Origin of the sequence: Pseudoalteromonas sp. UBA6610 (assembly GCF_002433295.1) — a bacterium.
GTDB classification, from domain to species: domain Bacteria; phylum Pseudomonadota; class Gammaproteobacteria; order Enterobacterales; family Alteromonadaceae; genus Pseudoalteromonas; species Pseudoalteromonas atlantica.
In genome coordinates this window covers 1-50,183 of sequence record NZ_DJHW01000097.1, presented here as the reverse complement: position 1 = coordinate 50,183, position 50,183 = coordinate 1, and the positions used below count along the sequence as shown (strand labels likewise).

The 50,183-nt window shown below is 42.0% G+C and carries 48 protein-coding genes and 1 pseudogene; 25 read left to right on the top strand and 24 right to left on the bottom strand.

Annotation, left to right across the window (positions count from 1 at the left end; genetic code table 11):
* Positions 1 to 46: 46 nt before the first annotated feature.
* The 6 genes from rpmA (at position 47) to B4F91_RS13245 (ending at position 5,400) form a co-directional block, all read left to right on the top strand.
* Entirely contained in the window at positions 47 to 304 is a 258-nt protein-coding gene (rpmA, locus tag B4F91_RS13270; protein ID WP_004587922.1) for a 50S ribosomal protein L27, read from the top strand.
* A gap of 136 nt (positions 305 to 440) precedes the next feature.
* Positions 441 to 1,592, top strand: coding sequence for an Obg family GTPase CgtA (gene cgtA, locus B4F91_RS13265; protein ID WP_004587923.1), 1,152 nt, complete (start codon positions 441 to 443; stop codon positions 1,590 to 1,592).
* A gap of 72 nt (positions 1,593 to 1,664) precedes the next feature.
* Positions 1,665 to 2,156, top strand: coding sequence for a type 3 dihydrofolate reductase (gene folA, locus B4F91_RS13260; RefSeq protein WP_055252694.1), 492 nt, complete (start codon positions 1,665 to 1,667; stop codon positions 2,154 to 2,156).
* Between the two features lie 78 nt (positions 2,157 to 2,234).
* Positions 2,235 to 2,612: a DUF3718 domain-containing protein gene (locus B4F91_RS13255; protein WP_004587925.1), complete on the top strand. Its 378-nt coding sequence runs from the start codon at positions 2,235 to 2,237 to the stop codon at positions 2,610 to 2,612.
* A gap of 318 nt (positions 2,613 to 2,930) precedes the next feature.
* Complete coding sequence (locus B4F91_RS13250; protein ID WP_286936409.1) at positions 2,931 to 4,856, top strand: methyl-accepting chemotaxis protein; 1,926 nt, start codon at positions 2,931 to 2,933, stop codon at positions 4,854 to 4,856.
* Positions 4,857 to 4,926: 70 nt separating this feature from the next.
* Entirely contained in the window at positions 4,927 to 5,400 is a 474-nt protein-coding gene (locus B4F91_RS13245; RefSeq protein WP_029773342.1) for a peroxiredoxin, read from the top strand.
* A gap of 45 nt (positions 5,401 to 5,445) precedes the next feature.
* On the opposite strand, the gene B4F91_RS13240 is transcribed toward B4F91_RS13245, so the two are convergent.
* Positions 5,446 to 7,572 carry a S8 family peptidase gene (locus B4F91_RS13240; protein ID WP_096042327.1) on the bottom strand — a complete coding sequence of 709 codons (2,127 nt, stop codon included), beginning with the start codon at positions 7,570 to 7,572 and terminating at the stop codon, positions 5,446 to 5,448.
* Between the two features lie 329 nt (positions 7,573 to 7,901).
* On the opposite strand from B4F91_RS13240, the gene B4F91_RS13235 reads away from it, so the two are divergent.
* Positions 7,902 to 9,086: an NAD(P)/FAD-dependent oxidoreductase gene (locus B4F91_RS13235; protein ID WP_286936411.1), complete on the top strand. Its 1,185-nt coding sequence runs from the start codon at positions 7,902 to 7,904 to the stop codon at positions 9,084 to 9,086.
* A 77-nt stretch (positions 9,087 to 9,163) separates the two neighbouring features.
* The gene (locus B4F91_RS13230) at positions 9,164 to 10,075 is read left to right on the top strand and encodes a tetratricopeptide repeat protein (RefSeq protein ID WP_257125132.1); all 912 of its coding nucleotides are present in this window, start codon (positions 9,164 to 9,166) and stop codon (positions 10,073 to 10,075) included.
* Here the strand turns inward: B4F91_RS13230 and B4F91_RS13225 are convergent.
* From B4F91_RS13225 to B4F91_RS13210, 4 genes are all read right to left on the bottom strand, one after another.
* The gene (locus B4F91_RS13225; protein WP_286936413.1) at positions 10,072 to 10,341 is read right to left on the bottom strand and encodes a DUF917 family protein; all 270 of its coding nucleotides are present in this window, start codon (positions 10,339 to 10,341) and stop codon (positions 10,072 to 10,074) included. The two genes, B4F91_RS13230 and B4F91_RS13225, sit on opposite strands and share 4 nt — an antisense overlap.
* Positions 10,342 to 10,494: 153 nt before the next feature.
* On the bottom strand, positions 10,495 to 11,694 hold the full coding sequence (locus B4F91_RS13220; RefSeq protein WP_286936414.1) for an AGE family epimerase/isomerase: 1,200 nt from the start codon (positions 11,692 to 11,694) through the stop codon (positions 10,495 to 10,497).
* The gene (locus tag B4F91_RS13215; protein WP_054982288.1) at positions 11,691 to 12,668 is read right to left on the bottom strand and encodes a carbohydrate kinase family protein; all 978 of its coding nucleotides are present in this window, start codon (positions 12,666 to 12,668) and stop codon (positions 11,691 to 11,693) included. Before B4F91_RS13215 ends, B4F91_RS13220 begins: the two co-directional genes overlap by 4 nt.
* A 16-nt stretch (positions 12,669 to 12,684) precedes the next feature.
* Positions 12,685 to 13,986 carry an MGH1-like glycoside hydrolase domain-containing protein gene (locus B4F91_RS13210; RefSeq protein WP_004587937.1) on the bottom strand — a complete coding sequence of 434 codons (1,302 nt, stop codon included), beginning with the start codon at positions 13,984 to 13,986 and terminating at the stop codon, positions 12,685 to 12,687.
* Positions 13,987 to 14,182: 196 nt separating this feature from the next.
* Between B4F91_RS13210 and B4F91_RS13205 the strand changes: the two genes are divergently transcribed.
* From B4F91_RS13205 to B4F91_RS13190, 4 genes are all read left to right on the top strand, one after another.
* Positions 14,183 to 16,624, top strand: coding sequence for a TonB-dependent receptor (locus B4F91_RS13205; RefSeq protein WP_286936417.1), 2,442 nt, complete (start codon positions 14,183 to 14,185; stop codon positions 16,622 to 16,624).
* 185 nt (positions 16,625 to 16,809) lie between these two features.
* Positions 16,810 to 18,390, top strand: a complete 1,581-nt coding sequence (locus B4F91_RS13200) for a sodium:solute symporter (protein ID WP_054982291.1) — start codon at positions 16,810 to 16,812, stop codon at positions 18,388 to 18,390.
* A 10-nt stretch (positions 18,391 to 18,400) separates the two neighbouring features.
* Positions 18,401 to 19,642 carry a glycerate kinase type-2 family protein gene (locus B4F91_RS13195; protein WP_248462228.1) on the top strand — a complete coding sequence of 414 codons (1,242 nt, stop codon included), beginning with the start codon at positions 18,401 to 18,403 and terminating at the stop codon, positions 19,640 to 19,642.
* Between the two features lie 73 nt (positions 19,643 to 19,715).
* Positions 19,716 to 20,873 (top strand): ROK family transcriptional regulator, encoded by a 1,158-nt coding sequence (locus B4F91_RS13190; protein ID WP_248462229.1) that lies wholly within the window; start codon positions 19,716 to 19,718, stop codon positions 20,871 to 20,873.
* Between the two features lie 106 nt (positions 20,874 to 20,979).
* On the opposite strand, the gene B4F91_RS13185 is transcribed toward B4F91_RS13190, so the two are convergent.
* The 3 genes from B4F91_RS13185 to coaBC form a co-directional block, all read right to left on the bottom strand.
* Positions 20,980 to 23,739: a S9 family peptidase gene (locus B4F91_RS13185; protein WP_286936421.1), complete on the bottom strand. Its 2,760-nt coding sequence runs from the start codon at positions 23,737 to 23,739 to the stop codon at positions 20,980 to 20,982.
* A 158-nt stretch (positions 23,740 to 23,897) separates the two neighbouring features.
* Complete coding sequence (slmA, locus tag B4F91_RS13180; protein WP_004587943.1) at positions 23,898 to 24,485, bottom strand: nucleoid occlusion factor SlmA; 588 nt, start codon at positions 24,483 to 24,485, stop codon at positions 23,898 to 23,900.
* Between the two features lie 97 nt (positions 24,486 to 24,582).
* Positions 24,583 to 25,776 carry a bifunctional phosphopantothenoylcysteine decarboxylase/phosphopantothenate--cysteine ligase CoaBC gene (gene coaBC, locus B4F91_RS13175; RefSeq protein ID WP_064384813.1) on the bottom strand — a complete coding sequence of 398 codons (1,194 nt, stop codon included), beginning with the start codon at positions 25,774 to 25,776 and terminating at the stop codon, positions 24,583 to 24,585.
* A 144-nt stretch (positions 25,777 to 25,920) separates the two neighbouring features.
* Here coaBC and radC point away from each other — a divergent pair, with 144 nt between their 5' ends.
* The 3 genes from radC to rpmG all read left to right on the top strand — a co-directional run bounded on the left by radC (position 25,921) and on the right by rpmG (position 27,269).
* Positions 25,921 to 26,595 (top strand): RadC family protein, encoded by a 675-nt coding sequence (gene radC, locus B4F91_RS13170; protein WP_024033348.1) that lies wholly within the window; start codon positions 25,921 to 25,923, stop codon positions 26,593 to 26,595.
* 270 nt (positions 26,596 to 26,865) lie between these two features.
* Positions 26,866 to 27,102 carry a 50S ribosomal protein L28 gene (rpmB, locus tag B4F91_RS13165; RefSeq protein WP_004587946.1) on the top strand — a complete coding sequence of 79 codons (237 nt, stop codon included), beginning with the start codon at positions 26,866 to 26,868 and terminating at the stop codon, positions 27,100 to 27,102.
* A gap of 11 nt (positions 27,103 to 27,113) precedes the next feature.
* On the top strand, positions 27,114 to 27,269 hold the full coding sequence (gene rpmG, locus B4F91_RS13160) for a 50S ribosomal protein L33 (RefSeq protein ID WP_004587947.1): 156 nt from the start codon (positions 27,114 to 27,116) through the stop codon (positions 27,267 to 27,269).
* Between the two features lie 192 nt (positions 27,270 to 27,461).
* Here rpmG and B4F91_RS13155 read toward each other — a convergent pair whose 3' ends face one another.
* A complete protein-coding gene (locus B4F91_RS13155; RefSeq protein ID WP_286939038.1) occupies positions 27,462 to 28,430 on the bottom strand; it encodes a class 1 fructose-bisphosphatase in 969 nt (322 codons plus the stop codon).
* Positions 28,431 to 28,585: 155 nt separating this feature from the next.
* Between B4F91_RS13155 and B4F91_RS13150 the strand changes: the two genes are divergently transcribed.
* Positions 28,586 to 31,015, top strand: a complete 2,430-nt coding sequence (locus B4F91_RS13150) for a zinc-dependent metalloprotease (RefSeq protein WP_286939036.1) — start codon at positions 28,586 to 28,588, stop codon at positions 31,013 to 31,015.
* Positions 31,016 to 31,061: 46 nt separating this feature from the next.
* Here B4F91_RS13150 and mgtE read toward each other — a convergent pair whose 3' ends face one another.
* The 12 genes from mgtE to B4F91_RS13090 all read right to left on the bottom strand — a co-directional run bounded on the left by mgtE (position 31,062) and on the right by B4F91_RS13090 (position 40,504).
* A complete protein-coding gene (gene mgtE, locus B4F91_RS13145; RefSeq protein WP_004589080.1) occupies positions 31,062 to 32,420 on the bottom strand; it encodes a magnesium transporter in 1,359 nt (452 codons plus the stop codon).
* A 259-nt stretch (positions 32,421 to 32,679) separates the two neighbouring features.
* Entirely contained in the window at positions 32,680 to 32,952 is a 273-nt protein-coding gene (locus tag B4F91_RS13140) for an HPr family phosphocarrier protein (RefSeq protein WP_004589081.1), read from the bottom strand.
* A 40-nt stretch (positions 32,953 to 32,992) separates the two neighbouring features.
* On the bottom strand, positions 32,993 to 33,838 hold the full coding sequence (gene rapZ, locus B4F91_RS13135) for an RNase adapter RapZ (protein WP_004589082.1): 846 nt from the start codon (positions 33,836 to 33,838) through the stop codon (positions 32,993 to 32,995).
* A gap of 19 nt (positions 33,839 to 33,857) precedes the next feature.
* On the bottom strand, positions 33,858 to 34,310 hold the full coding sequence (locus tag B4F91_RS13130) for a PTS sugar transporter subunit IIA (RefSeq protein WP_004589083.1): 453 nt from the start codon (positions 34,308 to 34,310) through the stop codon (positions 33,858 to 33,860).
* A gap of 4 nt (positions 34,311 to 34,314) precedes the next feature.
* A complete protein-coding gene (gene hpf, locus B4F91_RS13125) occupies positions 34,315 to 34,602 on the bottom strand; it encodes a ribosome hibernation promoting factor (protein WP_004589084.1) in 288 nt (95 codons plus the stop codon).
* A gap of 27 nt (positions 34,603 to 34,629) precedes the next feature.
* Positions 34,630 to 36,129, bottom strand: a complete 1,500-nt coding sequence (locus B4F91_RS13120) for an RNA polymerase factor sigma-54 (protein ID WP_004589085.1) — start codon at positions 36,127 to 36,129, stop codon at positions 34,630 to 34,632.
* Between the two features lie 69 nt (positions 36,130 to 36,198).
* On the bottom strand, positions 36,199 to 36,924 hold the full coding sequence (gene lptB / locus B4F91_RS13115) for an LPS export ABC transporter ATP-binding protein (protein WP_004589086.1): 726 nt from the start codon (positions 36,922 to 36,924) through the stop codon (positions 36,199 to 36,201).
* Positions 36,921 to 37,469 (bottom strand): lipopolysaccharide transport periplasmic protein LptA, encoded by a 549-nt coding sequence (gene lptA / locus B4F91_RS13110; RefSeq protein ID WP_004589087.1) that lies wholly within the window; start codon positions 37,467 to 37,469, stop codon positions 36,921 to 36,923. Before lptA ends, lptB begins: the two co-directional genes overlap by 4 nt.
* A complete protein-coding gene (lptC, locus tag B4F91_RS13105) occupies positions 37,459 to 38,013 on the bottom strand; it encodes an LPS export ABC transporter periplasmic protein LptC (RefSeq protein ID WP_004589088.1) in 555 nt (184 codons plus the stop codon). Before lptC ends, lptA begins: the two co-directional genes overlap by 11 nt.
* A complete protein-coding gene (kdsC, locus tag B4F91_RS13100; protein ID WP_054982306.1) occupies positions 38,010 to 38,561 on the bottom strand; it encodes a 3-deoxy-manno-octulosonate-8-phosphatase KdsC in 552 nt (183 codons plus the stop codon). Before kdsC ends, lptC begins: the two co-directional genes overlap by 4 nt.
* Positions 38,562 to 39,533 (bottom strand): KpsF/GutQ family sugar-phosphate isomerase, encoded by a 972-nt coding sequence (locus B4F91_RS13095; protein ID WP_286939034.1) that lies wholly within the window; start codon positions 39,531 to 39,533, stop codon positions 38,562 to 38,564.
* Positions 39,534 to 39,535: 2 nt separating this feature from the next.
* Positions 39,536 to 40,504, bottom strand: a complete 969-nt coding sequence (locus B4F91_RS13090) for a calcium/sodium antiporter (RefSeq protein WP_004589091.1) — start codon at positions 40,502 to 40,504, stop codon at positions 39,536 to 39,538.
* Positions 40,505 to 40,758: 254 nt separating this feature from the next.
* Here B4F91_RS13090 and B4F91_RS13085 point away from each other — a divergent pair, with 254 nt between their 5' ends.
* From B4F91_RS13085 to murA, 7 genes are read left to right on the top strand one after another with little or no spacing between them, the layout of a single operon-like run.
* On the top strand, positions 40,759 to 41,562 hold the full coding sequence (locus B4F91_RS13085) for an ATP-binding cassette domain-containing protein (protein WP_004589092.1): 804 nt from the start codon (positions 40,759 to 40,761) through the stop codon (positions 41,560 to 41,562).
* The gene (gene mlaE / locus B4F91_RS13080) at positions 41,562 to 42,341 is read left to right on the top strand and encodes a lipid asymmetry maintenance ABC transporter permease subunit MlaE (RefSeq protein ID WP_024033330.1); all 780 of its coding nucleotides are present in this window, start codon (positions 41,562 to 41,564) and stop codon (positions 42,339 to 42,341) included. The genes B4F91_RS13085 and mlaE overlap by 1 nt, the downstream gene beginning before the upstream one ends.
* 13 nt (positions 42,342 to 42,354) lie before the next feature.
* Positions 42,355 to 42,903, top strand: a complete 549-nt coding sequence (gene mlaD, locus B4F91_RS13075) for an outer membrane lipid asymmetry maintenance protein MlaD (protein WP_004589094.1) — start codon at positions 42,355 to 42,357, stop codon at positions 42,901 to 42,903.
* Positions 42,904 to 42,908: 5 nt separating this feature from the next.
* On the top strand, positions 42,909 to 43,589 hold the full coding sequence (locus B4F91_RS13070; RefSeq protein ID WP_286939032.1) for an MlaC/ttg2D family ABC transporter substrate-binding protein: 681 nt from the start codon (positions 42,909 to 42,911) through the stop codon (positions 43,587 to 43,589).
* Complete coding sequence (locus tag B4F91_RS13065; RefSeq protein WP_024033329.1) at positions 43,582 to 43,875, top strand: STAS domain-containing protein; 294 nt, start codon at positions 43,582 to 43,584, stop codon at positions 43,873 to 43,875. The genes B4F91_RS13070 and B4F91_RS13065 overlap by 8 nt, the downstream gene beginning before the upstream one ends.
* Positions 43,876 to 43,880: 5 nt before the next feature.
* The gene (locus B4F91_RS13060) at positions 43,881 to 44,138 is read left to right on the top strand and encodes a BolA family protein (protein WP_004589097.1); all 258 of its coding nucleotides are present in this window, start codon (positions 43,881 to 43,883) and stop codon (positions 44,136 to 44,138) included.
* 13 nt (positions 44,139 to 44,151) lie between these two features.
* Positions 44,152 to 45,411 (top strand): UDP-N-acetylglucosamine 1-carboxyvinyltransferase, encoded by a 1,260-nt coding sequence (murA, locus tag B4F91_RS13055; RefSeq protein WP_004589098.1) that lies wholly within the window; start codon positions 44,152 to 44,154, stop codon positions 45,409 to 45,411.
* Between the two features lie 147 nt (positions 45,412 to 45,558).
* Here the strand turns inward: murA and B4F91_RS13050 are convergent, their stop codons facing one another.
* From B4F91_RS13050 to B4F91_RS13040, 3 genes are all read right to left on the bottom strand, one after another.
* On the bottom strand, positions 45,559 to 46,641 hold the full coding sequence (locus B4F91_RS13050) for a trypsin-like peptidase domain-containing protein (RefSeq protein WP_264390548.1): 1,083 nt from the start codon (positions 46,639 to 46,641) through the stop codon (positions 45,559 to 45,561).
* Positions 46,642 to 46,741: 100 nt separating this feature from the next.
* Positions 46,742 to 48,094 (bottom strand): Do family serine endopeptidase, encoded by a 1,353-nt coding sequence (locus B4F91_RS13045; RefSeq protein WP_286939030.1) that lies wholly within the window; start codon positions 48,092 to 48,094, stop codon positions 46,742 to 46,744.
* A gap of 149 nt (positions 48,095 to 48,243) precedes the next feature.
* Positions 48,244 to 48,654, bottom strand: coding sequence for a YhcB family protein (locus tag B4F91_RS13040; RefSeq protein WP_414704611.1), 411 nt, complete (start codon positions 48,652 to 48,654; stop codon positions 48,244 to 48,246).
* Between B4F91_RS13040 and B4F91_RS19445 the strand changes: the two are divergent.
* Both B4F91_RS19445 and zapE read left to right on the top strand, forming a co-directional pair.
* A pseudogene (locus tag B4F91_RS19445) lies at positions 48,599 to 48,727 on the top strand (hypothetical protein); the annotation flags it as partial. The gene B4F91_RS13040 and the pseudogene B4F91_RS19445 overlap by 56 nt on opposite strands.
* A 95-nt stretch (positions 48,728 to 48,822) precedes the next feature.
* Positions 48,823 to 49,911 carry a cell division protein ZapE gene (zapE, locus tag B4F91_RS13035; protein WP_286939028.1) on the top strand — a complete coding sequence of 363 codons (1,089 nt, stop codon included), beginning with the start codon at positions 48,823 to 48,825 and terminating at the stop codon, positions 49,909 to 49,911.
* The last annotated feature ends 272 nt before the right edge of the window (positions 49,912 to 50,183 follow it).

The window sequence follows — 50,183 nt, the reverse complement described above, 5'->3', positions numbered from 1 at the left end:
GAAGTTAAAATCACTGGCATTAGCGCTTAATTAGAGGTACTTAGAAATGGCACATAAAAAAGCAGCTGGTAGTACTCGTAACGGTCGCGATTCAGAAAGCAAACGCCTAGGTGTTAAGCGTTTTGGTGGCGAATCAGTTCTAGCGGGTAGCATCATTGTTCGTCAACGTGGTACTCGTTTCCACGCTGGCGCAAACGTAGGTATCGGTAAAGACCACACTATCTTCGCAAAAGCAGATGGTAAAGTTCAATTTGAACAAAAAGGTCCTTTAAACCGTAAATACGTAACTATCGTAGCTGAGTAATCAGTAAGGTAGTAAAAAACCCCGCCTTTGCGGGGTTTTTTGTTTTCAGAAACGTCAAATATATACCCAAGCCTGCATTTACGTTGGCTTGGGTATATAATAGTTAAATTAAAGCCAATCCCTAAAGTGAGTAATCATGAAGTTTGTAGATGAAGTAGAAATTCGCGCAGAAGCTGGTGACGGCGGCAGCGGTGTCGTGTCTTTCCGTCGAGAAAAATATGTACCAGACGGTGGCCCGGACGGCGGTGACGGTGGAGACGGTGGTAGTGTTTATCTACAAGCTGATGAAAACTTAAATACCCTAATTGATTACCAGTTTGAGCGTTTTCACCGTGCAGAGCGTGGTACTAATGGTCAAAGCCGTAACTGTACAGGTAAAAAGGGCGAAGATTTGGTAGTAAAAGTACCTGTGGGTACACGTATTACCGACGTTGACACTCAAGAGGCGTTAGGCGATTTAACGCAGCATGGTCAAAAAATTGTGGTTGCAAAAGGTGGTTTCCATGGCTTGGGGAATGCACGTTTTAAATCAAGTACTAACCGTGCTCCACGTCAAAAAACGTTAGGTACTCCAGGTGAAGTTCGTAACCTTAAATTAGAGCTTATGCTACTTGCCGATGTAGGCTTATTAGGGTTGCCAAATGCAGGTAAATCAACGTTTATTCGCAGTGTATCGGCAGCAAAACCAAAAGTCGCTGATTACCCGTTTACCACGCTAATTCCTAATTTAGGGGTTGTACGCCCAGAGGCTAACAAATCGTTTGTAATAGCCGATATTCCGGGTTTAATTGAAGGTGCCTCAGACGGTGCAGGCCTAGGTATTCGCTTTTTGAAGCATTTAGAGCGTTGTCGTGTATTGTTACACGTGATTGATGTTATGCCTGTTGATGGTTCAAACCCTGTTGATAATGCGTTTGCCATTATTAACGAGTTACACCAATACAGCCCTAAGCTTGCTGAAAAGCCACGCTGGTTAGTGTTTAATAAAATAGACCTATTACCAGAAGATGAAGCGCAAGCTTTGTGTGAGCAAATTGCGCAAGAGCTAGGTGAAGAAGAAAACGTTTACCGTATTTCAGCAGTCAATAAGCTTAATACTCAGCCATTAATTCACGATATTATGGCATTACTTGATAGCATGCCTAAAGAGAAGTTCGTTGAGATTGAAGACGAAGAAGTTGAGTTCAAGTGGGATACCTACCATCAAAAAGCAACCAAAGGCGATGATGATGATTGGGACGACTGGGATGAAGACGACTACGATGTAGAAGTCGTCTACGAGCGTTAATAAAAAACATATTTTAAAAAGGAGCATAAGCTCCTTTTTTATTTTTTAAGAATAAAGTACTAGGTATTTGATGTGATAATTTCAATGATCGCCGCAATGGCAAACAACCGTGTAATTGGTCTTGATAATAAAATGCCGTGGCATTTACCCGCCGATCTACAGCATTTTAAAAAGGTAACAACAGGCAAACCTGTCGTTATGGGGCGTAAAACATTTGAATCGATAGGTCGTCCTTTACCTGGGCGTCGCAACATAATTATTACCCGTAATAGCCAGTATAGCGCTCAAGGTATTGAGACGGTCACCACCCCAGAGGCTGCGCTAGAGCTGGTTAAAGCCGAAGAAGAGGTGATGATAATTGGCGGTGGTAATATTTATCAGCAGTTTTTACCAAGTGCCGATCGTTTATATTTAACCTTTATAGATTTAGAGGTTGAAGGGGATACGCAGTTTCCAGATTACCAAGCGGTAGCAACGTGGAAAAACGTCGACGAACAGGCAAATAAACCCGACGAAAAGAATCAATATAGTTATAAATTCGTAACTTTATATAAAAAAGATTAACATTATTGCGAAACTTACAGCAGGTTGGTACAATATTAGACAATCAACATAGGTAAAAAGTACCATAAAGGGTGTTTCATGTTTAAATTGTCAAAGCTAATTGTTATTACAGCCGTTGCTGCTGGTTCGTTAATGTATACCGTGCCTGCTAAAGCCAATGATCAATTAGCAGTATCTATTTGTGAATATATCGCAGCTGATGATAAAAACCGTTTACGTAGTAAACTAAAAAGCTCACGTGTAAAAATTCGCAATATTTACGATGCTATTCAATGTAATGGTAATAATTTACTTCGCCATGCTGTAGTTAGTAACGCTGTTGACTCGGGCGAGTACATAGTTAAAAACTTATCAAAAAGTGCACTGTCTGATGGCGCTGATATAGCATGGGCTGAAGGCAATGGCCACGGTGGCTCACCGTTAATTGCTGTAATTAAAGACCGTGCTGGCCTTTAATTAACACAATAAAATAAAAACCGCGCTGGTCGCGGTTTTTTTGTGCCTGGCGTTAGCTAATACGCAGCGCTTTAATAAATAGCTGTATTAAGCCTCTTTTTATTTTCACCCAAGTGATGAAACTCTCACCATGTAATTAACCTGCGTTTCTTATCTTTAATAGCATATAAATTTAGGTCGGTTGGTTTAATAAAGGCGCTGTATTCGCTAAGCCTTTACTCGTATATTTGCCGCAAATATAAGTGTTTTCCCTGAGTTACATAAAATTGTCATAAATAGTTAATAGTCTACGCGCTTAAACAATAGGGGTTGTTATTTATGCGCGTATCATCTTTTACTCGGCTGTTAGCCATACTGTTAACATTGGCAAGTATTTTATTAGCCATCACACTATTTTGGGCAAGCCAAACTTTACTTAAGCTTGAGCAACAAGACAGCGCATACAGTAAATTAAAAAACACGATTTTAGTGGATTTAGCCGGTGACCTAGGCAGTTATCTAGAACAAGGTGATAGCCAATACTTAAATCAATCATCAGCCCTAATTGAACAAGTAAAAACACAGCAACTCGCAGTACTCCCTTCGGTACTTGCCGAGCAATTAAATGATCAGCTCAGCACGTTAGATACCGATATTAAAGGTAAGTACAGAGCGCTGGGTAAATTGTCGGGCAACGAAACGGCGTTACTTGATAATGCAATTCGCCAAATGGCCGGCTCAGCCTCGTCACTGATTGGTTATGCAAAAAAATCCCCTAACCAAAATAGCGATGCGCAAGCTTATTACACACTTGGCGCAGATTACTATAACGAGGTGACCAACCTCGCCTTATTTACTTATCAACTAATCGTAAGTTACGACAGCAATACTGAACAAAGCTTGCAGCAAAGTATTGCTAATTTAAATGCGTTAGCAGCCAAAATAGAGCAACTCCCTAATTTAGGTGTTATGAGCGAGGTTGACGAAGATGCTTTATTTTTTGACGAAGAAGCTGAAGATTTGGCCGATGAAATAAAATCTGAAATTACCAGCTGGCCTAACCGCTACCCCCGCGATTTAGCCAGTACTTTAGCGCAAGCTCAGCAACGTGAAGCCGGCACCAATGAATTGCGTGAGCAAATTAGCTTGCTCTCTAAAACCGTTATCAATGCAGAGCAGCAACTAAAACACGCACAAGGGGCGCTTAAAGAAAACGTATTTTGGGTATTTTGCTTTGCTATTGGCGCTTTGGTGATGCTAGCCGCGGGTGTTTATATTGTGCAGCGTAACCAAGTGCTCAACCCATTAAGGCAACTCAGAGACGGGTTTGCCTTTTTAATTGAAAGTAACGAGCTTAAAAACATTGAGAGTAAGAACCCAAAAACAGAGGTTGGCGAAATAGCCAGTTACTTTAATTTATTAATTGAACGACAGCGCAAAGAGGCGCAAGAGCGTGCCCAAATGCTAAAAGTGGTAAATGATTTTATGCAGCAAATGAGTGAGCATTTGCAAACTATTAGTCAAAAAGCGTCTACAAGTCATGGGCAAGTGGAGCAAAACCAACATTTGCTTGCTGATATTCAACAAATTGGCGAGCAGGTAAATAATATTAATGCCCAAGTGGCTGATAACGCCCAACACACTTTTAGTGCAATGGAGCAAAGTTTAGGCTTTGCACAAAGCATGCTAAGTGCCAGTTCAGACACGCAAACACGGGTTGAGCAAAGTATGCAAAACCTACAAGAGCTGCTTGCGGGGGTTGAAGGCGTTGGGCAAGTTATTGAAGTGATCCGCAATATTGCCGATCAAACAAACCTACTAGCGTTAAATGCAGCAATTGAGTCAGCACGTGCTGGCGAGCATGGCCGAGGCTTTGCTGTTGTAGCTGATGAAGTACGCCAGCTTGCCCGTCAAACTCAAGGCTCATTGAGCGATATTAATGAGCAGCTCACACTACTGAGCGAAAAGTCGGGCACAGTATCTACACAAATTGCGGCCTTAGCAGATGGCGCGCAGTCGCAAACACAAAACGCGCAAGAGCTAAAAGTAAACTCAGAGGGCGTGGCCGATAACGCTCAGCAAGCCAACAAAGTGGCATTTGAGGCCATGGAGCTGGCTAAGCAGCAAAGTAATTTGCTAGATAACTTTAGCCAGTCAATGCAAAGTATGAAAGGCCAAGTAAGCGAATCAAGCTTACTAGTTGACGATATTCATAGCCAGTTACAACAGCAAATGCAAACCATAAAAGTAAACCTTGGCTTGTAAATACCTGCTAACACAAAGGTAATTAGCGTTATACTGTAGGCTCATTAATCAAATGCTTTAAGGATTTATCATGATTGAACAAGGTCAAACGTTACCCGCAGTTACATTAACGCAGCTAACAGACGAAGGCATGCAAACTCATACTAACGCTGAGCTTTTTAATGGTAAAAAGGTTGTGCTTTTTGCTGTACCGGGTGCATTTACGCCTACCTGTTCAAATGCGCATTTACCTGAATTTATAACCCTTAGTGATAAAATTAAAGCAAAAGGTATTGCGGCAATTTACTGTGTATCGGTTAACGATGCTTTTGTAATGAAAGCGTGGGGAGAATCTCAAAATGCCCAACAAATCGATATGTTAGCAGATGGCGATGGCAGTTTTACTAAAGCGCTAGGGCTTGATAAAGACACCGGCAGTTTTGGTGGAACACGCTCTACGCGCTATGCAATGGTAGTCGACGATAATGTAGTAACAGGCCTGTTTGTTGAAAAAGACAAAGAGTTTTCAGTAAGTCGTGCTGAGTCTGTGTTAGAAAAACTATAATCACTTTATTAAAGCCCTAAGTGCATGCACTTAGGGCCTTTTTAATTATGGCTGGTATTGGCCACTTAATGTTAAACCCGAAAACGTTCTGTAAGCGTTAACGCTTAAATGCCACGTACCCGCTTGCGGATTGCTAAACGTACATGTTTCTGCGTTGCCGTTTTTATAAGGACGACAATCGTAGCTAGATGCGGTAGGTTGGCTGCCAAACTTAACAAATAAGTCGGCATCACCTGTACCACCTGAGGTGGTGACTGTAAATGTGCTCATTCCTGCTGGCACATCTAAGGTATAGTGCTTCCAGTTACCTGTTGTAGCCGTTACATCGCTCACCGTGCCGCCACCGGCTTCTGGTGTAGTTGAACCGCCACCTGTAGAACCACCTGTAATATTACCCACTAAACTAACGCCTGAATAAGCCGAGTAGCCACGAAGCATTACATGGTATGTACCAGCGGTTGGGTTATCAATAGAACACTCTTCGCTATTACCGCCTTTGTACGGACGACAATCGTAGCTTGAGGTAGTTGGTTGGCTGCCTGCGCGTACGTATAAATCTGCATCGCCGCTACCGCCACTCATTGTGAATGTAACATTCGTTGCGCCACTTGGCACAGTCATCGTGTAATACGCTTGTGAACTTGCAGCGCCGCTTAAGCCTGTTTTAGCTTCGCCATCTGTCAGTTCGCTATCGCCACCGGTAGGAGGTGTTGTACCGCCACTTGCTGCGGCTACAGCGGCTGCTGCATCAACAATACCTGTACCACAACTTGTACACGTTGCTGGGAATGAGCGGGTGGTCGATTTTAAAATGCTTTCTATTTCATCTGGGGTAGCATTTGGTTTAGCTTGCTTTATCAGGGCTGCAACACCGGCAACATGAGGCGCCGCCATTGATGTACCTTGAGAGAACGCATAGTTATCGCTTGAAGGTGTAGACGAGCCTGAATTATAGGTTGATAAAACGCCTTCAGAGTCGTTTGCAAAGCTTTGTGCGCCGCCCGGCGCTGCAACATCAATATTGCTACCATAGTTTGAATAATATGCTCGTCCGCCGTTACGTCCAACAGAGGCAACATTAACAACGCCACTACAGTTACCTGGGTTATAGTTTGCTGAGTTATCGTTATCATTACCGGCAGCAATAACCACGACTGCACCGTTGCTGCGTGCCGTGTTAATTGCGTTTTGTGTGGTAGAGCTACACGAGCCGCTGCCACCTAAGCTCATGTTAATTACATCAGCAGGGTTTGAGTTGGCAGGAATGCCCGATACACTTCCGCCAGATGCCCAAATAATGCCATCAGCAATGTCTGACGTTAAACCACCACACTTACCAAGTACACGTACAGGCACAACTTTAGCGCCATAAGCCACACCAGCAACACCTTCACCGTTATTAGTAACAGCCGCAACCGTACCTGCTACGTGCGTACCGTGCCAGCTTGAGCCTTGTGCGCCGTTATTTCCACATTCGCCAGCAGCTACAGCATCGCCCGGATCGCGTGCGTCACTGTCGCGACCACCGCCATCATTAGCTACCGATAGGTTAGAGATCATATCGTAACCCGGTAAAATGTTAGCATTTAAATCAACATGAGGGCGGTAGCCAGTATCAAGTACCGCAACCACTACGCCACTGCCTGTTGCAGTATCCCATGCGGTTGGTAAGTTTAGGCCGCCCGCTTGCTCATAGTAGTGCCATTGATCGCCGTAACGAGGGTCGTTAGGCGTTGCAAATGGTTTTAACATTTGATCCACTTCAATGTATTCAACATTGCCAGAATCAACCATTTCTTGCATAAATTCTTGTGCTTCTGCAGCGCTTAGTTTTTTATCTGCGCGCATAACATGGTGGTTATTAAGCGCCATTGCACGGATGTACTTCGCTTTTACTTTACCTTTTTTAGAAGCGAAATTTTTTACAAAGCGTTGAGCACGCTTTTTCATATTTGCAGGGCTTGCGTCAGCAGACGAGATGCTTAGCATATCGTTCGCGCTATTTTTGTACTTAATAATAAACTGAGTTTCAAAACCCGATTGGCTTTGTAGTTTGGCTGTTGTTTCTGCCATAGAGGTAGACACATCTTGAGCAACACTTGCAGATGCTGCAAATACCGTACTAATAGTGAGCGCGATAGCGCAACGCTTAAATGATTTACTTGTTGTCATAATTATCCCTAGTTGTTATTAGTTAGTTCGTAATATTAAATTACGAAACAGAAACAAAGGTAAATGATCTGTTAATTTCTTTAAAATAATAATTGCTTATGTACCTATTTCTTTTAGTTATAACCTAGGTGTACGGTGCTTTTGTCGTTGTTTAGTATTTATCATATAAAACAAAAATAAGTATAAAGGATTGTTATTTTTACACTGTTTAGAAAAGCCCATAGCCAGCCTCGGTTACATTTGTTGCTATAAATTTAATAATAAATTCTATTCAGAGTGTTTAAACAAACTTTGCTATAATCGGGCAAATTTTTGAGTAGGGCGAAGTAATGAATCAAGTAGATGTAATTGTGATTGGCGCAGGTGCAGCCGGATTAATGAGTGCAGCACAAGCAGGTTATCGCGGGCGTAGCGTTACAGTGCTTGATATGGGCAAAAAGCCTGGTCGAAAAATTTTAATAAGTGGTGGTGGGCGTTGTAATTTTACCAATGAAAATGCCAGTCCTGAAAACTACTTATGCAGTAACCCTCACTTTGTTAAGTCGTGCTTAAGCCGCTATACCCAACACGATTTTATTGAGCTGGTAGACCGCCACGGCTTGGCATACCATCATAAAACCTTAGGCCAATTGTTTTGCGATAACAGCGCGCAAGATATAGTCGATATACTACTTACCGAATGCGAGTGGGCTGGTGTTAATATTAAATTGCGCAGCGAAGTGTTAAATGTGGCTAAAACCGATATTGGCTACCGTGTTACCACGGAGCAAGAAACACTTACTTGTGAATCGCTAGTTATCGCATCGGGCGGTTTAACAATGCCCAAGCTTGGCGCCACTCCTATAGGCTATAAAATTGCAGAGCAGTTTGGCTTAAACGTACTACCTACCATGGCGGCGCTTGTGCCATTTACTTTGCATCAACACGATAAAGAACGCTTTGAAGGGCTTTCAGGAATTAGTATACCGTGCGAAGTGTCTAGCGAAGACGGCACTGTATTTAAAGAGAATATTTTGTTTACTCACCGAGGTTTATCGGGGCCTGCCATATTGCAAATAAGCTCATTTTGGCGAGCAGGGCAGGTAGTAAGCATAAACTTGCTCCCTGATCTCGATTTAAAACAGCAACTGGCTGATTGGCGAGAAACACAAGCCCAAAAATCATTAAAAAACAGCCTTGCGACTATTTTACCCAAACGCTTTATAGACATACTGCACGACAGCAAAGCGATTCCAGATTGTAATATTAATCAGCTTACCCATGCTCAAATAGATGAGTTAGCAAGCTATATTCACGCATGGCAAATAAAACCTAATGGCACAGAGGGCTATCGCACCGCCGAGGTAACTTTGGGCGGCGTTGATACCGATGAGCTGAGCTCTAAAACCTTTGAAGCTAAAAAAGCCAAAGGCTTATATTTTATAGGCGAAGTAACCGATGTAACGGGTTGGCTTGGGGGTTACAACTTCCAGTATGCGTGGAGCTGTGGGTTTGCATGTGGGCAATATGCATAAGTATTTCAGCGTATTGTGATAGATGAGATAAAAATATTACACTCTTAATTAAGGTGATTTTAAAGAGTGTAATATTGGTGCGTATATTTTTGCTGTTAAGTATTGTCGCTACAAGTTTTAATGCATTAGCATCAGAAAACTACAGCGATCATGAAGCGTTTTGCTTGCAACAGCCCAAAACGCACTGTTTAACTTATATTGAAACGCGCCTTAATGAAGTCAAAGATAACCCTGCACAGTGGTACAAAATAAAAACCTACCAATTTGATTACTACTACGACTACCAACAGTTCGAAAACTTACTCAACGCTATTACTCCTTTTTTAGAGCAAGATAAGCTGCCCGATGTATTTAAGCTACAAATGTATTTTTATTACGCGAAAGCACTTAACTATATTGGCAAAAAAGCAGAAGCTAAAACGTATGCCGCTAAAGCGTTTACCCAGTTAGACGGGATATATAATGCTTTTGGTGACCCTTTAAGATTAGTGGAGTTGGCTAACCTACACTATGTGTTTGGTAGTAAAAAAGCAGCGATGCGATTACTAAGAGATGCCGAGCAGCGCTTTGCAAAAAATAACGATCCTATTTTTCATTTAGAGCTGCACATTAACAAAGCGCATATTTACTTAAAGTGGCAGCAATACGAGCACGCAGTAAAAAGTAATTTAATGGCCTATAACGCCATAAAAAACACCAACCACGCTGCTAAAATAGTGCTTGCTAGCGGTAACTTAGCGTACAGTTATCAGCAAAATAAAGAGTATTTACAGGCTATAAATTATTATAAAACCGCATTCAAATTTACTGAGCCCTCAAGCATTTACCATGCTATTTATAGCTTACGTTTAGCGCAGGTATATTTACAAATAGGTAAAAAGGCACAGGCTAAAGAATGGCTTAGTCGCATTGATAGAAACGCCACCGAGTTTGGTAAAGGCCATGCTGCATTGTATAGCAAGCTGCAGCACGCCCTTAGCAATAATTAATTTGCAATCGCTGCTTTATATGGGGTGTTAACGCCTGCGTAACGCGGGCCAAATATTTCTAAACCTTTAGGGCCTGTAAATTCCTTTGGCGCTGGTAAAATTACAACGGCTACCTTCATGCCTACCGCGTAATTAGGATTAGTAATGGGTGTGCCTGTTTGGCTGTTAATACAGCATATTAAATCAGGAATAGTTACGTGCACTTCATCATTTAAAAACGCGGCCATGTTTTCGTTTTTAACCGTTATTTTGTAGCTGTTATTCAAAATATGAGGTTTAAAAAGTAGGGGGCGCACAAAATTATATTTTGTGGTGATTATTTTTAGGGTGTTAAAGGCGTAACTATTTAGGCAAAAAAAACCGCCAAAAAGGCGGTTTAAGGGTCTACACAACACAATTAAATGTTTTACCTTATTGGGTTATTTTAATAACGCCAACACGTCAAAGCAGGCACCCATAGTATGGTAATCCGTTTTACCAATTGGGCTTTTCATGGTATCTATTTTTTTGTTATCTACGGTTAAAATTCTAAACCACGCACCGTATTGATGATCAACTAAGTGCTGCCACGAGTACTGCCAAATTTTGTCATACCACTGCTGGTATTTTTCATCCCCGGTGGTTTCATAAAGGTAGGCTGCACAGCACAGTGTTTCGGCTTGCACCCAAAAGTACTTGTCGTCATCGCATATGCTTTTATCTGGCGCAAATCCGTAACAAATACCGCCGTGTTGTTTATCCCACGCAACGTCTATTGAATTATCAAATAGCGCTTGAGCGCGCTCTACAAGCCAAGTTTGTGGCTTATGCTTATTTAAAAACATTAATAGTTTTGACCACTCAGTTTGGTGACCTGGCTGAAAACCCCACGGGCGAAACAAATTTTTAGGGTCGTCTTTGTTGTACTCTAAATCAATCTGCCAATTTATATCGTAGTGCTCCCAAATAAGCCCACCCATTAAATTAGCTTGGCGATTAACCATGTTATCAGCCAGTGTGAGCGCGCGATTTAAAAATAGCTCATCTTGAGTGGCTTCATAAGCGGCAATAAGTGCTTCGCACGTATGCATATTGGCGTTTTGCCCGCGATACGGATCGCACTTAGTAAAGTCATTGTTGTGCTGATCTTTATATAAACCCGCTTTTGCATCCCAAAAATGCGTTTCCATTGTTTGAAATGTATCGTTTAGGTATTCGCGTGCCTCTGTAACACCTACACGGTATGCCCAACTGTAGGCTAAAATCACGAACGCAAAGCCATAGCAGTGGTTGGTATCATCAAGTACAGTGGCGTTACCTTGCTCAACACTTAATAACCAATTGTAACCGCCTGTTTGCTCAACAAAGTGGTGCTTACGAATAAACTCAATACCCGATTTAACACGGTTTAGGTACTTTTCGTCATTAAAGGTTTGGTACGCACGTGCATAGTTAAATACAAACCGAGTAGAGCTTACTAGGTGGCGAGTTTGCTTATCAAATACCTCACCATTATCCGAAAAGTTTTGGTAAAAACCGCCGTGTTCGTCGTCTATGTTTGGCTCGTAAAACGCCAGCGTATCGGCAATATGTTGTGTTAAAAATTCGCGGCTTTTAAAGTTATCAGGTGTGAGGCTCATAGTGCGCTCCTAAAATCGTTAAGCGATTTTTCGTTAGGAAGAGACGTAAATGCCCCTTTGTAAGATGCTGCATGAGCACCACATAACGAAGCAAATTCAAAAATAGTTGTTAGTGTTTCGGGGTTATTGCAAAGCTTACTAAAAGAGCTAGGTGTGAGGTTTTGTAAGCCTAGTTGATACAGCAATCCACCTACAAACGCATCTCCTGCGGCGGTAGCATCAACCATAGTAACCTTTTTAGGGTGAAGCGTTTGCTTGGCATTTTTGGTATACCAATGCATCGGGTTGCCTGCATCGGTAACCACAAATAACTCACAGCCATTATTGAGAGTGTCGGCTATAAATTCTTCACCCGTTTGCTCACCCGCTAAGTATTCAAGCTCTTCTTTAGAGGCTTTAATAATAGAGCAGTGTTTTAACAGGGGTAAAATGTGTTCACGCGGGTTAGCATTACTAGGCCATAAGTTGAGGCGTAAGTTAATATCAAAACTGACAATTGAGTTATTTTGCTTGGCAAATTCAACCCCATACGCGGTGGTTTTACGTATGCGCTCGTCGGTTAAGGTATTTGAGCAAATATGAAAGATATCGCATTGCTCAAACCATTCACTGCTAAAGTCACTATTAGTAAAGTGCAGATCGGCGGTGTTATCACGGTAAAACTCAAACGTACGGTCGCCGTCCTTATCAAGTGATACAAACGCAAGGGCGGTTTTCGCTTGGTCGGTAAAGCGCATAAAGTCGGTTTTTACGCCTTGCTCTTTTAAGGCGTTATGTAAAAAATCACCAAAGCTGTCGGTGCTTAGCATGCCAGCAAAGTAGGCGTTACCACCTAGCTTTGCAATAGCTACGCTTACGTTTGCAGGCGCACCGCCTGCAAACTTAGTAAACGCTTCGTGCTCGCTGTTGTTTTGGCTTAATTTATCAGAGAGTAAATCAACCAATACTTCACCAAAACATATTGTGTGTTTCATAATGCTGCCTTAGTTATTAATCAAGTAGCCAATGCAGCGCAATAGCGGCTGTCCATGAGAAATCTTTACCACCACAGCCAGCGCCTGTTTCTGGGTTAAAATATTCGTAGTAACCCGATTTAAGCACTAAATCGCGCGTGTCGTCCTGAATTTTATCAGCCGTGGTTACAAACCCTGCTTCTTTAAGGCCGATGGCTATCATCCAGTTAATGTGTAACCAAATAGGGCCGCGCCAGTAACGCTGTGGCTCGTATTTTTCTTCTTTAGGGTGGGTAGATGCCACACTAAATTGACTCGACTCAATAAAATCTTCTGTCGCGGTATTAATAATACGCGTTTGCTCGTCAGTTGTTAAACCAGCATAAACGGTTAGTAGTGCCGCCGATGTTTTAACTTTAGCTAGGCTGTTGGTTAACACGTTTTTACAGTAAAAGTATTCGCTTTGCTCACACCATAACGTGTTAATTGCTGTTTGAGTAAGTTCTAGACGCTGTGCTAAATAATCGGTACGTGCATCGTTTAAACCGAGTTGTTCACCCATTTTGAGTAAATCTTTTGTCGCACGGTGCAAAATAGCAATAATACCTAGGTCGTTCATTTTGTACGGGCAGGTTTCGTAAATTACTTTGCTATCAAAATTGTTACGTTTAAAAAAGTCTACTAGGTATAAGAAACGGTCGTACTCGCTTTTATGCGGGCGCTGCGACGAATCAACATGGCTGGTGTCGCGGCGGGTGTATTCCCAATCAACACCAGGTACAGCTTCAAGGGCATCATCCCACGATGGGCTGTTATCCATACCCGATTCCCACGGATGATAAGTGACCACTAAGCCTGTGTTTTCAGGATCGCGGTCGTTGTACCACCATAAATGGTAATCAACAACTTGAGAAAATAATGCTTTAACTTTTTGCTTTGCAAGGGCTTTATCTTGTGCGCTGGCAAGCATTTCTTTCATTACTGTTGCCACAACGGGTGGCTGCGAAATAGACGTACTTTTAATTTTTTTATCAGAGCCCCACACATCTGGACCAGGGAAGTAGGTAGTTGAATCCTTATGAAATAAGATATGTGGCACCATGCCATCATCCCACTGGCCTGAAAATAACACATCAATTTCTTGCCACGCACGGCTCTCGTCAGACTTCATCCACCCTAGGGCTGTAATCGCTGAATCCCAGTTCCACTGAAACGGGTAAAGGCCATGCGTAGGGACGGTATAGCCACCTAAATCGTTTGCTATAAGTGTTTTAGTAGCAAGTTCTGTAAGCGATGCCGCTGTGGCTGCATCAAGTTTACCGTTGATTGTAGTAGTCATATTGGGTGCTCTTTGTGTGTTATTTTCGATTTGGATAATATTAAAGCACTCATTATGGGTTGTAAATGTTTTTTTTCTGTGCTTAAATCCTGTTCGAAGTAACAAAAAACTAACATGTATACTTGATTATTTCGCACTTACTTAGCCACACTCTGAGTAATTACACACAGACAACTAGCACAATTGGAGAATACCCGTGAATAAAACTACGATCGCCTCTATTGTATCTTTATGCCTCACACAAGGCGCGTTTGCCGCAGAAGAGACTGCGCCAGATACAGCAAAAAAAGAAAATAACGTTGAACGTATTATCGTCTCTGGTACCAGCAAAGGACGCGTTATTTCAGATACCCCACAGTCAGTAACCTCTATTAGCGAAGATGAGTTAATAAAGCTTTCATCAAGTAGCCAAGCAGATGTATTACGTTATATCCCTGGTATTAAAGTAGAAGGGGGCGGTGGTGAGGTTGGAACAAACCTACAAGTAAGAGGCTTACCTTCATCGGGTCAGTTTCAGTTTACGCCACTGTCGTACGACGGTTCACCTAGTTTGAGTGTTTTTGGCTTAAACTCATCGGCGTTTGATGTGTACTACCGAAACGACTTAGGTATTGAGCGTGTAGAGTTTGTGCGTGGCGGTGTGTCTAACTTATTTGGCCAAGGCTCTGTAGCGGGTATTATTAACTATATTTCTAAAACGGGCAGCGATGATCCGCAAAGTACTGTGCAAATGGAGCTTTCTGATCAGGGCCGTACCCGTTTAGATTTTGCTACAAGCGGGCCGCTAAACGAAGATGGCCTTTATTATGCGCTGTCAGGCTTTTACCGTTACGATGAAGGCCCGTTAGATACAGGGCTTGAGACTAAAGGCACTCAGCTGCGCGGTAATATTCGTAAAGAATTTGATGACGGCTCTGGCTCATTTACTGTGTATGGCCAATACATTGATGACCAAGCACAGTTTTACCTGCCTATTCCGCTTGATGGCGACAGCCGCGAACGCTTAACTGGTAAAGATGGACGCGAAGTGGAGTCATTACAAACTGCTAATGTGTCTAACCTCTCTTACGATACTGCCAATGGTCGTTATGAATCGCCAATTAGTGATGGTGTGGTAACTAAAGGTGGCTCTATTTCAGTGGTGTTTGAAAAAGAGCTCGCTAACGATTTTGCTATTAACATGCGCAGTAAATACGCAAAGTACCAACACGAATTTAATCTATTTTTAGATGGCGACGGTATTATTAATGTACCTGAGAGCCAAGAAGAGTTTTTAGCTAACCGTGGCTTAGGTGATGTAAGCGATGCAGCGTTTACTTACACTGCATCGGGGCAGGCACTGGCAAGCGATGACTTATTATTTGCTAACCGTATTTTAGATAGAGACCGCCCAGCAGAGGATTTCTCTGCCGAATTTAATATTGTTAAAAGTATTTTTGTTGGCGATTTTAGCCACGATATTACCGTAGGTACGTTTTTCTCTCACAGTGAAGCCGATGACGATAACGTTATTACGACCTACTTGGGGGAATTTAACAATAACCCAGAACTGGTTGATTTAACGTACACCAATGCCGATGGTGATGTTGTTCAGTACACACAAAATGGTATTAGTGGCCCAGGTATTTCTTACACCAACCAAACAATTAGCGCTACCCGCCGTGCGCTTTATGTAGCGGACCAAATGGAAAGCGATGATTGGATTATCGACTTTGGTGTTCGTTATGAAGAAATTGACGGCAAAATTAGCCGTGAAGGCAGCCAAGTTGTACAAATTTCTGATGATCCATCACTTGCGCCTAATTTACAGGTAAACACCACAGGCAGTGGTGTAATGACTTACGGCGAAGTAGACACCTCTGAATTTGCCGTATCGGGTGCAGCGTTATACCGCTTAACCGATAACTTAAACGTATACGCGAATGCATCTCGCGGGTTTTTCTTCCCAGAAATTAGAGGGATTCAGTTTAATGATTTAGGTGAGCCTGCCAGCTACGAAGCCGAAATTGTTGAACAAGGCGAGCTTGGTATTAAGTTTTTTGATAACGACTTTAGCGGTAGTATCGCGTTATTTAGAACCGACTTAAAAGACAGACGCAGCGTAGACTTTGTTAACGATGGCAACGGTGGGGTATTAGAGCTGCCTGTTATGCAATCAACCAAAGCAACGGGTGTGGAGCTTACGGGTCGCTACGATATTACCGACGAGTGGGCGATTGATGCCAACATGACCTACACTGACCACGAATTTACTGAGTTTGACTCAGACCCTTCTATTATTGGTAACGAGTTACGTCGTAAACCAAAAGTATTATTTAACTCTTCTATAAGCTACACCGCAGATAATTGGGATGCTGCTTTGTATCATAACTTTACAGGTAAAAACTTTGCTAACGATGCAAACTCTGTAGAGCTTGATTCATTCCACTTGTTTAGATTTGATGCGGGTTATAACTGGCAAATCGCCCCAGAGCAAACCGTACGTTTAAGCGTAGGGGTATTTAATTTGTTTGACTCTGATGGTGTTACCGAAGGCTCGCCGCGTTTAGGTAATAGCCAAACGTCAGACAATCCTTACTTTGTAGGCCGTCCAATTCTCCCACGACGCGTTACATTTAGAGTCAAATACGACTTTTAAATAAATGCTTTACGCCTATTAACCTGTTTTGGGGTTAATAGGCTTTTTGCATTGTGATGCATTTTTCAGCTAAGTTAGCGATAGGCTTGTTTTTAGGGACTGTTTTAGAAGTAAGCATGTAGCTGTTTAGTTTTTTATTTTTGAGAAGGCGCTGTGTTTTCTTAATGTGAATACGCGAAATAATTATGAATATATTAGATTTTTCAATAGTTGCTCTTTACCTTGGTGCCTTATTGGTAATGGGGTTTATGCTACGCGAACAAACCAATAAAAGTGATTACTTTTTAGGAGGCAAAAGCTTAGGGTGGAAACCTTTAGCTTTGTCGGTAATGGCCACTCAGCTTTCGGCTATTAGCTTTATTTCGGCTCCTGCATTTGTTGGTTTGCGTGAAGGCGGTGGTATGCAATGGCTCTCGTATGAGTTAGGTGTGCCGCTGGCGATGATTTTAATTTTAGCGACTATTTTACCTAAGCTTTATAAAAGCGGCATTGTAAGTATTTATGATTACTTAGAAATGCGCTTTGGTCGTTCTACCCGTGTGCTTATTAGTGTGGTGTTTCAGTTTAGCCGCGCATTTGCCACCGGTATTATGATTTATGCGGTATCGCTTATTCTCCAAGGCACCATGGGCATAGAAGCATGGCAGGCCATTGTGCTTACCGGCGTGATCACGGTGCTATATTCACTGCAAGGCGGTATGAAAGCCGTAGTGTATGGTGATGCAATTCAAATGATCATTATTGTACTAGGTACTATTGCTTGTATTGGCTTTGGACTTTATCACTTAGGTGGGGTTGATACCTTTATTGCTAATGTTGATTCGAGCCGATTAGAAGCCATAAAATTTGATTCGTTTGGATTTAGTGGCGATGGTTTTGGCTTTTTACCTATGATTTTTGGTGGTGTGGTGCTTTACGCCTCTTACTATGGGTGTGACCAAACACAAGCGCAACGTGCACTTAGTGCAAAAGATCCTAAAAACTTACGCTACATGATTTTAGCCAACGGCGTAGTACGTTTTCCTATTACTATTTTATATTGTGTGTCGGGCTTAATTGTAGGCACACTGGCTATGAGCAATCCTGAGTTTTTAGCCAAAATTCCAGCCGATAACCCAGATTGGATGATGCCAATCTTTATTTTAGATTATTTACCACATGGCTTAATTGGTTTATTAGTGGTGGCTATTTTATCTGCGGCTATGTCATCACTTAGCTCTGCTATTAACTCGCTTTCGGCGGTAAGTATTGAAGACTACAGCCGTATTTCAAATAAAGAGCTAGACCAACCAACCTACTTAAAATTGGCTAAATACTTAGGGCTTATTTGGGGTGCAATTACGTTAATTTTATCGCTTTATGCCGGTGATATAGCGCCAACTATTATTGAAGCCATTAACAAAGTAGGCTCGTTATTTTATGGCCCAATACTGGCGGTATTTTTAATTGCCGTAGTTAGTAAGCGCAGTGCTGCGCTGCATGCAAATATAGGCCTAATTAGTGGTGTGTTAATTAACTTGTTGGTGTCGGTATTTGCGCCAGACGTATTTTGGTTTTGGTGGAACTTTATTGGCTTTGTGGCCACTGCGGTGATTACCCTTACGACAAGCATTGCGATTCCACGCGAAGTAAACGAGGTTGCTAAAGCGCAAAACGCTGAGACTATCTCAAACTCAATTTTAACCGGTAAAGATATCGTTATGCTGCTTAGCATGTTTGTTGTGATGGTATTAATTTGCCTTGCTATTCCATCAATTTTTTCGTGAGCGTTAACCCATGGATTCTAAAAAGTCATTTTTAATCGATTTATTTACCACGGCGGTAAATGCCTGTAAACCCAGTGCGTGTATGAGTAAGTACTTGGAAAATATAGATGCCAGTAATGGTTTATGTGTGGTGGGCGCCGGTAAGGCCGCCGCCGAAATGGCCGCAGAGGTTAACCGTTTTTATGGTGATAAATGCTTTGGTGCGGTAGTGACACGTTATGGTTACGAAAGTGCCGGCGACACTGGGCGCATTAAAGTGCTTAGTGCTAATCACCCAACGCCAGATGATAACAGCTTAGCAGCAGGTAAAGAGTTATTGGCGCTTGTAAAAAATAACCCGGCCGATATTCCTATTTTGTTTATTATATCAGGCGGCGGCTCGTCGCTTATGTGTTTGCCGGTAGATGATGTACCGTTTGAGCAAAAGCAGGCGCTTAATCAGTTTTTACTTAAAAGCGGTGCAAGCGTTGATGAAATTAACATTGTGCGCAAACAGCTCTCGCTTGTTAAAGGCGGTAAGTTAGCACAAGCGGCTAAGTCGGATTATGTCACGCTGATTATTTCGGATGTAGTAGGGGATAAGCCAAGTGATATTGCATCAGGCCCCACAATTAGCGATAACAGCACTAAAGCTGATGCGCTGGCTATTTTACAAAAGTACAACTGGCCGGTTATTAACGAAATTGAAGCGTATTTATTAAAGCCTGAGCAACCACGCGCGGCTGATACCCAAGGCAAACACTTTATTGTGGCTAATGCCCAGCACGCGATTGACAGTGCTATTGATGTAGCGCAGCACCAAGGCTGGGATACGCAAGTACTTGGGTACGACATTCAAGGTGAGGCAAAAGAGGTTGCCCGCGCACATGCTAAAATAGCCCTTGAGCAAAAAGCGCAAGGTAAGCGCGTTATGTTGTTCTCTGGCGGTGAGCTTACAGTAACGGTAGCCGATGTTTATGGCGATGGTGGCCCTAATCAAGAGTACTTAATGGCATTGGCAGAGGCGCTTAACGCCGAGGCTGGTATTTATGCCATAGCGTGTGATACCGATGGTGTAGATGGCAGTAAAGATGTTGCCGGTGCGTATATAAATAGCAGCACGATTGCGCGCGCACTTGATGCTGGCGAAAACTTACACGCTCAGTTAGAAGGCCATAATAGCCATCAGTTTTTTAAAGCCATTGATGATTTAATTATTACTGGGCCAACCAATACTAACGTTAACGATTTTAGAGTGATAGTGATTGAGTAGGCGGGCTCGCCTACTTGTTCTTTAAAGTGGTTTAACGTAACCTTGTGCTCCAATTTTATTAGGGTTAATAGCTATGTTTTCGCTAAATAACAGTAACTTATTACGCTCAGGATTTGAGCTTGGAAAAGGCGATAAACTTTTTCAAGACATTGAACGTGATATTATTAAGGTGGTGTTTTGGGAGCAGTGCGTAACACAAAGCCATATTGTGAGCGCCACCCGAATTCCGCAGCAAACTGTCTCGCGTTTACTTAAATCGTTAACTCAGCATGGCGTAATAATGCAAACCGATACGCTAATACCTAATAAAAAGGGTAAGCCTGGGTTTGGTATTGCGCTTAACCCCGAGTACGGCTTTACCTTTGGTTTAGCTATTTTGCTTGATGCTATTTCTATAGCGGTTATGGATTTTACCGGCAAAGTTATTTACACCCATATGCAGCTTATGTCAGACATGAGTATTAATAACGTGCTTAAAAGTGCGCAAAAGCTGGTGGACGATATAAGCGCAGAGCATAACATTGCGAGCGAAAAAGTACTGGGAATGGGCGTGGGTATATCGGGCTTTTTTAGCTCTATGGACGGGAAAATGAATACCCACCATATGCTAGAGGAGTGGTCGCAGGTTGATATTATCGATATTGTCTCTAAGCATTTTCAACTCCCTACGTGGGTGGTGAATGACGCCACAGGCGCCGCCGCTGGCGAAGGGGTTGCAGGTATAGGCCGCGAGTATAAAAACTTTGTTTATATGTTTGTCTCGGCGGCATTTGGGGGCGGAATCGTAAATAACGGCGATGTACTGCGCGGTACTTACGGTAATGCTGGCGAGCTTGGCGATATGTTACCGCCAAAGTTATACGCTCATCCCAATTTAGAGTTACTGAAGCGTATTTTGAAAAAAAATGGTGTAGCGGTTGATTCAATTTACGATCTGCACGATAACTTTGACCCAGAATGGCCAGGCGTTGAAGAGTGGCTATTTAAAGTTCAAGACTCGTTTGATTTAGTAGCAACTTGTTGCTCGGCGCTATTAGATGCAGAAGCCATTATTATTGGCGGCCATATACCTAAAGAGCTGGCCGAAAAAGTAATAGCGCGTACTGAGGTTTACGCACAATTTAGACGCGGTGCTAAACGCCCAATGCCTAAGCTGGTGGTCTCAAACATTAATAACTTTCCGGTCTCCATTGGTGCAGCCACTTTGCCATTTAGAGAGCTGTGTTTGTAGCTTAATAATAGAAACTTTAAAACAAAAAGCCGATATTGATTTATACAATATCGGCTTTTTTAGTATTTAAACCTACTCCTTAACTAAGTGTTATTGCGAATGGGTTTTACTCTTCAACGAACGGTTCACCTTCTGCCATCCACTTAGCTGCTGGCTTGCCTTTTAAGTAATGGTCAAAGTACTGCATCATACGCACTGAAAAATCGACCTGATTAGGAAACTTTTTCAAATGATGTGGTTCACCTTCGTATTGTAAAAAGGTGGCGTCTTTACCCGCACGGCGCAGGGCTAAGTAATATTGCACGCCTTCGTGCCAAGGCACTGCGTCGTCTTTGTCTCCAAACATAATTAAAATAGGGGTATTTACTTTATCGGCAAAAAACACTGGTGAGTTTTCGATGTATAGCTCGGGTGCTTCAAATAAATTTTTACCTATGCGGCTTTGTCCTGTTTCGTACTGAAATTGACGCGCAAGGCCCGACTTTAAACGTATGCCGCTGTAGGCGCTAGTCATGTTTGATACCGGCGCGCCCGATACAACCGCTTTAAACATATCTGTTTGAGTGATCATAAACGCACTTTGATAACCTGCCCATGAATGCCCTTGTAGGCCTATTTTATCAGGGTCGGCAATGCCTAGGTCTATAAGCTTTTGCGTGGCGTTGATCATGGTTTGCGTTGACGATTTACCTGGGTGGCCTATTTCAAAGCGAATATCAGGTAAAAAGATTGCATAACCATTTGAGGTAAACATAGGGAAGTTAGGACGATGATTTAGCTCCATTTTAGGAAAATCATACATGCGCTGGCTCATATAGCGGTAAAAATACACAACAACGGGCACTTTATCGCCTTTTTTGTAGCCTGCTGGTTTAATTAATACCCCTTGTAGGTCTTCGCCATCAAAGCCTTTGTAGCTAATTAGCTCTGGCTTTTCGCCCCAGGAAAAATCCGCCATTTGTGGGTTTAAGTTGGTAACTTTTTTAGGTGCTGTAAAGTTAAAGTCGCTTTGGTAGTAATCAGGAAACTGATGATAGGTTTGCTCGGTAAATAGGTATTTATCGGCATGTTTTGCCTTTTTAACTACATCAATACGTTTTTTGCCACTCAATACGTTAGTAACCGTTTGTGAGGCTAAATCAAGCTTGGCTACTTCACGTTGCTTTGATTGTAAGTTAACGGCTGATACAAGTAATGTATCGTTTTGGGCAAAGCCTACGTGGTTTTTATCAAGCTTAATAACGCGATATTGCGTATTGCTTGGTTTACCATTAGTTAAACGCTCAGCGCGTTGAGTGTTGACATCAAACGCCCAAATATCGTATTTGCTATAAACCAATACTTGGCTGCTGTTATTTAACCAACCGGCAAACCCATAGCCAGGTTGCGGTGATGGATAGTCGTGTTTGTCATCGGCAAACGTGGCATTAATAGCTTTGCTAAGGGCGGTAACTTTGTTGGTTTTTAAATCTTTAAGTTGTACTTGGCTTTGTGCAAAGTATGCAGCGTAGCGCCCATTAGGCGCAAGGCTTGGTGTAAACGGTGAGTTTTTAATAATGGGAGTTTGCTCACCGGTATTGATGTTTATGCTGTAGTAGTCGGCAAAAAAGCCACCGTACATAATTTTTTCTAGGTGGGCTTGGTTAGAATAGCCTAATACACTTTGGCTACGATTAGTGTTAAGCGCTAAATCGCTGACTTTTTCATTGCTTAGTTGTACTGCTTTTTGGCTTTTTAAATGAAAAACAGCGCTGTAATGGCGATTTTTATTAACCTTGTTCCACTGTTGCTCTTCTCGTGGTTTTATTTGGGCATCGTTGTTGTGCCACACGTTTAGCGCTTTATGTTCACGAATCGTGTCAAAGTCATACAGTGATGCTTCGTCGGTGTACTCTTTTGCTTTTATTTTAGCGGCCAGCTTTGGGTGGTTTTCAAAATATAAGCGCTCGCCATTTTCAGACCAGCTAATCGATGCTGTTTTACCTATTACCCACTCTTTATTAGGGGAGTCGATGGTGCTAAGGGTGTTATTTTGCCAAAGCTTTAGAGAGTATTGCCTGCGACGCTCATCATCGTTTACGTAGTTACCGAGGTTAAATGCGGCTATTTCTTTATCAGGGTGCCAACTAATTGATTGTGCAACCACGCCTGGCTCATCAATTAATACGCTTTGCGCAAAGTTATTATTAAGTTCAAGCAGTACAAGCTGATTGTTGTTGCCATCACTAAAGCTTTGGCTGGCAAGTAGCTGTGCGCCACTTGGGCTTAGCGCATAACTAAATACATTATTTAAGCTGTGGGTGGTGCTGTTTTTTAAGTTTATTATTACTAGCTCAAAGCTTTTATCTTTTTTATCTGGTGTGATAGCGCTTTTTTCTTCGCTGTTATCTTCAGTGGGTGTGTCTTTTTCTGCTTTTTTATCAACTCGATAAGCAAGCCACTGGCCATTGTTACCTAAAACATAGTCTTTTACGTCGGCAAATTGCTGTTTTTCGCCGGTTTGGGTATTGACTAAAATGAGGTTGTTTTTAAGTGATGACTTTTTCTCGCTGGTCTCTTGCTCAAGCAGGGTGGGTACTTGTGTAAATGCCACCCAATTAGCCGCTTTGTTAATAACGGGCTTGGTGCCGCGCTCCACGGTGCTAATAAGGGTGTTTGTTGTTAAGTCATAAACTTGCCCACTTGCATTGCCACGGTAGGGTTTAGCGCTAAAGCTGAGGATTTTACCATCATCTGAAAGTTGGGTGTTTTTTGCGTACTTAAAATCGAATACGTCTTTAAATTCTAACGGCTTTTGAGCCCAAGCAGCCGGGCTCGCTAAGCTTGCAAGCAGTGCTGAGCTTAAAAGGGTGAGCGTTGTTTTCATTATTGATTCTCGTTTTTCACAGTACTTTTAATGTAATAAGTATTGTAGCGAGTTTGGTTTATATTTCGAGCGGATCAGATAAGCGGTATAAGAAAAGGGACGAAAGGGTTAACGTTAGCGCGAAAAACTAGCGCTAACGGTAAAATAATAAAGTAAGGTTATAACCAAATTTTTTGTAGTTCTGGCCATTGTTTTTCAAATTGCGAACTTGGTTTTACTTTAAAGTCGCTGCGCACAAACTGGTTCATTTTACCTTCAACATAGGCTAGTAAAAAGTTAGCAAGGGTTAGTTCGTCACTTTGAAAGGTTTTACCTTCACGAAGTTTTCGCTCGCGCAGTACTTGTTTAAATTGCGTTTCTAGCTTTTCGAATAGCCCTTGTACACGTTCGCGTAAACGCTCTTGCTCGCCTTGTAGGGCGTCGCCGGTAAGTATGCGTGTAATACCTGGGTTTTTTTCTGCAAACGTTAGTAGCAACAGCAAAATATTATAAACGCGTGTTTGGCTTTCTTTTTCGTTTTCTAAAATAAGGTTAATGCGCGATAAAAGCGTGTCTTCGATAAACTCTATTAGGCCTTCAAACATACGTGCTTTACTTGGAAAGTGACGGTAAAGCGCAGCTTCAGACACGCCCACTTCAGCAGCAAGCTTTGCAGTTGTAATCCGTTGTCCTGGGCTGGTTTCTAACATTTGCGCGAGGGCTTGCAGTATTTGCTCTTTGCGATTACTTCTTTTTGTCGCAGGCATGAACCTTCCTTTTTTATTTGTTATTTTTAGCTGCTAATCATTTTTTGTTCAAATGAGTGGCTTATGTTAATGTTTTATTCAGTTTGTTTCCAGCACTTTATAGTTGCTTAGCAAGTTGTTTAATTACCTCAAGAGCAATGCGTGTTTTACTATTTACCGCAAGTGCTAACTGCTCATTTTGCCAGTAAAGTGTTAAAGCATTGTGATCGGAATTAAACCCTAAACCACTTTGCGATACATCGTTAGCGCAGATCATATCGAGATTTTTATTTTTAAGTTTACCCTTTGCATAGCTCTCTACATTTTGCGTTTCAGCAGCAAAACCCACAGTGTAAGGGCGGTTTTGCGTTAAGTTTGCCACGGCGGCTATAACATCGGGGTTTTTAACAAGGGTGAGGGTAAGCTCATCGCCTTGTTTTTTCATTTTTTGAGTTGCTACATTAGCCGCTCTATAATCGGCTACGGCTGCACAGCCAATAAAAGCATCAGAGAGTGGGGCATAGGTTAATGACTCATTTAATAGCTGCTCAGCGCTTTCAATGTTTATTAAATTAACGCCAACAGGGGCTTTGATAGTGACAGGCCCTGAAATTAAATTGACATGAGCGCCAAGCTTTAAAGCGGCCTCAGCCAGGGCAAAGCCCATTTTTCCTGAGCTGTGATTAGAGATAAAACGTACAGGGTCAAGCGGCTCGCGGGTTGGCCCTGCCGTAATTGTAATGGTTTTACCTGCTAATAATTGCGGCTGCTCTGTGGCAGTGCACAAAGCCACAAGCTCATGGGGCTCTAGCATGCGCCCAGCACCTACATCGCCACAGGCTTGCTCACCTTTGCCTGGGCCCCAAATAAGTACGTCACGTGCTTTTAAAGTGGTTAAATTTGCTTGTGTTGCAGGGTGTGCATACATTTGCTGGTTCATTGCTGGGGCTATTGCCACTTTAGCAGGGGTTGCCAGTAATAGTGTGGTAAGTAAATCATCGGCTATACCTGCGGCCATTTTGGCAATGGTATTACTCGTTGCAGGCGCGACCAAAATTAAATCAGCCCATTTGGCAAATTCTATGTGGCCCATTGCAGCCTCTGCTGAGGGGTCAAGTAATGAATCAGACACCATTTCACCACTCACCGCTTGCATGGTTAATGGGGTTATAAAATGTTTAGCTGACTCGCTCATAACTACTTTTACTTCGCAACCTGCCTCTTTTAAGCGCCTAACGAGCTCGGCACATTTATAGGCTGCGATGCCGCCGGTGATGCCAAGTACGATTTTTTTGTTTGTTAAGTTAGTCATGAGTGTTTTTTGCTTGAGTGTATATGCAGGCTAAAATAACAAATCTTTGTGCTTTGAGCTAAGTTTTTAGGATTAAATAATCAGGCTAATTTTAAAAATTGCATTACAGTTATAAGACTGTTTTTTAATCATCAAGGATGAATAATGCAATTAACATCGTTACCTAACTCACTTCGCCCACGCGAAAAACTCATTGCAAAAGGCCCTAAAGCATTGACCGATGCTGAGTTATTAGCGATATTTTTGCGTACGGGCTTACCCGGTATGAATGTGATTGAGCTTGCACAGCACCTGCTTAACGAAAACAAAACATTGCATAATTTATTTAACGCCAGCCAAGATGAGTTTTGCGCACAAAAAGGGTTAGGAATGGCAAAATATGTGCAATTGCAAGCGGTGCTTGAACTGAGTCAGCGTTACATGCAGGAGCGTTGCCAGCGCGATGCGGTGTTTAATTCGCCAAATGCGGTGTATGAATATTTAACGCTGCAAATGCGTGGGCTACAGCAAGAAGTGTTTATGGTGCTTTATCTCGATAGCCAAAACCGTTTAGTAAAAGACGAAATTTTGTTTTATGGCACGATAAACTCAGCCAGCGTTTACCCCAGAGAAGTCCTAAAAGCGGCCTTAAAAAATAATGCTGCGGCCATTATTTTGGCACACAATCACCCAAGCGGGATTGCTGAACCAAGCCAAGCAGATAAACTTATCACTAATAAATTACAACAAGCACTGCAATTAGTAGACATAAATGTGCTTGATCACATCATTGTAGGAGGAGAAACGTGTGTTTCTTTTGCACAGCGAGGCTTGATTTAAGGTTGCTTGATGAATAAGTGTGTTAAAAATGAGCGGTTTGGACGGTTTTAGCAAATTAGTTTAATTTAAATGCAGTTTTTACTTTCCCTAAGGGCATTCGATCTTTATAATTAGCCGCTATCAAATTTACATATGAGCTGGTTGGATAGATCAGTATTTGATCTTTGCCTGTAAAAGCTGTATAAAGAGCGCCCTTCGATTTATCTAGGGCACAAATACATGGCCTTAGGTTAAATTAAGCTCGAGCGAAGTTATTGGAGATATATAGACATGTCTAAAGTATGTCAAGTTACAGGTAAGCGTCCAACGGTTGGTAATCACCGTTCACACGCGAGAAACGCGACTAGACGTCGTTTCCTACCTAACCTACAAACACACCGTTTTTGGGTTGAAAGTGAAAAACGTTTTGTAACACTACGCACTACTACTAAAGGTATGCGTATTATCGATAAAAAAGGCATCGACGCGGTACTTACAGATATCCGTGCTCGCGGCGAAAAAGTTTAAGGAACTGAATCATGCGCGATAAAATCCGTTTAGTTTCAACTGCTGGTACTGGTTTTTTCTACACTACCGACAAAAACAAGCGTAACATGCCTGAAAAGATGGAAATCAAAAAGTTCGATCCTAAGGCTCGTAAACATGTGATTTTCAAAGAAGCTAAAATCAAGTAATTTAGTTTTCTTTCAGAATTGTAAAAACCCAGCTTATGCTGGGTTTTTTGTTTTTAGCACTTATCAATATTAAACAGCCCCTAAAATATTTTATTAAATCAACAGATATAATTTAGGCATAAAAAAACCTTGCTGGTAAAACCCACAAGGTCATTATTTTTACAGCTTACTGTGTCGGCAATAGCAACTTGTTTACTTATGGTATCCCAAGCACGTTTCTACTTCGTTTTTAGAGCCTAATATTACCGCCACACGCTGGTGGATTGCATCGGGTTGAATATCCATAATACGCTCAGTACCCGTAGAGGCGATACCACCTGCTTGCTCAACTAGCATAGCCATGGGGTTGGCTTCGTACAGTAAACGTAGCTTATTAGGTTTATTTGCATCTTTGGTGTCGGTTGGGTAGGTAAATAAACCACCACGGCTAAGTACACGGTGCACATCGCCAACCATAGCGGCAATCCAGCGCATGTTAAAGTTTTTAGCACGTGGGCCGGTATCGCCAGCGAGTAAGTCATTAATATAGTTTTGCATTGCGCCCTGCCAATGACGCTGGTTTGACGCATTAATAGCAAATTCGTTTGTATCAGCAGGGATAGTGGCAAAGTCTTGTGTTAGTAAAAAGCTACCTTGGGTTTTATCTAGCGTAAACATGCGTGTGCCTTTACCTGTAGTAAGTGCAAGCATAGTCGATGGGCCGTAAAGCACGTAACCTGCAGCAACTTGTTTGTGGCCTGGCTGCATAAATATACTTTGATCGGCGGCATCTGAGCCTTCAGGGGCTTCCATAATTGAAAATATAGTACCCACTAGCGAGTTAATATCGGTATTTGATGAGCCATCAAGCGGGTCAAACGCCACAATGTATTTAGCGTCTTGGTTGCCAGCTACAGTGTAATCTTCTTCTTCTGAGGCGATGGCTTTAACTGACCCAGACTCCAGTAAAATATCTTTTAAAAGCTGATTAGATAATACATCGAGCTTTTTTTGGGTTTCACCTTGAATGTTTTCATCAAGCGTTGAGCCTAATACGCCAGAAAGCGCACCTTGGCCAACACGAAACGAAATTTCTTTACATGCTGCTAAAATGGTTCTAATTAACGATAAAAGTTCTCTAGGACAACCGTCTTCTAGTAATACTGGTGGGAGTCTACGCATTCTATTTTCCTGATAACGTGTACTAGCTAATCTAAATGTGAGAGAGATTAACTTAGTGCGCTGAATTTCGTCTTAAATACCTGTATTGTTTAAATAGCACTGTAATAATGGTGCCACCTAATCGTACTTAAAACGCCAATAACAAAGATAAGATTATGAAAAAAATACCACTAATAAGTTACATATTCTTTACTGTGCTGTGCTCTATGATAACCCAAGCGCACGCAGCAATTAAGCCTATAGATGAATTTACTGCGCAAATGAATCACTTTCCTGGGTACTTTTCGTTTTATTACGATACTCAAAACGGCAAAGTGTTTTTAAAAGTAGATAAATTAGAGCAGCAATTTTTGCTTCAGCAAAGCTTACCCTATGGAGTTGGCTCTAACGATATAGGCTTAGATAGAGGCCAACTTGGTAACACGCATTTAGTTCAGTTTGAGCGTTTTGGCGATAAAGTAATGTTGCGTGCGCTAAATACATATTATCGCGCTAATACCACTAACAAAGCTGAGCAGCAAAGTATTAAAGAGGCCTTTGCATCCAGTATTTTAGCGGGCTTTAAAGTGGTAGCGCAAAGCGAAAAAACGCTCCTGATTGATTACACACCTTATTTATTAAGCGATGTACACGGGGTAAGCCGTACGCTTGCAGCGCGCAAGCAAGGCAGCTTTAGCCTTGATGAAGCACGCAGCGCTGTGTATATGAATCGCTCAAAAGCGTTTGTAAAAAATACCGAGCTTGAAGCAGTATTAACGTTTAAGGGCACTAAACCAGGTAAATTTGTGCGCCAAGTAAGTGCCGATGCATACGCACTTACTGTACATATGCACCACTCACTTATTAAATTACCTGATGATAAATACACGCCGCGCAAATTTGACCCGCAATCAGGGTATTGGAGCATTGAGCATAAAGACTACGCAGCCCCCCTTGGTGAATCTATGTTTGTGCGCTATATACCGCGTCATCGCTTAGCTAAAAAAGATCCAAGTTTACCGATTAGTGAACCCGTAGAGCCTATTACTTATTACCTAGACCCTGGCGTTCCTGAGCCGGTTAAAAGCGCGTTACTTGAAGGCGGTAAGTGGTGGAATGATGCCTTTAGCGCAGCAGGCTATAAAAACGCATTTATAGTTAAAGTATTGCCGAGCAATGCTGATCCTATGGATATTCGCTATAACGTTATTCAGTGGGTGCATCGTGCTACACGCGGATGGTCTTACGGAAGCTCTGTTATAGACCCTCGTACCGGGGAAATACTCAAAGGGCATGTAACACTTGGTTCATTGCGTGTACGCCAAGATATTTTAATTGCAGAATCCCTTGGAGCGCCTTATTTAAAAGGTAACGAGGTGGCTAAAAATTTACAGGCAATGGCACTTGATAGGATTCGCCAGTTAAGTGCACACGAAATTGGCCATACGCTGGGCATTGCACATAACTTTGCAGCCTCGGTGGGGGATAGAGCGTCGGTTATGGATTACCCACACCCACTACTTAGCTTTAACGAGCAAGGCGAGCTTGATGTAACCCGCGGCTATGCAAGCGGTATGGGCGTATGGGATACCCAAGTTATTAAGTATGGTTACAGCGACTTCACTAATCAAGATGAAAGCGCTGAGCTTGCAGCAATATTAAAAGAGAACAAAACGAAGGGCCTTGAGTTTATATCTGATAGCGACGCACGCGCTAAGGGCGGGGCACACCCTACAGCGCACTTATGGGATAACGGTACTAACCCAGCGCAAGAGTTACTTAGAGTGCTTGATGTACGTAAAAAAGCGCTTTCGCAATTTGGCATTAACAACATTAAAACGGGCGATGCACTCTCGCAGTTAGAAGAAAAACTCGTGCCGCTTTATTTATTTCATCGCTATCAAGTAGAGGCTGCAGTTAAGCTAATTGCGGGGGTTAACTACGAATACGAAACACGTAACGGCTCACCTGCTAAGGGCGCACAAGTGGTTGCAAAAGCGCAGCAGCAAGCGGCGCTTAGTGCTATTTTAACAACATTAAAACCGGCTAATTTAATTTTGCCTGAGTCGGTGTTAGCGCTTATTCCGCCAAAAGCATATGGCGAGTCTAAATCGCGTGAAAGCATAACAGGGCGTACGGGTATAACACTTGATGCGATGGCCTTGCCAGAAGTAGCTGCGCAGCATAGTTTATCGTTATTATTAAACCCACAGCGTTTAAATCGTTTAGCTCAACAACAAGTACGTAATTATAATTTTTACAGCTTAGATGAGTTGTTAGAGCAGCTTTACAGCCAAGTGTTTAATGTGTCATCACCTAATACAATGAAAGGCAAAATCACCCAGCGGGTGCAGTTTTTAACTGCAAAAAATATGGCTGATTTAGTCACTAGTGACAAGGTAAGCCCAGAGGTGCAGGCGCAGCTACGTTTCTACTTGGTAAAATTAAGTAAAGAGTACAATCAAAACTCAATGTTAAGTAATACCAGTGTAGGAGAAAGCGCGTTTAAACAGTATTTAGCAGAGCAAATAAAACAGTTTTTAAAAGTAGGTAAGTGGCCTGAAAACTTCAGTGGTTTACCAATGCCACCGGGCTCACCAATTTAATTATATGTTTTAGTGTGTAGTGGCTACTTAACCTGAGCTCAGGTTGCTAAATAAGTAGCCACGTTGCGGTGCCTAAAAAGGCAAAAATACCGACAATATCAGTTACTGTTGTAAGTACAACACTACCGGCAAGTGCAGGGTCTATATTCATTTTTTTCAATAAAATAGGAATACATGCGCCAGCAACACCAGCCACTACGAGGTTCATAAACATCGCAAATGCGAGTACGCCGCCAAGCATAAAATCCCATTGCCAAAGCGCAATTACACTGGCTATAAGTATTGACCAAATAACCCCGTTTAATGCGCCTATCGCCAGCTCTTTAGCCATTAAAAATCGTTGGTTAGTTTGGTTAATATGGCCCACGGCAATACCGCGAATAACCAGAGTTAAAGATTGGCTACCTGCTACACCACCCATTGAGGGCACAATGCCATTGAGTACAGCTAAAATAGGTAATATATCTAAGGTGCTTTCAAAAAAGCTGGCCACAAAGGCGGCTGCTAAGGCTGTGAGTAAGTTAACGCCAAGCCATACTGAGCGTTTTTTTGAGCTTTTTAAAACAGGTGCAAAGGTGTCTTCTTCATCATCAAGACCGGCAAGGCTTAATAAGCTGTGCTCTGCATCTTCACGAATAACATCAACAATATCATCAATAGTGACACGCCCAAGCAAGTGGGCGTTATCATCGACTACAGGGGCCGATATCCAGTTATGGCGCTCAAATAACTGAGCAACTTCACTTTCATCCATCGAAATAGGGATAGACTCACAGTCTTCATCCATTAAATCTTGAACAATTTTTTCAGGCGGATTAGTTAACAGTGTACTAAGTGATAATGCACCTAAAAAACAGTTATGTTTATCAACAACGTATAAATCATCGGTGCCCTCTGGCAGCTCACCGCGTAGCCTAATATAACGCAGCACAACATCAAGAGTAACGTCTGGGCGAATGGTCACCGTATCGGTGTTCATTAGCGCGCCTGCTGAGCGCTCTTGGTAAGATAAAGCTTGTGTAGCGCGTTCGCGGTCTTGCGTATCCATAGCGCTAACCACATCTTTGTACACGGTGTCAGGTAGGCTACGTAGGACTTCACCTAAATCATCGTGGCCCATATCTTCAGTGGCCGCGGCAATATGCTCAGGTTCCATTTGTGCAATGATACCTAAACGTACATCTTCAGAGAGCTCTTCTAGCACATCCCCTTGCACATCTGGGTCAACCAGTTGCCAAAGCATGCGTCTAATTTTATGCGGAGAGGATTCAAGCAGCAGTGCTGTATCACAAGGTGCTGTTTTTGCTAGCATGCGTCTTACTTGAACAAATTGCCCACTATTAAGTGATTTAGTCACTTGTTTTAGTTGCTGTAGTGGATAGTCTTGTTCAAACGCTTCTGGCATTGGCATCCTAAATATTTTTGTGTAATGGAAAGGTGTTTAGTAAGTGGAGTTGCCCACTGTTATTTTCTTTATTTTTTGTGCTAAACCCAATGCTGGGACTAAATTAGTGTTTAAAATTAAGTAACCAAATTTAGCAGGGGCATGGCTTTATTATCCTAAATTAAAGCACTAAATTAGGCGAGTCGGAATACCCTAATTTACTAAATCTTTATAATTTGGCCAGATAAGTCTTTAACTTATAAGGCTATGGTGCTTTAAATTATTCTTGCTCGTTAAATCGTTGTGCAATTAATTGCCCAACCGCATGCAAAGCTTGCTCTGAATCAGGGCCTTCACAGACTACTTTAACTTCTTTACCTTTACTGCTTTCAAGTAGCATTAAAGCTAATACGCTGTCGCCTGCGGCTTCTTTATCATCTTGGTGTAAGGTGATTTTAGCATCAAACTGCACAGCTAATTGCGCAAGGACCGTTGCCGCTCTGGCGTGTAAGCCTAATTTATTTTTTATTAAAAATGTGTCTTCACAGCGCATAAATTACTATACCTAAACTGAACAGGTTATTATTTTAAGGTTACTTTTCTTGCTCACGATGACGAATTTTGACATTCGGATGCGTCATAGCAAAGCTCTCGCCAATGGCTTGCGCTAAATAAACCGAGCGGTGTTGACCACCAGTACAGCCTATTGCAATAGTGAGGTAACTACGGTTATTACGCTCTAAGTGTGGCAACCAAGTTTGTACAAAGGTTTGAATTTGCCAAGTGAATTTTTGCACTATGCTGTGATTTGCCAAAAAATCTTTTACTGGTTGATCAAGGCCCGTAAGCGGTTTAAGTTCAGGCTCCCAGTGAGGGTTTGGCAAAAAGCGAGCATCAAAAACATAATCAGCTTCTTTAGGTATGCCGTGTTTAAAGCCAAACGATTCAAACGTTACAATAAGTTGCTTATCTTTTTTACCCAGTATTTTTTCGCGAATTGACTCTGCTAATTGGTGCACACTTAAATCGGTGGTATCAAGCATAAAGTCAGCGCGTGTTACGAGTACATCAAGCAGTTCTTTTTCTTTTTTTATTGCTAAATCAAGCGGCAGCGAATCGATGGATAAAGGGTGTAATCTGCGTGTTTCTGAAAAACGTTTGATCAGTGTTTGATCATCACTATCTAAATAAAACAGTGTGGGTTTAGCAAAGTCAGGAAGGTACTCGAGAATATCGTTAAATTCGTCTTGTTCTTTGGGGATATTACGAACATCTATACTAACGGCTATTTTGTCATAGTTATCTGAAACACTTCGCACTAAAGAGGGCAGTAAGTTGACCGGAATATTATCTACGCAATAATAGCCTAAATCTTCAACCACGCGTAAAGCAACCGACTTACCTGAACCAGAACGGCCGCTTATGATAATTAACTCCATTTATAGCCCTTAGTATTTACTACGATTGATCAACAATTACTTGATACAGCTCTGCATCGGTTTTAGCACTGCGCAGCTGTTTACAAAATTCTTTGTTGCTCAGTTTATCAGCTATGGTTGCCAGAGTCTTTAGGTGCTGTTGGTTATCGCCATCTGGTACGATGAGTGCAACAAAAATATCAACAGGGCAGTTATCAATAGCGTCAAAGTTAACAGGCGTGTCGCTAACAAGTACTAAAGCCAGCGGCTCTTCTACGCCACCCATTCTGCCATGAGGAATGGCGATACCCCGGCCAATACCAGTACTGCCTAGCTTTTCTCTACTTGCCAGCGCATTAAGAATATCTTGTTGTGGTAAGTAGGGGAGCTTTTCATGAGCAAGCTCACTGATAAACTCTAAAATTCTTTTTTTACTACTAAAAAGGACCGCAGCTTTGCTGCAGTCCTGGCATACTAATGTACTTAATTTCATAATATTAGTGTCTAGCAAGCTTCTCTTTATGTTTTATGACTTGACGATCGAGCTTGTCAATCAACGAGTCTATAGCGGCATACATATCTTGGTGCTCTGTTGAGGCAAATAAATCTGCGCCACTTACATGAATAGTCGCTTCTGCTTTTTGGTTGAGTTTTTCTACATCGAGAATGACATGCACATTGCTAATATGATCTGAGTGCCTTTCTAGCTTTGCAAATTTATTATTTACATAGTCTCTAAGTGAATCAGTTACTTCTACGTGACGACCAGTTAGGTTTAGTTGCATAAGCATTTCCTCTTTGTTTTTTACGTCTTATATCAAACTCTTTCTCTGATTTGACGGTGGAATAGCTAGCGATTCACGGTATTTTGCTATTGTGCGTCTAGCTACTTTAATTCCTTGCTCTGCCAATATATCCGCAATTTTACTATCACTCAATGGTTTAGCTGAGTTTTCCGCGGCAATTAGCTTTTTAATTAGGGCACGTATTGCGGTTGATGAACACTCTCCGCCGTTTTCAGTGCTTACGTGGCTTGAGAAAAAATACTTAAGCTCAAAAATACCACGTGGCGTATGCATATATTTTTGCGTAGTAACACGCGAAATTGTCGATTCATGCATTTCTACCATTTCAGCAACATCGTTTAAAACCATTGGCTTCATGGCTTCGGGGCCATGTTCAAAAAATGCCTGTTGCTGTTTTACAATACAGTTAGTTACCTTAAGCAGCGTGTCGTTTCTGCTTTCAAGGCTTTTTATAAACCATTTAGCTTCTTGTAAGTGAGAGCGAATAAATTGGCTATCACCACTTGATTTTACGGTACGTGACATAGCCGCGTACTGACTATTTACGCGTATTTTTGGCATGCTATCTGGGTTTAGCTCTACCACCCAGCGGCCTTTTATTTTTTTAACCGACACATCCGGTATTACATACTCAGACTCTTCCCTTACTATTGTATCTGCTGGTTTTGGGTTGAGGGTATGTATTAGGGTCATGACCTCTTTAAGCTCGTCTTCTTTAAGCTTAGTCTTTTTCATTAATGTACGATAGTCGCGTGCCGCTAATAGATCAATGTGATCGGTTAAGATCATTTTAGTTTGTTCTATAAAAGGGGTGTCTTTATCAAACTGGTTTAGCTGAATACACAAGCACTCTTGTAAACTGCGCGCGGCTATACCTACAGGGTCAAATAACTGAATACGCTTTAAAACGGCTTCTATTTCGTCAAGTTCAACTTCAACTTCGTCATCGTTTTCTTGGTTAAAGCTCTCTAAAATTTCTTCGCAACTTAGCGTTAAAATACCCGAGTCATCTACAGCTTCTACAATGGCAATAGCAATGGCTTCGTCAGTTGGGCTAAAAGGAGTAAGCTGAAGCTGCCACATTAAATACTCATGTAGCGTTTCAGTAGAGGCACCTTGATAAATAGACTCATCTTCCGGCATTGGGCCTGAGGATGCAGCAGGGGCTGCGCTCATGTACTCATCCCAGGTTACATCCATTGCCATATCATCGCTAACGGTGTCTTTATTTAAAGCTTCGCCACTGTCTTGCTCGTACTCGCTGGTTGTATCGTCAGCCGATGCGCTTACGGTTACATCATCCGTATCTGCTTTTTGTTCATTTTTTCCAGCCGACTCTTCCGTGTAATCTTGCTCTTCTACTTCTAATAGCGGGTTGCTATCAAGTGCTTCTTGTATTTCTTGCTGGAGATCCAATGTACTGAGCTGCAGCAAGCGAATCGCTTGTTGCAATTGTGGAGTCATTGTAAGTTGCTGGCCCATGCGCAGCTGTAATGATTGCCTCATGTATCTCTAACAATCCTTTTATGTTGTTATAATTAATATTAGCAGATGCTTGTAGGTGTGGCTTAAATGTTACAGCCTAAATTGCTCGCCTAAATAAACATCGCGTACAGTTTTGTCATTTAATACGTGTTCTGGGGTGCCAGATGCAATTAGCTCCCCATGAGAAACAATGTAGGCTTTTTCACAAACATCAAGGGTTTCTCTTACATTGTGATCGGTAATTAATACGCCAATGCCACGGTTTTTAAGATGCTCTATTATTTTCTTTATATCTAACACTGAAATCGGATCAACACCAGCAAAAGGCTCATCCAATAAAATAAATTTAGGGTTTGCTGCCAGTGCTCTGGCAATTTCTACACGGCGGCGTTCACCACCAGAAAGCGCCATACCTTGGCTATCGCGAATATGCTGAATACTAAATTCATCAAGTAAGTTGTTAAGCGTTTCTTCTCGTGCGGCTTTATTGAGCTCTTTACGCGTTTCTAAAATAGCCATTAAGTTTTGATAAACTGTCAGCTTTCTAAATATTGATGACTCTTGCGGCAAATAGCCAATGCCTAAGCGGGCGCGGCTGTGCATAGGTAATAACGTAATGTCGTTATCATCAATAGAAATTTTACCTTTGTCGCTAGGTACTAACCCTACAATCATGTAAAAGGTGGTGGTTTTACCTGCGCCATTAGGGCCCAATAAGCCAACAATGCTGCCGGCTTCCACTTCAAGGCCTACATTTTTTACAACTTGGCGGCCTTTATAGCTTTTTGCTAATAGTTCTGCTTTTAAGGTGCTCATGGTTGACCTTCGTTACCTGTTTTTTCTTTAATTTTTGCTTCAACAGGCACTAAAATTGTATGGACACGATCCGTAGAGTTTTCGTCTTTTTCTGCGCTAATAAGCTGCTGCTGCATGTCGTAGGTAATACTTTTAGCATTAATTTTTTGACCGGCTTGTGCGACTTCAGCATCGCCAACAAGCGTTAAAAAGCGCTTTGCTACGTCGTAACGTACTTCGTTTGCGCTGGCACTCATTACGGTACCGTCGTCTTGTTTTTCTTCGAAGTAGGCTGGGCTGCCAGTGGCAATAAGGAGTTGTTTGTTATCCCCTAAGTCTTCACGTTTATGTACTTCGAGTCGGTCGGCTGTAATTTTGCGATTACCATGCACAATTTCGACGTTCTTTTCAAAAATACCTACGTTTTCTTTAAGTTGGCCTTCTTGACGGTCTGCACTAATAGAAATTTGATTTGCTGGCGGTTGAGCGGCAGGCTCAGCAGCAGAGGCGCTAAATGCAAGCATTAGCGATGGGATAATAAGTATTTTAGTGAGTTTATTGGTCATAATATATTGTTCGCGTATGGTTAATTAGTTTTATTACTTCGGTTTTTAAATCGGCTTCAAGGCCTTTACCTACAATTTTTAAATTAGGCCCAGTGACAACCACTGGCTGCTCAGAGCGCATTGTTAGCGCTTTAATGTCGACTTCGATGTTATCGGCATTGATGTTATCTATCATGGCGTTATCAACTAAATTTTTAGCAACCACATTGCCTTCTAAAATAAGTTGTTTATCTTCGTAAAGCGTTGCTTCGTCTGCATTTATTCGCCATGTTTGCTTTTCGTTATACAAGGTGAAAATAGGTTTTTCAAAAAATGTAAAACCAAGCTGTTGGTACAGCTCCATTTTAGCCGCAGTGACTTTATGGCTTATTTTGCCTTGCTCGTCATAGGCTGTTTGCTTAAGCTCTATAGCGGTGTAATCGGGCTTTGCAATTACTTCAGGTTCTTGCTCTGGCGCTACATTGGTTTGGGTAAAATAAGGGTACCAAAGCCAAACCATACAGCCGATGAATAACGCACTGAGTATAACGCGTGCTGCATTCATGAACTGGTGCCTTGTGTTGTAAGCGCTATGCCGTTCTCTAGCATAAGTAAATCTGTGAGCTCTCTAACGGCGCCAAAGCCGCCAGGCATTTGCGTAGTGTAATGCGATAAGCGCTTAATAAGCGGGTGCGCATCGTTTACTGCAACGGCAAAGCCAACGCGCTCCATTACTGGCATGTCAGGGCCATCGTCGCCAATGTAGGCTATTTGTTCATCAGTTAACTTTAAAGTGTTTTTGAGTTCTTGATAAGCAATAAGTTTGTCTTCTTGGCCTTGATAAATGTGCTGCACGGTTAAGCTGCTCATGCGAGTTTGCACTATCTTTGAGTGACGCCCCGTAATGACCGCAACTTCAAAACCGCTATTGATCAGCGCTTTAATGCCAAAACCATCTTTTGTATTAAATGCTTTTAATTCTTCGCCTTGGTTACCGAGGTAAATTCGGCCATCAGAAAATACACCATCAATATCGCATATGAGTAGTTTTACTTTTTTGGCGCGTGCTTTGGCATCATCGCTTAGCGGTTGATAGAGATCTTCAAATTGCATTTATAATACTCCTGCTTTTAAGAGGTCTTGCATATTTAAGGCGCCTATTGGCTGGTTTTTATCATTGACCACAATTAAACCATTAATACGTTTGTTTTCCATTATGTTTAGGGCTTCAGCTGCAAGTATATCGGCCATGGCAGTTGTGCACGACTTAGTCATAACCTGGCTAATAGCGGTGCTATGTATATCAACTCTTTGCTCTAAAATACGGCGTAAGTCACCGTCGGTAAAAAGGCCGGCAAGCTGTTGATTGTTATCTACAATAGCGGTCATGCCCAGCCCTTTGGCTGACATTTCTATTAACGCGTCTTTAATTGTTTGCGTTACACCTATGATAGGGGTGTTTGTGCCGCTGTGCATTACATCTTTTAAAGTGAGCAACAATCGCTTACCTAAACTGCCGCCAGGGTGAGAGAGTGCAAAGTCATCGGCGGTAAAGCCGCGTGCTTCTAAAAGCGCAACTGCCATTGCATCACCCATCGCTAAAGTGGCAGTGGTGCTTGCTGTAGGCGCTAAACCTAATAAACAGGCTTCTTGTTCTACTTTTATACATACGTGCACATCAGCAAGTGTTGCCATAGTAGAAAGCGGGTTGCCTGTCATCGATATTATTTTTGCGCCAAGGCGTTTAAGCACCGGAATAATATTAAGTACTTCGCTGGTTTCGCCCGAGTTTGATATAAGCATAACCACGTCATTTTTGGTTATCATGCCTAAATCACCATGGCTTGCTTCGCCTGGGTGAACAAAAAAAGCAGGGCTGCCTGTACTTGCAAGGGTAGCAGCAATTTTATTACCAATATGGCCTGATTTACCCATGCCAATAACAATAATGCGACCTTGGCAATCAAACATGAGCTGACACGCACTATGAAAGTTTTCGTCAACATATTGTGTAATATCAGCAAGCGCTTGGCGTTCAATGTTTAATACGCGTAAACCTTGCTCTATAAAATTTAGTTGTGCCATTGTTACCCTACTTGACTAAAAATATAACCTTGGTACGCCAAAAATGCGATGAGTAATAGGCCACCTTCTACTCTATTGATACGCTGAGAACCTCTAAAGTTCAATGACATAATAATAAGCGCAAGCGTAGCACCTAACATAATAAGTATGTCGCGGTTTGCAAGTGACGGGTCAACCACTGATGGGTTAATAATACCTGCAAGCGGTAATACCGCTAAAATATTAAATATATTTGAGCCCACAATATTACCTAGGGCTAAATCATCTTCGTTTTTAAGTACACCCGCTACAGAAGCTGCAAGTTCAGGCAAGCTTGTGCCAATGGCGATAATGGTTAAGCCAATAACTAAGTCGCTTAAACCAAAGTATTTAGCAATATCGACTGCTGAACCAACTAAAAAGTGTGAGCTAACAGGCAATAAAACCATGCCGACAATTAGCCATAAAACGGCTTTTTTAGTTGGTACATCGTTAGGAACCTCATCGCAGGCTTCTGAAACAAAAGGATCATCTTGATTTTTGGCGCGCAAAGAAACCACAATCAAGCCGCCAATAAACACAGCAAATGCAACTAGCAATGCCACCCCTTCGGTGAGTGAGAAGTAGTTGTCTGAAAATACATACCACGTAGCCAAGGATACCAGCATAACAAGCGGCATTTCGCGTTTTAAAGTGCTTGATGACACACTCAAAGGGCGTAGCAGCGCAGTAATACCTAACACAAGTAAGATGTTTGTTATATTTGAACCTACCGCGTTACCAACCGCTGTGTCGGTTTTATTTGCCAAAGCAGCCGAGGCCGATACCATCATTTCAGGGGCCGAAGACCCCATAGCAACAACCGTTAAGCCAACAATTAAAGTAGGGACTCCAAAGTTTTTAGCAAGCGCTGCCGCACCGTATACAAATCGGTCGGCGCTCCACACAAGTGCAGCAAAACCAAGAATTAAAATAACAAACGAGGTAACCATTATGTTAAGCCAGATGTTCAAAATACAGATGGCGCGAATAGTAACAAAAGCCAACATGAAAGTATAAGCAAAAGAGCAGGGTCTACTATTGCAGTGCGTGAATTTTATGCGCTTAAGCAAAGGTTAAGGCAATTTACTTCAGCCTTAGAGCGCTTTTTGTAGGCGTATTACAAAATCTTACGAATTGTTTTTTCCATCTTGGCTAAAAAACCCTTAAAATAGGAGCACGAGTGAACATTGTTACGGAGAGCGACTTGTCGCAATCAATAGTAGAAGTCAAGGATGTTAGCTTTTCGCGAGGCGATAGAACCATATATAAAAATATGAGTTTTAGTGTTCCTAAAGGTAAGATAACAGCGATTATGGGGCCAAGCGGAATTGGCAAAACCACAATGCTACGCTTAATTGGTGGGCAGCTTAAGCCTGACGCCGGCGATATTTTATTCGAAGGTGGCAGTATTCCTAGTATGTCGCGCAAAGAGTTATATGCGGCACGAACCAAAATGAGCATGCTGTTTCAAAGCGGTGCGTTATTTACTGATATGTCGGTATTTGACAACATTGCATTTCCTCTGCGAGAGCACACCAAGTTAAGTGAAGCGTTAATTAAACTAGTCGTATTAATGAAACTGCAAGCGGTGGGTTTACGCGGTGCTAAAGATTTAATGCCTTCTGAGCTTTCTGGCGGTATGGCCAGACGAGCAGCACTTGCACGTGCTATTGCACTGGACCCAGAACTTATTATGTATGATGAGCCTTTTGCCGGCCAAGACCCAATATCTATGGGCGTATTGGTAAAGCTTATTAAGTCGCTAAATGAAGTGCTAGGTTTATCATCCCTTATTGTAACCCACGATGTGACGGAGGTAATGAGTATTGCCGATCACGTTATTATTATTGCCGATCAAGGCGTAATAGGGGCTGGGACTCCGGATGAAATGCGTAATCATGAATCTCCATTAGTACAGCAGTTTTTAAAAGGGTTATCGGATGGGCCAGTGCCATTTCATTATCCTGCACAAACGTATGCTGATGAGCTGTTAGGAGAAAACGCTTAATGTTGGATTTATTTCAAAAGTTAGGTCATAAAACGCTGGGGCGTTTTGCTGCATTAGGGCGCTCTGCCAACATGCTTTTTAATGCATTGTGGAATGTACCTAACTTTAAAAAAGGCACACCGCTGTTAGTGCGCCAACTTTATATGGTTGGTTCGCAATCATTATTAATTATTATGGTGTCGGGTTTGTTTATTGGTATGGTGCTTGCGCTGCAAGGTTACACTGTATTGGTTGGCTATGGCGCCGAAGACAGCCTAGGCCCATTAGTTGCGCTTAGTTTATTACGCGAACTAGGCCCTGTGGTTACAGCGCTATTATTTGCTGGGCGCGCTGGAAGTGCGCTAACGGCAGAAATAGGCTTAATGAAAGCCACTGAGCAACTCTCTTCACTAGAAATGATGGCTATAGACCCTCTCAAGCGCATTATTGCACCGCGCTTTTGGGCAGGTTTTATTAGTATGCCATTGCTTGCACTTATTTTTTCTGCGGTTGCCATTATCGGTGCTCATTTAGTTGGGGTTGATTGGTTAGGCGTAGATACCGGCAGCTTTTGGTCGATAATGCAATCGCAAGTATCGTTTCAAGAAGATGTATTAAACGGCATGATAAAAAGTTTTGTATTTGCCATGGTAGTGACCTGGATTGCGCTTTATAAGGGCTACGACTGTATCCCAACCTCAGAAGGGATCAGTAAAGCAACAACAGAAACAGTCGTTCACTCATCACTGGCAGTATTAGGGTTTGACTTTATTTTGACAGCGGTAATGTTTACCAGCTAATAGGGTATAGATAATGAATTCACGGAAATTAGAGATTTTAGTTGGCTTTTTTGTCGCATTAGGCATTTTAGCGTTTGCAATGTTAGCACTTAAAGTGGCTAATTCGGGTATTAGCGGGTCGGGCGAAACCTACACGCTAAATGCAAAGTTTGAAAATATCGGCTCACTTAAAGCGCGTGCACCGGTAAAAGTAGGCGGTGTAGTGATTGGCCGTGTTGAATCTATTTATGTACACCCACAGGAGTTTTTGCCTGTGGTAAATATGACGATAGATGCACAGTATTTATGTCGTTTTTCAGACACTAGCTCAATCTCAATTTTAACATCGGGTATTTTAGGGGAGCAGTACTTAGGTATTCACCCTGTTATTTCTCCTAATGCAGCAGAGCAGCGCTGTTTAGGTGAAACAGTGACCGAAAACGCACAAGATCAAGCAATCGATGAGTTATTTGGCGTAGAGAGCAAAGCGTTAGGTGATGGTGATTCAATCACAGATACTAAGTCTGCACTTGTTTTAGAAGAGTTAATTGGGCAGTTTTTATTCAACCAAGGTAGTGAGTAATTATTATGTTGAAACAGTTTTTAGCCGTTATTGCACTTGGTGCAACCCTAGCTGTGCAAAGTGTTAGCGCAGCCGAAGTTAAACTGACAGATCCTAACAAAATGGTGCGTCAGGTAGCAGAGCATACATTTGAGCGCATTAAAAAAGATCAACCGCTTATCACTAAAGATAAAGAGCACCTTCGTGTTATTGTAGAAGAAGAGCTGATGCCTTACATAGACTACAAATATGCAGCACTTCGTGTGTTGGGTAGTGAAGTGTCTAAAGTGCGTGCAATTACCGATAAAGCCGAAAAAGCCGAAGCAATTAAAGACATCCAAGAATTTATTGGCGCGTTTAGAGGCTATTTAGTTGCTACTTACGCGGGGGTATTTACTCAATACACTGACCAACATGTAGAATTTGGCGCAGAGCAACCATTTAAAGGCAAAGATGTAGTTGTAGTAAAAACTAAAATTACAGAAGATGGCAAGCCTGACATAAAAATTGATTTTAAAGTGCGTGAAGATCGCAGCGGCGAGTGGCGCGCATACGATATGATTGCAGAAGGAATTAGCTTACTCGATGCAAAACAAAGTGAGCTACAAGGTATTTTACGCCAGCAAGGTATTGCACACGTAAGTAAATTACTAGAGCAAAAGAGCCAGTTACCTGTGCAATTTAGAGGCAACAACAGCAATGACTAAATTGGCAATTAGTCAAGTAGATGAGCAGCACTATAGGGTAAGTGGTGAACTTACCCGCAGCTCAATTGGCAATGAACAGCTTCTGAACGCCAAGTCATTAAGTAAGCATAAAACCATCTATTTTGACCTTTGTGAGGTAATGAGGGTTGACACAGCGGGCTTAGCTTGGTTAATTCACTCTTTTGCTGAATTTAAGCAACAGGGCACACGCCTTGAATTGCAAAATCCACCTGAGCAATTGCAAAATTTAATGCAGTTGGGTCAGGTAACAACTTTATTTGAGTGAGAGTTATGGAAACTAGCCAAGTCGAAACATTATTACGCGACGAACTTCAATTATCTGAAGTAAAAGTAAAAGCCAATGGTAGCCATTATGAAGTAATTGCAGTAGGTGAGTGCTTTGACGGTTTAAGCCGCGTTAAAAAGCAACAGCTAGTTTATGGCCCATTAATGAATACTATTTCAGACGGTACAATTCACGCTGTATCAATTCGTGCATTTACGCCAACTGAGTGGAAGCGTGAACAAAAATTTATTTTACCTCAATAGTTAAGGCCTCTTAATGGATCAGTTTGTAATTCAAGGTGGCACTTCACTTGCGGGTGAAGTAACTATTTCTGGCGCTAAAAATGCCGCATTACCAATTTTGTTTGCCGCACTGCTTGCCGATGGTAAAAGTACATTTACGAATGTTCCTCGTCTTCGCGATATTGTGACCACTGAGGCGCTTTTAAGCACCTTAGGCGCAACTGTAAATTGGCAAGGCGATACACTGTATATCGATGGCGCAACCGTTAATAAAACGCTTGCTCCTTATGATTTAGTTAAGCAAATGCGTGCCTCTGTTTTGGCACTAGGGCCTTTAGTAGCGCGTTTTGGTGAGGCACAGGTATCGCTACCTGGTGGCTGTGCTATAGGTGCACGTCCGGTTGATATACATATTCAAGGTTTAGAGCGCATGGGCGCACAAATAAACGTTGAAAACGGTTATATCAATGCAAAGGTAGAAGGTCGCCTTAAAGGCGCTGAAATTTTCATGGAAATGGTCAGTGTTGGCGCAACCGAAAACTTACTAATGGCCGCAGCACTTGCCGATGGTAAAACGGTGCTTGAAAACGCAGCACGCGAGCCCGAAATTATTGACCTTGCCAATTGCCTAATTGCTATGGGTGCAAAAATTACTGGTGCAGGTACAAGCCGTATAGAAATTGACGGCGTAGAGCGTTTAGGCGGCTGTGAGCACAGCATTTTACCTGACCGCATTGAAACGGGCACTTTTTTAGTTGCAGCAGCGATGGCTGCAGGTGAAGTACTTTGTAAAAAAACAGATTTTCATTCACTTGAGCCTGTTATTGAAAAATTACGTGCCGCGAATGCATTAGTTGAAGTAAACGATGACAGCATTTATTTAGATATGCGTAATCGTGAGCTCAAAGCCGTTAATATTAAAACCATGCCACACCCTGGTTTTCCAACCGACATGCAAGCGCAGTTCACCGCGTTAAATGTAGTGGCTAATGGTAGTGCAACAATTACCGAAACCATTTTTGAAAACCGCTTTATGCACGTACCAGAGTTACAACGCATGGGCGCTAATATTCGTTTAGAAGGGCACACCGCTATTTGTGGTGAAACGCAAAGTTTAAGTGGCGCACAAGTAATGGCAACCGATTTACGCGCCTCTGCAAGCTTAATTTTAACCGGTATTGTGGCGCAAGGTGAAACGGTAGTCGATCGTATTTACCACGTAGACCGAGGCTATCAACGCATTGAAGATAAACTCAGTGGCTTAGGTGCCAATATTAAGCGCAGAAGTAGCTAATACCCATTCGCAATAATATTTATTCGCTTTGAGGTGAGAGCACACTTGCTCCTAAATTAAGCGCGCTGAGTTAAACACAGTTTACTTTAGACATAAAAAAAGGTCGGATACGCGTATTGCTATCCGACCTTTTTATTGCCATTTTGGTTAGAGTTTAGTTTCGAGCTCTGCAACTGTAACCATTATTTTTTCTACTTTACCGTTTCGGTACAGCTCAAATTCTATTTCTTTACCGGGCTGTGTATTGCCTATTTTTTCGAGTACTTTTTGCGGGTTGGCGACACTTAACCCTGCAATTTTAATAACGATGTCTTGCTCTTCAATGCCAGCTTGCCATGCAGGGCCTAATGGGTCTAAATTGGTGATGCGCATACCAGCAACCTCAGTAAGGCTGTCGTTTACCTCTTTGCCCGTGCTATCAACCGCAGTGCCTTCAAAGCCTAAATAGCCACGTACTACACGGCCATGGCGTATTAGCTTTGCCATTACTTCTTTGGCGAGCGAATAGGGAACAGCAAAAAAGATTCCTTGGATATTAAGATTTTCACGAGTTTTAAACTGCGCAGACGTGATCCCCACTAAATCACCATTTGAATTAACCAAAGCACCGCCAGAGTTACCTACATTTATAGCTGCATCCATTTGCAGTAAGTTGTTATAAGGGCTATCGGTAATTTTTTGTTTACCGGTGGCACTAATTATACCTTGGGTGATGGTTTGCCCTAAATTGAGTGGGTTACCAATGGCCAGCACTACATCACCTACACTGGTGGTGTAATTATCGTTTACGGGGATCACCGGCAGGTGGTCGGCGTTAATTTTTAATAAGGCTAAATCGGTAATGGTGTCAAAGCCAATTAACTGCACATCAAAAAAGCGTCGGCCATCGGTTAATATAACCAAGATTTGATCTGCATTATTTATAACGTGGTAGTTAGTTAATATGTAGCCGTCTTGCGCCATAATTACGCCAGAGCCAAGCTCTTGAACGGTGTTTTGTTGCTTATAGCGAGGCTCTTTAGAAATGCTTTCTGAAAAAATAGTTACTACCGACGGTGCAGCACGTTTAACCGCGTCAGCAAAACTAAGGTGATTCGAGCTCATAGCACTGGGCAAGGGAACATTAGGGAGTAAAGAGGCGCGCATATTAGGGCTGAAAAAAACCACTAAAAAAGCGATACCTAAACCGACAAACAAAGGGGGAAGTACAAATTTTAGTAATTTCAGCACGAGATTCTTATTGTTAGTGAGCAATTCTTTATGATGGCACAAAAAAAATAACAGCGGCAAGTGCTGCTGTTATTTTTATTGCTTATTTATAACGTGTTACTTATTGGATAAGTACAAAGATAGACTCTCTGCCACGTTTAACGCCAAGTACAATATTACCTTGGGTATCTTCGATAATTTTGTTCATTTGACGAATGTTTTCTACACGTTTGCGGTTAACTTGTACAATCACATCACCTTCTTCAAGGCCAACACGTGCAGAAGGAGAGCGCGGATCTACTGTGGCGACTTCAATACCTTTAGTGCCATTTTTTTGCACGTTTTCAAGCGTCGCACCTTGAAATGCAGGATGCAGTTCATCGCCTGCGGCGGTTACACCCGATGCACCATCAAGCGTTACTTTAATGGTTTTTACTTTGCCATCGCGGTAAATACCTAATTTAACTTCGCGTCCTTCACCTAACGTTGCTATTTTACTACGCAGCTCGTGGAAGCCACTAATATCGCTGCCATTAATACTAATAATAACATCGCCGGCTTTAATACCTGCTTTGCTTGCTGCGGTATCATCCATTACTTGCATAACGTAAGCACCTTGTTTAACGTCAAGTTGCTGTGCTTTTGCAAGGCCTGCATCAAGTGGGCGGCCAGAAATACCCAGTGAGCCACGGCGAACTTCGCCATGTTCAATAATTTGGTCAACTAAGTTTTTCATCATATTTGATGGAATGGCAAAGCCAATACCAACATTTCCACCCGAGGCACCTAAAATAGCAGTATTAATACCAATGAGTTCACCATTTAGGTTAACTAAAGCGCCTCCTGAGTTACCTTGGTTAATAGCCGCATCTGTTTGAATAAAGTCTTCGTAGCCTTCAATATTTAAACCACTACGCCCTAATGCACTTACAATGCCCGAGGTTACTGTATGGCTTAAACCAAATGGGTTACCAATTGCTACTGCAAAGTCGCCGACACGCAATTTATCTGAATTTGCCAGTTTAACTTCGGTTAAGTCATCTGCATCTATTTGTAATAGCGCAATATCAGACTCTTTATCGGTACCAATTTTGGTGGCTTCAAATTCACGGCCGTCTTCTAGCGTTACCACCATTTTTTCGGCATCTTGAATTACGTGGTTATTTGTTACTACATAGCCTTCGTCGGCATCAATAATAACCCCTGAGCCTAAACCGCTAAATTGGCGCTTTTGACTACGTGGTTGAGGGTTTCCAAAAAAGTATTCAAGCGGGTCTGCACGGCGGCGCACTTCTTTTGAGCCAGAAACCTGAATGCTCACAACGCCAGGGGTAATTTGCTCAAGCATAGGCGCAAGTGTGGGTAATTGTTGGCCGTTAACTGCAATAGGCAGTTTTGCATAAGAGGCCATTGGGCTTAGTAATAAGCTTGTAGATAAGATTGCAGCACTAATAAGTGATAATTTCATTTTCATAGTCAGGGTGTACTCCACATCACAGGAAAAGCAAAAAGGCTGCATAAGCAGCCTTTTCGAATTTAAATATAAAGCTGTTACATTTAAAGACTATGGGGTCAAAAAAAAGTTCCTCAAGATAGCACTAACATTTTAGCGTGCTCAGTGTGTTAAGAGGCTTTTGCAGGTTTTGTATCGCCATTTTGCCCTGCAAATAAACCAGACTCACCCGAGACGTAATCGGCAGGTTGTGCTTGTGCAGATGAACGGTCAACCTCGCGCTCTTTTAAAGATGCTTGTAATTGCTCTGTTGTTTCTTTAGAGAAAAACGGCTCGCTAGGTGCTTTGTTTTTATCATCAAGTAAGAGTTGATGGGTTTCTTCAACATGGCTGAGTAGTTGGTCGTAGTTTTCTTTCATTTTATTCACAAGCTTACCTGTGCTTGCTAAATGATCGGCCACATCTTGGCGATACTGCTCAAGCGCGTTTTGTGCTTGCTCGGCTTGTTCTTTTAATTCATCTTGCTTAAATTGCTTTTTAGTAACGAATGCACCAACAAAAAATGCCACTACAGCAGTAATAATAATTAAACCTACCCACGTAACTGTGCCCATAACTTCACCCCTTTGGGAAAAAATATCTAATAATGCCTGATTCAAATATAAATCATCCTGTGGGTAATATACCCCGAGTTAAGATGCGTGTTAATATGTTGTGCAAATTAAACTGTGTTTAAAATGTAATTAGATATGACTCCTTGGCAAACTTACCAGCAAGATCTTAAGCGCGATGACTTTGTACATGACCAAGCACAAGAAAATGCAGTGCGCCATTTACAACGTTTATACGATGACCTCACAAGTAAAAAACCACAGCAACAAGGCTTTTTTGCAAAGCTGTTTAATAAAAGCGAACCAGAGCCTATCAAAGGGCTTTATTTTTGGGGCGGTGTAGGGCGTGGGAAAACCTATTTAGTAGATACCTTTTACGAAGCGCTGCCAGGTGAGCGTAAAATGCGCGTGCATTTTCATCGCTTTATGCACCGGGTTCACGATGAACTAAAAAAGCTAAATAATAAAAGTAATCCACTGGAAATTGTTGCCGACATATTTAAAGCCGAAACCGATATTATCTGTTTTGATGAATTCTTTGTTCAAGATATTACAGATGCCATGTTACTCGGCGGCTTAATGCAGGCATTATTTGCACGCAATATAGTATTAGTCGCTACCTCTAATATAGTACCTGATGATTTATATAAAAACGGCTTACAGCGTGCGCGTTTTATTCCGGCCATTGAACTGGTAAAAGCGAACACAGAAATAGTAAATGTAGACTCTGGTATTGATTATCGCTTGCGTACACTTGAGCAAGCCGAAATATTTCACAGCCCGTTAGATGAGCAAGCCGATAAAAACTTATTTGAATATTTTGATAAGCTCTCGCCAGAGGCGGGGGAGCTTGCTCAACCCATAGAAATAGAAGGGCGCTTAATCAACACACGCAAAGTGGCCAAGTGTGTAGTGATGTTTGAATTTAGCGAATTGTGCGAAACCGCACGTAGCCAAGTCGACTACATGGAAATTAGCCGTTTATATAACACTGTTATTATTTCTAATGTTAAACAGCTTGGACAAAATAATGATGATGCAGCTAGGCGCTTTATCGCTTTAGTGGATGAGTTTTACGAACGCCATGTAACATTAATTATTTCGGCTGAAAAACCGATCACGCAACTTTATACCCAAGGCAATCTTAACTTTGAATTTAAGCGCTGCATTAGCCGCCTGCAGGAAATGCAGTCTTTAGAGTATTTAGCAAAAGAGCATTTAGCATAGCGCTAATACGACTGTATCGACTCTTTAAAGTGGCCTTATTGTTTTTTTTATATAAATGCATAAATTTTTGTAATTTTCTTGTGGAAAAAACAACCGCTCGGTAGCAATGTGTTTTAAGTGCTGGTATACTCCCACGTCTGCCACGTTGCGTTCTATGTCCTCATATAGTTTAGCCACTTGTGAGCGGCGCTAAAGTCTAAAACTCGAAGGGGTTATAGCATACTTAGAGCGGTAGTTAATAATAACTGCCTGTGGTTTTAATTGAAAAACAT

Coding starts and splice junctions, on each gene's coding strand:
- mlaD (WP_004589094.1), top strand. CDS start 42,355: ATGAATTCACGGAAATTAGAGATTTTAGTTGGCTTTTTTGTCGCATTA.
- kdsC (WP_054982306.1), bottom strand. CDS start 38,561: ATGCAATTTGAAGATCTCTATCAACCGCTAAGCGATGATGCCAAAGCA.
- B4F91_RS13220 (WP_286936414.1), bottom strand. CDS start 11,694: ATGAGCCTCACACCTGATAACTTTAAAAGCCGCGAATTTTTAACACAA.
- B4F91_RS13190 (WP_248462229.1), top strand. CDS start 19,716: ATGTTTTCGCTAAATAACAGTAACTTATTACGCTCAGGATTTGAGCTT.
- B4F91_RS13155 (WP_286939038.1), bottom strand. CDS start 28,430: ATGCGTAGACTCCCACCAGTATTACTAGAAGACGGTTGTCCTAGAGAA.
- lptC (WP_004589088.1), bottom strand. CDS start 38,013: ATGAATGCAGCACGCGTTATACTCAGTGCGTTATTCATCGGCTGTATG.
- B4F91_RS13070 (WP_286939032.1), top strand. CDS start 42,909: ATGTTGAAACAGTTTTTAGCCGTTATTGCACTTGGTGCAACCCTAGCT.
- B4F91_RS13195 (WP_248462228.1), top strand. CDS start 18,401: ATGGATTCTAAAAAGTCATTTTTAATCGATTTATTTACCACGGCGGTA.
- slmA (WP_004587943.1), bottom strand. CDS start 24,485: ATGCCTGCGACAAAAAGAAGTAATCGCAAAGAGCAAATACTGCAAGCC.
- B4F91_RS13235 (WP_286936411.1), top strand. CDS start 7,902: ATGAATCAAGTAGATGTAATTGTGATTGGCGCAGGTGCAGCCGGATTA.
- coaBC (WP_064384813.1), bottom strand. CDS start 25,776: ATGACTAACTTAACAAACAAAAAAATCGTACTTGGCATCACCGGCGGC.
- lptA (WP_004589087.1), bottom strand. CDS start 37,469: ATGACCAATAAACTCACTAAAATACTTATTATCCCATCGCTAATGCTT.
- rapZ (WP_004589082.1), bottom strand. CDS start 33,838: ATGGAGTTAATTATCATAAGCGGCCGTTCTGGTTCAGGTAAGTCGGTT.
- rpmA (WP_004587922.1), top strand. CDS start 47: ATGGCACATAAAAAAGCAGCTGGTAGTACTCGTAACGGTCGCGATTCA.
- rpmB (WP_004587946.1), top strand. CDS start 26,866: ATGTCTAAAGTATGTCAAGTTACAGGTAAGCGTCCAACGGTTGGTAAT.
- B4F91_RS13200 (WP_054982291.1), top strand. CDS start 16,810: ATGAATATATTAGATTTTTCAATAGTTGCTCTTTACCTTGGTGCCTTA.
- lptB (WP_004589086.1), bottom strand. CDS start 36,924: ATGAGCACCTTAAAAGCAGAACTATTAGCAAAAAGCTATAAAGGCCGC.
- B4F91_RS13215 (WP_054982288.1), bottom strand. CDS start 12,668: ATGAAACACACAATATGTTTTGGTGAAGTATTGGTTGATTTACTCTCT.
- B4F91_RS13150 (WP_286939036.1), top strand. CDS start 28,586: ATGAAAAAAATACCACTAATAAGTTACATATTCTTTACTGTGCTGTGC.
- mgtE (WP_004589080.1), bottom strand. CDS start 32,420: ATGCCAGAAGCGTTTGAACAAGACTATCCACTACAGCAACTAAAACAA.
- B4F91_RS13065 (WP_024033329.1), top strand. CDS start 43,582: ATGACTAAATTGGCAATTAGTCAAGTAGATGAGCAGCACTATAGGGTA.
- B4F91_RS13130 (WP_004589083.1), bottom strand. CDS start 34,310: ATGAAATTAAGTACATTAGTATGCCAGGACTGCAGCAAAGCTGCGGTC.
- cgtA (WP_004587923.1), top strand. CDS start 441: ATGAAGTTTGTAGATGAAGTAGAAATTCGCGCAGAAGCTGGTGACGGC.
- B4F91_RS13240 (WP_096042327.1), bottom strand. CDS start 7,572: ATGACAACAAGTAAATCATTTAAGCGTTGCGCTATCGCGCTCACTATT.
- rpmG (WP_004587947.1), top strand. CDS start 27,114: ATGCGCGATAAAATCCGTTTAGTTTCAACTGCTGGTACTGGTTTTTTC.
- B4F91_RS13250 (WP_286936409.1), top strand. CDS start 2,931: ATGCGCGTATCATCTTTTACTCGGCTGTTAGCCATACTGTTAACATTG.
- mlaE (WP_024033330.1), top strand. CDS start 41,562: ATGTTGGATTTATTTCAAAAGTTAGGTCATAAAACGCTGGGGCGTTTT.
- B4F91_RS13140 (WP_004589081.1), bottom strand. CDS start 32,952: ATGCGCTGTGAAGACACATTTTTAATAAAAAATAAATTAGGCTTACAC.
- B4F91_RS13090 (WP_004589091.1), bottom strand. CDS start 40,504: ATGGTTACCTCGTTTGTTATTTTAATTCTTGGTTTTGCTGCACTTGTG.
- B4F91_RS13060 (WP_004589097.1), top strand. CDS start 43,881: ATGGAAACTAGCCAAGTCGAAACATTATTACGCGACGAACTTCAATTA.
- B4F91_RS13245 (WP_029773342.1), top strand. CDS start 4,927: ATGATTGAACAAGGTCAAACGTTACCCGCAGTTACATTAACGCAGCTA.
- B4F91_RS13120 (WP_004589085.1), bottom strand. CDS start 36,129: ATGAGGCAATCATTACAGCTGCGCATGGGCCAGCAACTTACAATGACT.
- radC (WP_024033348.1), top strand. CDS start 25,921: ATGCAATTAACATCGTTACCTAACTCACTTCGCCCACGCGAAAAACTC.
- zapE (WP_286939028.1), top strand. CDS start 48,823: ATGACTCCTTGGCAAACTTACCAGCAAGATCTTAAGCGCGATGACTTT.
- B4F91_RS13210 (WP_004587937.1), bottom strand. CDS start 13,986: ATGACTACTACAATCAACGGTAAACTTGATGCAGCCACAGCGGCATCG.
- B4F91_RS13045 (WP_286939030.1), bottom strand. CDS start 48,094: ATGAAAATGAAATTATCACTTATTAGTGCTGCAATCTTATCTACAAGC.
- B4F91_RS13185 (WP_286936421.1), bottom strand. CDS start 23,739: ATGAAAACAACGCTCACCCTTTTAAGCTCAGCACTGCTTGCAAGCTTA.
- B4F91_RS13255 (WP_004587925.1), top strand. CDS start 2,235: ATGTTTAAATTGTCAAAGCTAATTGTTATTACAGCCGTTGCTGCTGGT.
- hpf (WP_004589084.1), bottom strand. CDS start 34,602: ATGCAACTAAACCTAACTGGTCGTCACGTAGAAGTAACTGATTCACTT.
- B4F91_RS13095 (WP_286939034.1), bottom strand. CDS start 39,533: ATGGCACAACTAAATTTTATAGAGCAAGGTTTACGCGTATTAAACATT.
- murA (WP_004589098.1), top strand. CDS start 44,152: ATGGATCAGTTTGTAATTCAAGGTGGCACTTCACTTGCGGGTGAAGTA.